This window comes from Advenella mandrilli, from assembly GCF_016595155.1.
In the GTDB taxonomy this organism is placed as follows: domain Bacteria; phylum Pseudomonadota; class Gammaproteobacteria; order Burkholderiales; family Burkholderiaceae_B; genus Advenella; species Advenella mandrilli.
This window is the reverse complement of the sequence record NZ_JAENGP010000003.1, coordinates 229,383-283,458: the sequence shown is the minus strand read 5'-3', so window position 1 is coordinate 283,458 and position 54,076 is coordinate 229,383. Positions and strand designations below refer to the sequence as shown.

General features: G+C 51.0%; 48 protein-coding genes, 1 rRNA gene, 1 pseudogene and 2 riboswitches. Of the genes and pseudogenes, 26 read left to right on the top strand and 24 right to left on the bottom strand.

Annotation, left to right across the window (positions count from 1 at the left end):
• From rrf to tnpC, 5 genes and pseudogenes are all read left to right on the top strand, one after another.
• Positions 1-111: ribosomal RNA gene (gene rrf / locus JHL22_RS04430) — 5S ribosomal RNA — on the top strand; the annotation flags it as partial.
• Positions 112-299: 188 nt separating this feature from the next.
• Positions 300-674 (top strand): IS66-like element accessory protein TnpA, encoded by a 375-nt coding sequence (gene tnpA, locus JHL22_RS04425; RefSeq protein WP_200234254.1) that lies wholly within the window; start codon positions 300-302, stop codon positions 672-674.
• Entirely contained in the window at positions 671-1,003 is a 333-nt protein-coding gene (tnpB, locus tag JHL22_RS04420) for an IS66 family insertion sequence element accessory protein TnpB (RefSeq protein ID WP_200234245.1), read from the top strand. The genes tnpA and tnpB overlap by 4 nt, the downstream gene beginning before the upstream one ends.
• Entirely contained in the window at positions 981-1,268 is a 288-nt protein-coding gene (locus JHL22_RS04415) for a hypothetical protein (protein WP_200234329.1), read from the top strand. The genes tnpB and JHL22_RS04415 overlap by 23 nt, the downstream gene beginning before the upstream one ends.
• Positions 1,252-2,352: pseudogene (gene tnpC, locus JHL22_RS04410) on the top strand (IS66 family transposase); the annotation flags it as partial. The gene JHL22_RS04415 and the pseudogene tnpC, both read left to right, overlap by 17 nt.
• 177 nt (positions 2,353-2,529) lie before the next feature.
• Here the strand turns inward: tnpC and JHL22_RS04405 are convergent.
• On the bottom strand, positions 2,530-4,125 hold the full coding sequence (locus JHL22_RS04405; RefSeq protein WP_200234243.1) for a rhodanese-like domain-containing protein: 1,596 nt from the start codon (positions 4,123-4,125) through the stop codon (positions 2,530-2,532).
• A 53-nt stretch (positions 4,126-4,178) separates the two neighbouring features.
• On the bottom strand, positions 4,179-4,757 hold the full coding sequence (locus tag JHL22_RS04400; protein WP_200234241.1) for a cysteine dioxygenase family protein: 579 nt from the start codon (positions 4,755-4,757) through the stop codon (positions 4,179-4,181).
• A 143-nt stretch (positions 4,758-4,900) separates the two neighbouring features.
• Between JHL22_RS04400 and JHL22_RS04395 the strand changes: the two genes are divergently transcribed.
• Positions 4,901-5,749: a LysR substrate-binding domain-containing protein gene (locus JHL22_RS04395; protein ID WP_200234239.1), complete on the top strand. Its 849-nt coding sequence runs from the start codon at positions 4,901-4,903 to the stop codon at positions 5,747-5,749.
• Positions 5,750-5,883: 134 nt separating this feature from the next.
• Here the strand turns inward: JHL22_RS04395 and JHL22_RS04390 are convergent, their stop codons facing one another.
• The 3 genes from JHL22_RS04390 to JHL22_RS04380 are packed head-to-tail and all read right to left on the bottom strand — an operon-like array spanning position 5,884 to position 10,854.
• A complete protein-coding gene (locus JHL22_RS04390) occupies positions 5,884-7,008 on the bottom strand; it encodes an ABC transporter permease (protein WP_200234237.1) in 1,125 nt (374 codons plus the stop codon).
• Between the two features lie 2 nt (positions 7,009-7,010).
• Positions 7,011-9,773, bottom strand: coding sequence for a ribosome-associated ATPase/putative transporter RbbA (gene rbbA / locus JHL22_RS04385; RefSeq protein ID WP_200234234.1), 2,763 nt, complete (start codon positions 9,771-9,773; stop codon positions 7,011-7,013).
• Positions 9,774-9,780: 7 nt separating this feature from the next.
• On the bottom strand, positions 9,781-10,854 hold the full coding sequence (locus JHL22_RS04380) for an HlyD family secretion protein (protein WP_200234232.1): 1,074 nt from the start codon (positions 10,852-10,854) through the stop codon (positions 9,781-9,783).
• Here JHL22_RS04380 and JHL22_RS04375 point away from each other — a divergent pair.
• Entirely contained in the window at positions 10,853-11,026 is a 174-nt protein-coding gene (locus JHL22_RS04375; RefSeq protein ID WP_200234230.1) for a hypothetical protein, read from the top strand. The two genes, JHL22_RS04380 and JHL22_RS04375, sit on opposite strands and share 2 nt — an antisense overlap.
• Before the next feature lie 264 nt (positions 11,027-11,290).
• Here JHL22_RS04375 and queF read toward each other — a convergent pair whose 3' ends face one another.
• From queF to folB, 3 genes are read right to left on the bottom strand one after another with little or no spacing between them, the layout of a single operon-like run.
• Complete coding sequence (queF, locus tag JHL22_RS04370) at positions 11,291-12,121, bottom strand: NADPH-dependent 7-cyano-7-deazaguanine reductase QueF (RefSeq protein ID WP_200234228.1); 831 nt, start codon at positions 12,119-12,121, stop codon at positions 11,291-11,293.
• A gap of 13 nt (positions 12,122-12,134) precedes the next feature.
• Positions 12,135-13,082, bottom strand: coding sequence for a tRNA 2-thiocytidine(32) synthetase TtcA (gene ttcA, locus JHL22_RS04365; protein ID WP_200234226.1), 948 nt, complete (start codon positions 13,080-13,082; stop codon positions 12,135-12,137).
• 2 nt (positions 13,083-13,084) lie between these two features.
• Positions 13,085-13,444 (bottom strand): dihydroneopterin aldolase, encoded by a 360-nt coding sequence (gene folB / locus JHL22_RS04360; RefSeq protein WP_200234224.1) that lies wholly within the window; start codon positions 13,442-13,444, stop codon positions 13,085-13,087.
• 158 nt (positions 13,445-13,602) lie between these two features.
• On the opposite strand from folB, the gene JHL22_RS04355 reads away from it, so the two are divergent.
• On the top strand, positions 13,603-14,565 hold the full coding sequence (locus JHL22_RS04355) for an NAD(P)/FAD-dependent oxidoreductase (RefSeq protein WP_200234222.1): 963 nt from the start codon (positions 13,603-13,605) through the stop codon (positions 14,563-14,565).
• Here JHL22_RS04355 and JHL22_RS04350 read toward each other — a convergent pair.
• Positions 14,562-15,440 carry an ABC transporter substrate-binding protein gene (locus JHL22_RS04350; RefSeq protein WP_200234220.1) on the bottom strand — a complete coding sequence of 293 codons (879 nt, stop codon included), beginning with the start codon at positions 15,438-15,440 and terminating at the stop codon, positions 14,562-14,564. The two genes, JHL22_RS04355 and JHL22_RS04350, sit on opposite strands and share 4 nt — an antisense overlap.
• A 105-nt stretch (positions 15,441-15,545) precedes the next feature.
• A complete protein-coding gene (locus JHL22_RS04345) occupies positions 15,546-17,420 on the bottom strand; it encodes a TonB-dependent receptor domain-containing protein (protein ID WP_200234218.1) in 1,875 nt (624 codons plus the stop codon).
• 45 nt (positions 17,421-17,465) lie between these two features.
• Positions 17,466-17,658, bottom strand: a riboswitch (cobalamin riboswitch).
• A gap of 62 nt (positions 17,659-17,720) precedes the next feature.
• On the opposite strand from JHL22_RS04345, the gene metH reads away from it, so the two are divergent.
• The 3 genes from metH to JHL22_RS04330 all read left to right on the top strand — a co-directional run bounded on the left by metH (position 17,721) and on the right by JHL22_RS04330 (position 23,230).
• Positions 17,721-21,500: a methionine synthase gene (gene metH / locus JHL22_RS04340; protein WP_200234215.1), complete on the top strand. Its 3,780-nt coding sequence runs from the start codon at positions 17,721-17,723 to the stop codon at positions 21,498-21,500.
• An 8-nt stretch (positions 21,501-21,508) separates the two neighbouring features.
• Positions 21,509-22,306, top strand: coding sequence for a helix-turn-helix transcriptional regulator (locus tag JHL22_RS04335; RefSeq protein WP_200234207.1), 798 nt, complete (start codon positions 21,509-21,511; stop codon positions 22,304-22,306).
• 285 nt (positions 22,307-22,591) lie between these two features.
• Complete coding sequence (locus JHL22_RS04330) at positions 22,592-23,230, top strand: YiaD family glycine zipper/OmpA-like lipoprotein (RefSeq protein WP_200234205.1); 639 nt, start codon at positions 22,592-22,594, stop codon at positions 23,228-23,230.
• A gap of 90 nt (positions 23,231-23,320) precedes the next feature.
• On the opposite strand, the gene JHL22_RS04325 is transcribed toward JHL22_RS04330, so the two are convergent.
• The gene (locus tag JHL22_RS04325; RefSeq protein WP_200234203.1) at positions 23,321-24,841 is read right to left on the bottom strand and encodes a CoA-acylating methylmalonate-semialdehyde dehydrogenase; all 1,521 of its coding nucleotides are present in this window, start codon (positions 24,839-24,841) and stop codon (positions 23,321-23,323) included.
• Between the two features lie 112 nt (positions 24,842-24,953).
• Here JHL22_RS04325 and JHL22_RS04320 point away from each other — a divergent pair, with 112 nt between their 5' ends.
• Positions 24,954-25,886, top strand: coding sequence for a LysR family transcriptional regulator (locus JHL22_RS04320; RefSeq protein ID WP_200234201.1), 933 nt, complete (start codon positions 24,954-24,956; stop codon positions 25,884-25,886).
• A 90-nt stretch (positions 25,887-25,976) separates the two neighbouring features.
• Entirely contained in the window at positions 25,977-27,314 is a 1,338-nt protein-coding gene (gene clcA, locus JHL22_RS04315; protein ID WP_200234199.1) for a H(+)/Cl(-) exchange transporter ClcA, read from the top strand.
• Positions 27,315-27,339: 25 nt separating this feature from the next.
• Here the strand turns inward: clcA and JHL22_RS04310 are convergent, their stop codons facing one another.
• Both JHL22_RS04310 and JHL22_RS04305 read right to left on the bottom strand, forming a co-directional pair.
• A complete protein-coding gene (locus tag JHL22_RS04310; protein ID WP_169293714.1) occupies positions 27,340-28,116 on the bottom strand; it encodes an NRDE family protein in 777 nt (258 codons plus the stop codon).
• Between the two features lie 19 nt (positions 28,117-28,135).
• Positions 28,136-29,827 carry a SulP family inorganic anion transporter gene (locus JHL22_RS04305; RefSeq protein ID WP_234041114.1) on the bottom strand — a complete coding sequence of 564 codons (1,692 nt, stop codon included), beginning with the start codon at positions 29,825-29,827 and terminating at the stop codon, positions 28,136-28,138.
• 237 nt (positions 29,828-30,064) lie between these two features.
• Here JHL22_RS04305 and JHL22_RS04300 point away from each other — a divergent pair, with 237 nt between their 5' ends.
• The 6 genes from JHL22_RS04300 (at position 30,065) to tenA (ending at position 35,670) form a co-directional block, all read left to right on the top strand.
• Positions 30,065-31,003: a phosphate acetyltransferase gene (locus JHL22_RS04300; protein ID WP_200234195.1), complete on the top strand. Its 939-nt coding sequence runs from the start codon at positions 30,065-30,067 to the stop codon at positions 31,001-31,003.
• A 17-nt stretch (positions 31,004-31,020) separates the two neighbouring features.
• Complete coding sequence (locus tag JHL22_RS04295; protein ID WP_200234193.1) at positions 31,021-32,238, top strand: acetate/propionate family kinase; 1,218 nt, start codon at positions 31,021-31,023, stop codon at positions 32,236-32,238.
• A 14-nt stretch (positions 32,239-32,252) separates the two neighbouring features.
• Positions 32,253-32,352: riboswitch (TPP riboswitch) on the top strand.
• A gap of 100 nt (positions 32,353-32,452) precedes the next feature.
• Complete coding sequence (locus JHL22_RS04290) at positions 32,453-33,202, top strand: ABC transporter ATP-binding protein (RefSeq protein WP_200234191.1); 750 nt, start codon at positions 32,453-32,455, stop codon at positions 33,200-33,202.
• Positions 33,199-33,951, top strand: a complete 753-nt coding sequence (locus JHL22_RS04285; protein ID WP_200234189.1) for an ABC transporter permease — start codon at positions 33,199-33,201, stop codon at positions 33,949-33,951. The genes JHL22_RS04290 and JHL22_RS04285 overlap by 4 nt, the downstream gene beginning before the upstream one ends.
• A 66-nt stretch (positions 33,952-34,017) precedes the next feature.
• The gene (locus JHL22_RS04280; RefSeq protein ID WP_200234187.1) at positions 34,018-34,974 is read left to right on the top strand and encodes an ABC transporter substrate-binding protein; all 957 of its coding nucleotides are present in this window, start codon (positions 34,018-34,020) and stop codon (positions 34,972-34,974) included.
• 33 nt (positions 34,975-35,007) lie between these two features.
• Positions 35,008-35,670 carry a thiaminase II gene (tenA, locus tag JHL22_RS04275; protein WP_200234179.1) on the top strand — a complete coding sequence of 221 codons (663 nt, stop codon included), beginning with the start codon at positions 35,008-35,010 and terminating at the stop codon, positions 35,668-35,670.
• Positions 35,671-35,822: 152 nt separating this feature from the next.
• Here the strand turns inward: tenA and JHL22_RS04270 are convergent, their stop codons facing one another.
• Complete coding sequence (locus JHL22_RS04270) at positions 35,823-35,984, bottom strand: hypothetical protein (protein WP_200234169.1); 162 nt, start codon at positions 35,982-35,984, stop codon at positions 35,823-35,825.
• Positions 35,985-36,543: 559 nt separating this feature from the next.
• Here JHL22_RS04270 and JHL22_RS04265 point away from each other — a divergent pair.
• The 3 genes from JHL22_RS04265 to JHL22_RS04255 are packed head-to-tail and all read left to right on the top strand — an operon-like array spanning position 36,544 to position 38,800.
• Positions 36,544-37,209 carry a CDP-alcohol phosphatidyltransferase family protein gene (locus JHL22_RS04265; RefSeq protein ID WP_200234167.1) on the top strand — a complete coding sequence of 222 codons (666 nt, stop codon included), beginning with the start codon at positions 36,544-36,546 and terminating at the stop codon, positions 37,207-37,209.
• A complete protein-coding gene (locus JHL22_RS04260; RefSeq protein WP_200234165.1) occupies positions 37,206-37,817 on the top strand; it encodes a lysophospholipid acyltransferase family protein in 612 nt (203 codons plus the stop codon). The genes JHL22_RS04265 and JHL22_RS04260 overlap by 4 nt, the downstream gene beginning before the upstream one ends.
• 23 nt (positions 37,818-37,840) lie before the next feature.
• Positions 37,841-38,800: a phosphatidate cytidylyltransferase gene (locus JHL22_RS04255; protein ID WP_234041098.1), complete on the top strand. Its 960-nt coding sequence runs from the start codon at positions 37,841-37,843 to the stop codon at positions 38,798-38,800.
• A gap of 131 nt (positions 38,801-38,931) precedes the next feature.
• On the opposite strand, the gene JHL22_RS04250 is transcribed toward JHL22_RS04255, so the two are convergent.
• Both JHL22_RS04250 and JHL22_RS04245 read right to left on the bottom strand, forming a co-directional pair.
• Positions 38,932-39,837 carry a c-type cytochrome gene (locus JHL22_RS04250; protein WP_200234163.1) on the bottom strand — a complete coding sequence of 302 codons (906 nt, stop codon included), beginning with the start codon at positions 39,835-39,837 and terminating at the stop codon, positions 38,932-38,934.
• Complete coding sequence (locus tag JHL22_RS04245) at positions 39,830-41,179, bottom strand: c-type cytochrome (RefSeq protein WP_200234161.1); 1,350 nt, start codon at positions 41,177-41,179, stop codon at positions 39,830-39,832. The genes JHL22_RS04250 and JHL22_RS04245 overlap by 8 nt, the downstream gene beginning before the upstream one ends.
• Positions 41,180-41,346: 167 nt before the next feature.
• On the opposite strand from JHL22_RS04245, the gene JHL22_RS04240 reads away from it, so the two are divergent.
• Both JHL22_RS04240 and JHL22_RS04235 read left to right on the top strand, forming a co-directional pair.
• A complete protein-coding gene (locus tag JHL22_RS04240) occupies positions 41,347-43,119 on the top strand; it encodes a sensor histidine kinase (RefSeq protein WP_200234159.1) in 1,773 nt (590 codons plus the stop codon).
• The gene (locus JHL22_RS04235) at positions 43,116-43,721 is read left to right on the top strand and encodes a response regulator (RefSeq protein ID WP_200234157.1); all 606 of its coding nucleotides are present in this window, start codon (positions 43,116-43,118) and stop codon (positions 43,719-43,721) included. The genes JHL22_RS04240 and JHL22_RS04235 overlap by 4 nt, the downstream gene beginning before the upstream one ends.
• Before the next feature lie 44 nt (positions 43,722-43,765).
• Here the strand turns inward: JHL22_RS04235 and JHL22_RS04230 are convergent, their stop codons facing one another.
• From JHL22_RS04230 to JHL22_RS04210, 5 genes are all read right to left on the bottom strand, one after another.
• A complete protein-coding gene (locus tag JHL22_RS04230; RefSeq protein WP_329610633.1) occupies positions 43,766-45,799 on the bottom strand; it encodes a TonB-dependent copper receptor in 2,034 nt (677 codons plus the stop codon).
• A gap of 142 nt (positions 45,800-45,941) precedes the next feature.
• Positions 45,942-46,364: a DUF2946 family protein gene (locus tag JHL22_RS04225; RefSeq protein WP_200234155.1), complete on the bottom strand. Its 423-nt coding sequence runs from the start codon at positions 46,362-46,364 to the stop codon at positions 45,942-45,944.
• Positions 46,365-46,464: 100 nt separating this feature from the next.
• Positions 46,465-47,853: an RNA-guided endonuclease IscB gene (gene iscB / locus JHL22_RS04220; protein ID WP_200234153.1), complete on the bottom strand. Its 1,389-nt coding sequence runs from the start codon at positions 47,851-47,853 to the stop codon at positions 46,465-46,467.
• A gap of 126 nt (positions 47,854-47,979) precedes the next feature.
• Positions 47,980-48,363 (bottom strand): aspartate 1-decarboxylase, encoded by a 384-nt coding sequence (panD, locus tag JHL22_RS04215; protein WP_200234151.1) that lies wholly within the window; start codon positions 48,361-48,363, stop codon positions 47,980-47,982.
• 319 nt (positions 48,364-48,682) lie between these two features.
• On the bottom strand, positions 48,683-49,396 hold the full coding sequence (locus JHL22_RS04210; RefSeq protein ID WP_200234149.1) for a TerC family protein: 714 nt from the start codon (positions 49,394-49,396) through the stop codon (positions 48,683-48,685).
• A gap of 431 nt (positions 49,397-49,827) precedes the next feature.
• Between JHL22_RS04210 and JHL22_RS04205 the strand changes: the two genes are divergently transcribed.
• Together JHL22_RS04205 and thiM are read left to right on the top strand one after the other, a co-directional pair.
• On the top strand, positions 49,828-50,427 hold the full coding sequence (locus JHL22_RS04205; RefSeq protein ID WP_200234147.1) for a class I SAM-dependent methyltransferase: 600 nt from the start codon (positions 49,828-49,830) through the stop codon (positions 50,425-50,427).
• Between the two features lie 94 nt (positions 50,428-50,521).
• Entirely contained in the window at positions 50,522-51,352 is an 831-nt protein-coding gene (gene thiM, locus JHL22_RS04200) for a hydroxyethylthiazole kinase (protein ID WP_200234145.1), read from the top strand.
• 30 nt (positions 51,353-51,382) lie between these two features.
• Here the strand turns inward: thiM and JHL22_RS04195 are convergent, their stop codons facing one another.
• The 3 genes from JHL22_RS04195 to JHL22_RS04185 are packed head-to-tail and all read right to left on the bottom strand — an operon-like array spanning position 51,383 to position 53,907.
• A complete protein-coding gene (locus JHL22_RS04195) occupies positions 51,383-52,156 on the bottom strand; it encodes an SDR family oxidoreductase (RefSeq protein WP_200234134.1) in 774 nt (257 codons plus the stop codon).
• Between the two features lie 33 nt (positions 52,157-52,189).
• Positions 52,190-52,933, bottom strand: a complete 744-nt coding sequence (locus tag JHL22_RS04190; protein ID WP_200234133.1) for a class II aldolase/adducin family protein — start codon at positions 52,931-52,933, stop codon at positions 52,190-52,192.
• A complete protein-coding gene (locus JHL22_RS04185) occupies positions 52,930-53,907 on the bottom strand; it encodes a Bug family tripartite tricarboxylate transporter substrate binding protein (RefSeq protein WP_234041097.1) in 978 nt (325 codons plus the stop codon). Before JHL22_RS04185 ends, JHL22_RS04190 begins: the two co-directional genes overlap by 4 nt.
• Between the last annotated feature and the right edge of the window lie 169 nt (positions 53,908-54,076).

Sequence of the window (54,076 nt, the reverse complement as noted above, 5' to 3'; positions counted from 1 at the left end):
TGACGACCATAGCAAGGTGGACCCACTCCTTCCCTTCCCGAACAGGACAGTGAAACGCCTTCGCGCCGATGATAGTGGATGGACATCCGTGAAAGTAGGTCATCGTCAGGCTCTTTATTCAAAAAAACCCCTTCAGAGATATCTGAAGGGGTTTTTTATTGCCTGTCGCTTTTGGCGCTGTATCCATCAAGGCCATGCAACCATGATTGCCCAAGTAATGTAAGCCTCCGGTAAAACCACCTTTTCAAACACGCTATTAAGCGAGAATATACGTGTCCACGATCATTAAATGGACACGTATGGACTATCTAACAGAGACACCTGCCGCAGAACCGGCACGGCAATCCCGTCGACGGGTTTACAGTCCGGCATTCAAGGCCCATTTGGTTGCCTTGTGCCAAGACCCGGCCACCTCCGTGGCGGCCATTGCCCGGGCACACAATATTAATGACAACATGCTTCATCGCTGGATACGCGAGGCGCAAGCAAAGACACCGGCAACCCCGTCTTTTATCGCCTTGCCAACGTCGGCCGAAGTGGTTCGTCCCATCCAACAAGATAGCGCCGGCCATATTCAAGTAACGCTGCAAGGCAAGCAGATCAACCTGAGCATGCAGTGGCCGCTGCATGATGCCCAAGGTTGCGCTACATTTATTCGTGAAGTACTGCGATGATCCGTATCGACCAAGTCTGGCTGGCGGTGGAGCCCATTGACATGCGCGCGGGTATGGACACTTTGCTGGCCCGGGTGGTACAGGTTTTCGGTAGCGCACAACCGCATCAGGCCTATCTGTTCAGTAATAAACGGGGCACCCGTTTAAAGGTGCTGGTGCATGATGGCCTGGGCATCTGGCTGACCGTGCGGCGTTTACACCAGGGACGCTTTAACTGGGCGCAGGCGGACACAACGCAATGCCCGTTAAGCACTGAACAGGTACAGGCCTTGCTGATGGGGCTGCCCTGGCAACGCCTGGGGGCTGATGCGGCGATCACGCTGCTGTAAACCGGCTGGCAATCCGGTGAGATACCGATGGTTCAGGCAGGCCCGTTATGGCATACTGCACCCCATGACAAAGACGACTGTTTCCCCTCCCGATCTGGATCAACTGGACGAGCACGCACTACGCGCGCTGGTTCGGCAATTGATGGGGAACGTCGAACACCTCACCAAAGATGTGACTTATTTGGGTCAGGATAATCAGTTTAAAGACGCCCACATTCGTAAGCTCACGCATGAGATTGCGGTTTTCGGGCAACTTTACGGTTGAGCGTCACATTCATGGCAAATGGGCCTGCCGTGACTGCGAGCCAATAACCCTGGCCCCATTGCCCGCCCATATCATCGACAAGGGCATCCCGACGCCGGGCTTGCTGTCCCAGGTGCTGGTGGCCAAATATGCGGATCATCTGCCGTTGTATCGGCAGGAGCAGATCTTTGCCCGTGCCGGTGTTAGGCTGGCGCGTTCTACCCTGGCTGAATGGGTCGGTGTGTGTGGTGTACGCCTGCAACCGCTGGTGGCTGCGTTACGGCGTTTGTTGTTGGAGCAAGCTGTCTTGCACGCCGATGAGATCCCAGTCTTAATGCTGCAACCGGGCCAGAAAAATACGAAACGCGCTTACCTGTGGGCCTATACCAGCAGCGACACCGCACCCTTGAATGCCGTGATCTATGACTTTACCGAAGGGCGTGCCGGTGAACATGCCCGCCGCTTCTTCGGGGATTGGCAAGGCCATCTGGTCTGTGATGATTACACCGGTTATAAAGTCTGCTTTACCCAGGGCATTACCGAGGTGGGTTGCATGGCGCATGCCCGCCGCAAGTTCTTTGATTTACAGCAGGCCAATCAAAGCCAGTTGGCCGAACAGGCCCTGCAATTGATGGGTCAGCTCTACGAGGTGGAGCGACAGGCCAAAGGCCTGTCAGCAGCAGAACGCTTGCAATTACGCCAACAGCGGGCTCGGCCAGTGGCCGATGCCCTGCATGCCTGGGTGCTGGCACATCGCCAGAAAGTGCCTGATAATACCGGCATTGCCAGGGCGCTGGATTACAGCCTGAAACGCTGGGTGACGCTGACCCGTTATCTGGATGATGGCCAGTTACCGATTGATAATAACCGGATTGAAAATCAGATTCGGCCCATCGCGATTGGTCGCAAGAACTGGCTCTTCGCCGGTTCCTTGCGGGCGGGCCAACGGGAGGCGGCCGTCATGAGCCTGATTCAATCGGCCAAGCTCAACGGCCACGATCCGTATGCCTATCTGAAAGATGTCTTGATGCGTTTACCGACGCAACAGAACAGCGATATTGAGGAATTGTTGCCGCACCACTGGGCACCGGCAACGGGTGCTTGAAAGAATATTGGCCGCTTACGCGGCCAAGTCAATGTGGGATTACCGAACGCTTACAGCGCTAGTAAAAATCAGACATAAAAAAACGGGCCCGTGCCCGTTTTTTTATGCTTGTGCTACCTAGCTTGCTTACTTCAGGTGCGTGCTAGGCAGTTTGTTTATTTCAAACGTACTGCTTCCTTAAGCAGACAAATTAAAATTGAAGGTATTTCTTTCTTCTTCATCTATTTGCGATACAAGATTGGTTTCCCATTCTAGATATTTTTTGGCTGCCTCTTTGTTGCCGTTATGTCTGTCATGAACAAAAAACAGAAAATCAATGCATTCCGCATCGGGTGGGACGTTGCTTTGCCTTTCCAGGGGTAGGCCTGCCGCTTCAAAAAAAGAAGGATTAAATATTGCCTGCTGAATATTCTGATACCCTGCGTTTACCATATCAGTGGCCAATAGTGCCGTTGTATTATTGTCAGTACCCAGTAACAGTACAGGTGCCTGTTTATTACTGGGGGCATGCTTGAACAGGGTGGGGCGAATGACCCATTGTGCATGCTTTAAATGAACAGAACGGAATTGCGTACTGGACCTGCAGTCCAGGATACTAACCTGCGGATACCGTTTGATGAAGTTAACGGTATCCTCGGAAGAAAGTGCTTGGGAATGTACCACAACAGGGCCTTCATCCATTTGTACCGTTATTGTTGCCAGTTTATCGGTGTCTGCCAGTAGATATACTTCCCAGCCAAGCTGTTTGAGCCAGCTGGCTATCACAGGAGCCCGAATTTGGTCAAAATCGGCTAAAACGATGCGGGCCTTCCTGACGCCAATATATTCGTCGGTTGCCTGAATCAGCTGCCCTCCTGGGGCATGCCGTATAGCGGATGATAGCTGGCTTTTATCATATTCCTGAGCGGTTCGCACATCAAATAGGTATGTGGTTCGATTTGATTCTTCTTGCCAGATTTTTAGTTGCTGGAATGAAATTGTTTGCAGCTCGAATTTTTTGAGCAGATTATTTGCGCTTTGCTTGGCATCAGCGAGCAAGTCTGGATTGATTTGCTCCGGATAAAACCGGTCTGACTGGTGTTCCAGTTCATAGCCTGACAGATACCAACCCTGAGTGCCGTTTTCAAGTGCATAAACGGGGTTGGGAATGCCAAGATTGATCAGGGTTTGGGCGCCAATAATGCTGCGAGTGCGCCCCGCGCAATTGATGACGATTGTCGTTGATGGATCAGGTGCAATTTGACGGGCGCGCAGGGCAAGCTCTCCGTTGGGGCAGCAGATAGAGCCCGGTATATTCATTTTCTGGTATTCCTGTATGGGGCGACCATCCAGAATAACCAGGTTGGACTTTTCGGATTGTATCTGCTCATACAATTGCCGGGCGCTAATAGGCGGTGTTTGATAGATGTGCTCGGCCAGTTCACCAAAAGTTTTACTGGGTAAGTAGACCCCGGCAAAGGTGGCGTATCCAGCCGCTTGCCAAGCTTGAATACCTCCTTGCAGGATATGAATATGGGCATAGCCCAGTCGTTGTAAGGCCTGGGCAGCAGCCTTCACGACTGATTCACCGCTATGGTCTGCATAAACAACAATACGCGTGTTTTTACGGGGTACAAGTATTCTGACATGCAGTTCGAGCACGCTATAGGGTAAAGAAACGGCAAAGAAAAGGTGGTTCTCTCCGTATTGGCCGTGTTCACGCACATCCAGTACGGCTATTTCATGTTCATCATGAATCCAGCTTTTCAGCAATTTGGCATCAATTGTTTTCATTGTTCATAGAAAGGTGAATCTGGAAGTGAAAGGTTTTGCAGGTGTTAATTGCCCTAACGGGTTTTAACACCGATATCCATGATTTTGCAGCTATTGTTTTCTACATCAAAGGCCAGCCTTTCGGTAAGTGTTTCCAGTGCCTTGCCATACATATGCAGGTGGCGGATCAGGCTGTCTTCAATGCGAACGGCGTGAATGTCATCAGGCATTAAGGCGATGCCTTCACCGGGGCCGATGCTTTTGATGGCCGTTTGAACGAGATTGGCTTTTCCGCTAATGCTGCCATTATCGGTGCGGTCGTACAAATAATTGCTTTCGGTGCCCTCTACAGCGGCAATACAGGCCCATGTTGTATGGTTATGCGGCACGATTTTCTTGCCAGGCTTCATCACATTAAGATACAGGGCAAAGCTGTTGTCGGGTTCTGAATGAATTAAATAGCGGGCTTGCAATTCTTCGCCTTCTGGCGCTGGATAGTCTGCTTCTGACCACCAGCTTTTATTGGCGGCCAGATTGATCAGGCCTTCACGCACGGACTCCAGACCTTGACGATTTGGCTCTGGGGTTGTTTGCTGTTTGGCTAGGGTTATGAAAGCATTGATGGCATTTTGCTTGCCATTGTTACTGCTCATGAGTGGTTCTCCTGTGACTTTTATAAAGTATAGTAATTTTCGCAAGCATTGACTAATTAAAAATCTTGGTTAATATATTAGGGATCCTAATGAATTAACCCGGTATTTTCTTTTTTTAATGATTTTTTATATTACTACTCCCTATGAATAACCTGGATCTGGGTTTGTTGCGCACACTGGTTACTGTCGAAAAAACTAATACATTTTCTGGTGCGGCAGCGGTATTGTTCAAAACACAATCTGCCATCAGCCAGCAAATGCAAAGGCTGGAATCCCAGATAGGGTATCCGTTATTTGAAAAACGGGGCCGGCACAGGGAGCTGACGGTTCAAGGCAAACAACTGACCATGTATGCCCGGCGTTTGCTGGCGATTAATGATGAAGTCTTACGCACGCTAGGGCAGCAGCAAGTGGAAGGGCATATTCGTTTTGGTGCGACCTTTGATGTGGCGGATACCATTTTGCCAATCGTGCTTACCCATATAGCGCGTCATGCGCCTAAAGTAAAACTGGATATTCAGGTTGATCGTAGTCCTGCCTTGATGGAGCAGCTGGCATCCGGTGATATTGACATGACGATTTCCACACGCGAAGCGCCTGGATTGAGTGGTTTTGTGGTGCGTACCTCTCCGACGGTGTGGATATGCGCGGCAGATTTTCCTTTTAGCCGGGGGGCCACCTTGCCTTTGATTCTGGCCGATGAACCCAGCATCTTCCGGCAACTTGCATTAACCGCGCTTACGCAAAGCCAGACGCAATGGCGTATTAATTATCTGGCGCCATCTTTGGCAGGTATCAAGGCGGCTGTTCGGGCCGGGTTGGGTGTAACGGCCCGCAGTGTCGAGTTTCTTGGGCCTGATATGAGGGTTCTGGCTGAATCAGAAGGTTTGCCGGCATTACCCTTGGTGACTTACCGGTTGCTGACTCGAAAAGACACGATCAACCCATTGGTTTTACATATTTTTAAAATGTTACGGGCACAGTTTGAATAAGTCCCGCTGCATTCCCCCACCTGAACCTTACTGGTTAGGTGGCGGTAGTTCATAATACAGTCTGATTCCGATCGTGCTACGGTAGGTCTGGACAAGAAATAGGTCGTCGTTATCAGGTCCAATACAGGGTAACATCAGGACATTTGACTAAGCATTTTCCGGAAACGATTAAGCGAGAACAGGAACAGGATCAAGCCAATAATAAACAGGGACAGAAATTGGGGCCATACAACAGCAAAGTCTGCGCCTCGATAAAGGATGGCCTGGCCTAATGAGACAAAGTGCGTGGTAGGGGCCAGCAGCATGATGTCTTGGACAAACTGTGGCATGCTTTCCCGTGGCGTACTGCCGCCCGAAAGCATTTGCAGCGGCAGCAGGACAAGCACCATTAACAGTCCGAACTGGGGCATATTGCGTGATAGGGTGGCCATGAATATACCCATCGACGTAGTGGCAAACAGATGCAGGGCCGCACCAGCAAGAAAAAGCAGAATTGAACCTTCAATGGGAATAGCCAACCCGTCTTGCACAATGATCTGCAGTGAAAAGGCTGACGAGACCAGGACAACCAGGCCCATTGACCATATTTTGGACAGCATGATTTCGGTGGGTGTTACGGGCATGACCAGCAGGTGTTCAATCGTACCGTGTTCGCGTTCGCGAATAAGCGCGGCCCCGGTCAGGATAATGGAAAGCATGGTGATGCTGTTGATGATTTCCATTAAGGCACCAAACCAGGCACGCTCAAGCGTTGGATTAAAGCGCATGCGCATGGCCAGATCAACCATGGGCGCCTCGGTGGCTTTATAGCCCTGGACGAATTCTGTCGTTTCGCTATTGATAATCTGCTGGATGTATCCGCTGCCGGTAAAGGCTTGTGACATTCGGGTGGCATCCACATTTAGCTGGATTTCGGGCTGTTTGCCGGCCAGCACGTCTTTCTGGAAGTTAGGGGGGATATTAAGGGCAAAGGTGAAACGGCCTTCGTCCATGCCAGCGTCCATCTCATTAATGGAAATCATTTCCGGATGCGTAAAACGTGGCGGGAAAAATGCACTGGCAATCCGGCCCGATAGCGGGGAACGGTCTTCATCAACAATCGCGATGGGTGCGCCATGCAGGGTTTCGGGCATGGCCGTGGCGGCGGTATAAACAGAAACGGTAAAGGTATAGACAATCAGGAATAACAGAATCGGATCTCTGATTAAACTCCAGAATTCCTTGATTCCCAGGCGATAAATGTTTTTGAAGTTGGGCATGATCAGGCGTCCTGCTTCTTCAGCAATAAAATGGACAATAATAGAATCACCATAGCGCCTGCCAGCAGGGGCCAGTAATAAATCATCAGATCCTGAAAATCGAGTGCCTTGTTAAAGATTCCCCGGCTGATCATGAGAAAGTAGGTGGTTGGAAATATATGGCCAATGAATGCCGCAAAACCTTCCAGGGCGGAAACCGGATTAAGCAGGCCCGAGAACTGGATGGCGGGCAACAGCGTACCGACCATCGTGAAGAACATGGCGGCAATTTGGCTTTTGGTGAAGGTGGAAGCGAACAGACCCACCCCGGTTGCAAACAGGACGTACAAAAAAGCAGCCAGTAAAAGCGCCAGGAAATTACCCTTGATGGGAACATCGAAAACAGTGACCGCCAGAAAAGTCATGAGCAGGAAGTTCATCATGCCCAAAATAACGTAAGGCACCTGTTTGCCCAGCAGGAATTCGCTGCGGGTAACCGGTGTTACGTACAGGTTGATAATTGAGCCGAGCTCTTTTTCGCGGACTACCGAGAGGGCGGAAAGCATGGCCGGAATCATAAGTAGCAACAGGGGGATGACGGCGGGCACCATGGCGGGCAGACTTTTTACATCGGGGTTATAACGGAAGCGGGTTTGGATAGAGACCGGTACCGTGCTGGCCGGGTTGATGCCCAGGCGCTCGGTCGCCATGGTGGCCAGCCAGCCCTGATGCATGCCGCTGATATAGCCCTGGACGGTTTCTGCCCGTTGCGGGTTGGCGCCATCTACCCAGGCACCAATCTGGACGTTTTTCCCTTGCTTGATGTCACGGGCAAAACCAGGCGGTATTTCTAAAGCCAGTACGATCTCGTTGCTTCGCATGCGCCGGTCAAGATCGGCATAGTCCTTGATAGGGGGCTTTTCTATGAAGTACCGGGAGCCGGCCAGATTCAGCGTATAGTTCTGGCTAAGGGTGGTTTGATCCCGGTCCAGGACGGCAAACGTCAGATCTTCCACATCCATGCTGATACCGTAACCCATAATAAACATGAGAAGGGCGGTGCCAAGCAGGGCAAGGGTCCGGCGTACGGGATCACGCTGCAATTGCAGGGTTTCCAGCAGGGTATAGCTGAAGGCCCTTGAAAAACTGAAACCTGTTGCCATGGCCGGCTCTGGCATAGGATCATGGGCAGGTGTTTGGGCAGGCGTTGCGGGTTCTGCCGTGTCTTCAGAGGGAGGTTGATTGGCGGTGTTTTCTTCACGAACCGCATCTTCCAGATAGGCAATAAACGCATCTTCCAGCGTTTGGGTGCCACGTTGTTGCACCAGTTCTGCCGGTGTGCCGCTAACCAATACCTTACCTGCATGCATGAAGGATATCCGGTCGCAGCGTTCTGCCTCATTCATGAAGTGGGTAGAAATAAAAACAGTGACGCCATCTTTGCGGGCCAGGTCTATCATGAGTTGCCAGAACAGGTCCCGGGCAATGGGATCTACGCCTGAGGTAGGCTCATCAAGAATCAGCAACTCGGGCCCGTGAACCACGGCAACGGCCAGGGACAAACGCTGGCGCACGCCCATGGGCAGGTTGTCGGGCAAGGCGTCAATGGTATCTTCAAGGTCAAAACGCTGGATCATGGCCTTGACGCGGGCCGGTATTTGCGCTTCAAGGACTTTGAACAGGCGGGCATGGAGCACTAGGTTTTGCTTGACCGTGAGCTCCGAGTAAAGGGAAAAGGCCTGCGACATATAGCCAACCCGACGGCGGGTGTCGATATCTTTGGGGTTAACCTCTTGGCCAAACAGCCAGGCCTTTCCTTCAGAGGCCTCAAGCAAGCCCGTGAGCATTTTCATGGTGGTGGATTTACCGCAACCGTTGGAACCCAGGAATCCGAAAATCTCACCTTGCCTGATGCGGAAATTGACATGGTCAACGGCCACAAAATCACCAAAGCGCATGGTTAAATCTTGCGCTTCAATGGCAATATTGGTGTTTTCCTTATTGAAGGGGGGAATGACAATGGCTTGATGAGCGGCCCGTTTTTCTTCGGGTAGCAGCCTGATGAACGCTTCTTCAAGAGAGCGGGAACCGGTTTTTTCATGTAGTTCATGGGGCGTACCGGTAGCTAATATCTTGCCATCGTCCATGGCAATCAGCCAGTCGAAGCGATCGGCTTCTTCCATATAGGCGGTGGCAACAATGACGCTCATTTGTGGCCGACTTTGCCGGATACGATTGATCAGATCCCAGAATTGATTGCGTGCAAGCGGGTCAACACCGGTGGTGGGCTCATCAAGAATCAATAAATTGGGGTCGTGAATGAGCGCGCAGCACAAACCCAGTTTTTGCTTCATGCCGCCAGACAGTTTGCCAGCAGGCCGGGATAAAAATGGATATAGGCCAGTGCTACGGGTAAGGTCATCAATTCGCCGGCGCCTTTCCTGTTCATCGTGACCGAACAGGCGGGCAAAAAATTGCAGATTTTCTTCAATGGACAGGGTGGGATAGAGGTTTTTGCCCAACCCCTGGGGCATGTAGGCAATATGAGGGCAGACCTGGGTACGGTGTACCGCATCGGCCATGCTGCCATTTAACACCTGGACACTGCCTGCCTGAATGGCGCGGGCACCCGCAACAAGAGATAAAAGACTGGATTTGCCAACGCCATCGGGGCCAATCAGTCCCACCATGGTACCCGCTGGGATATCCAGGCTGATATTGTCCAGGGCCAGCTTTTTGCCATAACTGAGGCTGACCGCTTGCAGGCTGGCGACCGGTGTATTCATGACTTGCTTACTCCGGCAGCTTGACGCTTAGGTGTTCTGGCCACACCTTGTTTTGGTCAAGTTTGATCCAGGCCATACCCGGTAGGCCTGTTTTGACCTGTTCAAGATGCTGTTGTAGCAGTTCGGGTGAAATACGCGCCTTGACGCGGAACATGAGTTTTTGGCGTTCACTGGCGGTTTCAACCGTTTTGGGCGTAAACTGGGCAGCGCTGGCCACATAAGAAATTTTGGCGGGTATGACGTATTCAGGCGCGGCATCCAGGACAATATGCACATCGGTATTCATGGCAAGGCGGCCAACCACAGTCTCGGGCAGGAAGAAAGTCATGTAGACATCGTTAAGGTCGATGACATTCAGGATTTTTCCACCTCCACCAACCACTTCACCCGGCTGGGCAATGCGAAATTGAATGCGTCCGTCACGCGGAGACTTCAGAATGCTGTCATCAATATCGGCCTGAATGCGCTTGATGGCTGCTTCTGCCGCAATAACCGCTGACTCGGCACCACTTATTTGTGCCTTGGCGGCCTTGATGGCGGCAGAAGCGGCATTGACCTGTGCCTTAGCTGCATTAAGTGCCGCTTCGGTGCTGCGTGCGGCAGCACGGTCATCGTCAAGGGTTTGTTTGGGGGTGGCGCCACGTGCCGCCAAAGTTTCGGTTCGACGCAGGCGTTGATTGGCCAGGGTGAATTCGCTTTCGCGTTGTGCCACCACCGCCTGGCTGGCGGCATGCTCGCTTTCACGGGCATTTACCTGGACTTTGGCAATGTTCACATTGTTCAGGGCCTGCTGATGTTCTGCCTGTGCCTGTTCAAGCTGGGCCTTGAGGACATCAATTTGCATATGGGCCAGGGGTTGGCCTGCCTTGATAAAGTCTCCTTCGTTGACAAGGATTTCCTGGATTCGTCCGGCAAGTTTGCTGGAAATATCAAGTTCGGTGGCCTCTATGCGGCCATTGCTGCTGATAAAGCCATCTAGCTGGCTGTTGGACTCGGCCTGTTTCCAGTAATACACCCCAAGAGCAATTGCCGCCAGGATGATGATGACAAGAATAATTGGTTTTTTGTTTGATGTGCTCATGATGGCTGACGATGAATGTGCATTAGTAGCCGAAAACTTCGATAGCTTTCTGGATAACAACGTAGATCAGGACGATCATGCCAAGACCCATGACAACAATGCCCGGATTGTGGTCTTTCAGGCCAATACCGATAAAAACAACAATAATGCCAAGGAGAAAAATAAAGTGTAAAGGTATATCACTGAAAAACATGGTGAATCCTAATTTGAATGACAATGACAGGGCTGTGGCCAGCGGTTGATAGCATGGATGCCCATTTTTTGATCTGTTTAGTATATCAAATGCTTATCTGGCAATTATTAAAAAGAAAATTTTAAGGCTAAAAAGAAACAGGAAGTAAATGCCGGTTTAGCGGGGCCTGAAAGCCGGAGCAAGATAAAGGGAAGGGTATTGACGGGCACACGCCAGCCGGTTGGCCAACGTGGCGGAATGATTTTATTGGCGGGCCTGGCGGGCTGCCGGCAGGGAAGAGACGGGAAAAGTGCTGCGCCAGGGGTTGATATCCAGCCCGCCCCTGCGGGTATAGCGGGCATAAATAAATAAGTTGACGGGCTGGCAGTGCTTCATGATGTCACAAAAAACCTGTTCCACGCATTGTTCATGAAAACCGTCATGGCTGCGATAGGAAATAATATATTCCAACAGGCTGACATGATTGATGGCCGGGCCTTCATAACGGATTTGCAGGCTGCCCCAGTCGGGTTGCCGGGTGACCGGACAGTTGGATTTAAGCAGGTTGGAAACCAGGGTTTCTTGCACGATGGTTTCAGGCTGGCATTGCAACAGGCTGGCATCGGGTTCATACTGGCTGGGCGCGATATCCAGTTCGTCAAGCAGCGTGCCGTCCAGGTCTTCGATAGCTTGCCGGGCAAAGCTGGCAGGTTTTATAAGCTGGATGGAAACGGGCGCCCCGCTGGCAGCGGACAAGTCCTGTTGCAGGTGGGCTAACAGGCTTTCTGTTGAATCCAGTCGGGTCTGGTTGAATGAGTTCAGGTAAAGCTTAAAGGACTTTGATTCAATAATGTTGGGTGCAACGGCTTCAAAGGTAAAACGGGCCATGGCCACCTGGGGCTTGCCTTTTGGATTCAGCCAGGAAAGTTCATAGGCATTCCAGATGTCGGCACCGTACCATTGGGGGTGCGGCTGCAAGGAAAGTTGCGAACGGCCGCCAGAGCGGGGAATGGGAAACAGGAGTGTAGGATCGTATTGATCGGGATAGTGTGTTTCTTTTCCCAAAGGGGCCTGATGAAGTTCACGGTTGGTCATGGCTGGCGAACAATTAAGGTTGGGGTTGCATAAAAATGGTTTTGTTGCGGGAAATGGATGGGATCGATTCAGCCGGAGATCCTGCTGCCGATTCAAGATCGGGGAAGGTTTCCGCATCAAAGGCCTTGTCACCGTTTTCATCGGCCAGACCGCTTGGTTTCAGGCCGGCAAAATCAAACAGATTGCGATCCATTAAATGGGAGGGCGCAACCGCAGACAGGGATTTGAAGATATTCCATACTTTTTTGGGGCTTTCCTTTTCCCATGCACGGATCATCCGGTTGATTTCCTGGCGCTTCAGGTTTTCCTGGGAACCGCACAGATTGCATGGAATGATGGGAAACTGTTTCAGTTCAGCATAGGCAATCAGGTCTTTTTCGGCAATATAGGCAAGCGGCCTGATCACGGTATGTTTGCCATTGTCTGAGACCAGCTTGGGGGGCATGGTTTTGAGTTTGGCCGCATAAAACAGGTTCAGGAAAAAGGTAGCCAGAATATCGTCCCGATGATGACCCAGGGCAATTTTGGTTGCACCCAGTTCTTCGGCAACACGATATAAAATGCCGCGGCGCAGGCGTGAACATAATGAACAGGTTGTTTTGCCTTCTGGAATGACGCGCTTGACGATGGAATAGGTGTCCTGGTTTTCAATATGAAAAGGCACGCCGATTTTTGTCAGGTATTCGGGCAAGATGTGCTCGGGAAAGCCGGGCTGTTTCTGGTCCAGGTTGACGGCCACAATATCAAAATGGATAGGTGCGCGTTTTTGCAGCGTCATGAGGATATCCAGCATGCCATAGGAGTCTTTGCCACCCGACAGGCAAACCATGACTTTGTCGCCATCTTCAATCATGTTGTAATCAACAATGGCAGTGCCGGCCTCTCGCATGACTCGCTTTGTTAGCTTGTTGTTTTCAAGGCGGATTTTTTCGGCTGCGGCGCCACGATGCTCGGTACTCATGTTTATCTTCCAGTAACAACTTCAATGCCAACCGCATCACAATCGGCAAAAGCCATGGGCTTGCTGATCCGGAGCGTGACTTTTTGAACCTCGGGGAAATCTTTCAGCAAACGGTTGGCGATCATTTCGCCCAGTGACTCAACCAGATGTATGTGTGCACGGGTACATTCTTCAATAATGGCTTCCCGCAGTTTGCGATAATCAAGCACACTGCTGATATCGTTGTCATTCAGCTGTCTGGGTACCTCAATGTCTATTTCTGCATCGATATGCAGGGGTTGGGTTGCACGCAGCTCATGCTCAAGAATGCCAATCCGGGCATCAAGGGCAAGGCGGGAGAAGAATATACGACGAGTTGACATAAAATTAAGGTTAATATGTAGAGACAAAGAATAAAACGTTTTCTTTGTAATTTATCAAGGGCTTAATTGTAGTGGTTATCTCATTTGAAGAGGCTGCAATGCGGCATTCAAGGTAAAGAAATCATTGATTTTTCATGGAATAAAAAGGATTTGGCTACATGCAACCGGTTGTTTATGATGCGATTGTAATTGGTGCAGGCCCAGCGGGTGCTTCCTGCGCTGTCTGGCTTGCCCATTTGGGCTTTTCTCCGTTAATTCTTGATGCCTCTGAACAGGTAGGTGGCCTGACGGCGCATAATCCCTTTGAAGATGCCTGGAATGTCACTGCCCCCGGCCTGACCGGAGAAGAGGTGGCGGTTCAGATCAAGCGTAGTCTTGATGGTGCAAGGGTGCCTGTACTATTGAAAATGCGGGTGGACAGGGTGGATACTATTGAAGATCCTGAGCAGATCAATAGCTTGTTCAAAAAGGCGGGCAGCCCTACGAACCCGGCATGCCAGAAACTGTTTCGGGTGTTCTTTGACGGGCACTCCCTGGTGTCGCGTTTTGTGGTGGTGGCCAGTGGCGTTACCTCCCGCTTTCCGCAAGAACTGGCCAGTCAAAAATATGACCATGTCCTGGTGGGGCCTGGCAGGCATATTTCAAACTATGAATTTGCCAACAAGAAGGTGGTGGTTTTGGGAGGCGGTGATAACGCTTTTGAGAATGCCATTTTTGCGCAAAAAAGAGGGGCCTTGTCGGTGGACGTTTATGCCCGTCATATCAGGGCGCAAAAACAATGGTTTGAATCCCTGTCGCAAAAGCGGATTCATACGGGTGAGTATGTCTTTGATCCGCTGGCAAGAACCGTTAACGGACATAAGTATGATGTCGTCATGGTTTTTTATGGGTGGCAGGCCCAGCTTAATGGCCTGGAAAGCCTGGGGCTTTCCCGCAGCGAAAAAGGCTATGTCAATACCCATGCCCATACCGCAGAAACAAATGTGCCCGGCGTGTATGCCATTGGCGAGGTCGCCAACCGGCATCATCCCTGCATTATTACTTCCATGGCCGATGGGGTGGTGGCGGCCAAGGCCATCCAGCGTAAGCTTGAGCAGGAAGCGCTTGAGCTGGTGAGTTAGGGGTGTGTGCGGGTGCGGACCTGGTCGATAGCCTGGCAAAGCCCGGGCAGGGCGCGAATCAGCCGGTCTGTTGGGCGAAATAAAACATCAGGGTGTTGGGTAACCATGTCCTGACGGCTAAATGAAAACCCTTTGCCATTGAAAAAATCCAGTATTTCTTTGGGCAGATCTTCCCGGGAAGATCCGGCCAGTATCAGTGTGGGTTGGCGCTGCATAATGCTTTCCAGGCTGACAATGGGCGAAGGGTTGCCCTGGTCGCTGAAAATATTGTAGGCACCGCAAACCTGCAACACTTCGTTCTGGATAGGGCTGCCCCCCAGCGTGTAAAGCGGGGTACTGCCCAAAAAAATAAAAACCGGTACGGGTGTACGGGTGCTGTATTCAGCACGGGTTTGTTGGATGATTTGTTCCAGCTCATGGGCCAGGGGGCGGGTTTGTTCCAGCGTACCGGCCAGCTTGGCAATTTGCAACAGGTCTGCCGTAATATCTGCCAGTTTTTGGGGGGCAAGAGACAGTACCGGCACCATGCGTTCAGCCTGTTTGAGTCCCGTCACGGGCAGGCCCCCCGAAGACCAGGTCACAATCAGGTCGGGTTGCAAGCTTAGCAATAATTCGGCATTTGGACGCAGGCCGTCGCCCACGTTAGTCATGTTTTTGACTTCAGGGGGATAGTTGCTGCTTTTGGCAACCCCAATCAGCTGTTTGCCTGCCCCGGCCGCAAATATCAGTTCCGTGGCATGGGGCGACAGGCTGATAATGCGTTTTGCCGTTTCCTGCACGGGGGCGCTTAAGGTGCCTGCCTGGGAGGGCAGGCTGGCATTAAATGAACCGACAAGAAGGCAGAGCCCGACAAACAGCTTATGATGAAGCTTCATGTTTTTGATCCCGAGATCCTGGTTGCAGGCAGCTTACTGGTTTGGTAAAAGCCGGCCTTTCCTGCCTGTAAAACGGGCAGGAAAGGCCTTAACAGCTATTGCTGGCTACATGCGCCAGGCCAAGTTTAGAAATACATTGGAACCTTGGCTATTGTAGCCATAGGCAGTATTGTATTTTTTGTCTGTCACATTATTCCAGTAGATCTGGCCCTGCAGGTTTTTGTTGAACTGGTAGCTTGCATGAAGGTTAAGCAGGCCATAACCGCCCAGTTTTTTGGCGGCGGTGTTGTCCTTGTCATCAAAGCGTTTGCCTACAAATTGATAGCTGGCGCCCAGCTCGGCATTGTCCAGTTTGTGGCTGACCGAGAGACGATAAACCTGTTTGGCCCGGCGGACCAGGGTTTTGCCGTTGGTGTCGTCCTTGGGGTTCAGGAAGTCGGCACCGGCACTGAACAGGGTATTGCCAAACTGGTGGGAGGCCTCCAGCGACAGGCCGCGAATGGTGGCTTTGTCGGTGTTTTCTGCAGTGCAGTTGAACATGGCATCGCACACATAAGGGTTGATCAGGTCCCTGAATTTATTCTGGAACACCACCAGGCTTAGCTGGGTGTCATTAGCCTGATAGCGCAGGCTGGCTTCGATGTTTTTGGATTTTTCCGGTTTTAAATTGGGATTGCCCTGGTAGCCCCAGCTAAGTGGCGTATACAGGTCGGCAAAGGTCGGTGCCCGAAAACCGGTGCTGGCGGCAACACCCAGTTTGAGTGAAGGGCTTAAATCGTAGTCATAACCCAGGCTGCCGGTGGTTTTATCTCCAATGCTGGAAATATTGTCATGACGCACACTGGCCTGCAAGTGATGGCGGTCAAAATCACCCCGGTAGATCAGCCCAACCGCATTGGTATCACGGTGCTGGCGGGTTAACAGGGAAGAGCCACTAGCCCGTTCGTCAAGGTGCTCCAGCACCAGGGACAGCACGTTATTTTGGTTAAGCGTAAAGTTGTTTTGCCAGCTGTACTGACGCTGGATAGTACCAATTTCCGAGCGGCCATATGAGGCTTGAGAGTCATAGTCGCTTTTACTGTAACCAAAACTCAGGATGCTTTCCCAGTTGGCCGTAATTTGATTGGTACTGCCAAGGGTATAAGCCTGCTGGCGGGTAATGCCATAGGTGTTTTGGTAATCCTTACCAGAATCGAAGTCGCCATGGTTATAACCATGCAGGAATGTCAGGTCAACCCGTTGCCCTGGGTTCCACTCATAACCCAGGGAGCCGGTCAGGCTGGTTTGGGTGTAGCCATCGTCGTCCTGGTTGTACGTGTAGGGGCCTGAATCAGGGTTGGTGGCATTAAAGCCATCGCTGGAGGCATAGCTGGCGGCCAGGCTGTAGTTCCAGTTGTTTTGTGCCCCTGAAAAACCGAAACCGGTCTTGAAAGTGCTGTCCGAGCCAACACCAACATTGCCAAAGGCGCTGAACGGGCGGTCTTGCCCGCCAGGTTTGGTAATAATATTAATCACGCCACCCATGGCGTTGGAACCATACAGGCTGCTGGCCGAACCACGGATGATTTCAATGCGTTCAATCGTGGAAGGGTCTATGGCCGCCCAATTGGTTGCACCCGATAGATTGTCATTGATGCGCATGCCATTGACCAGTACCAGGGATTGTTGTGGACTGGCCCCCCGTAGATAAATGCCTGAAAGCGTTTGCGGGCCCCCCGAGTTATAAATCTGTAAACCCGGCTGCCTGGCCAAGATAGCCGTCATGGATTGCATGCCGGCATTTTGCAGTGATTCGGCCTGAATAACGGTCACGTCACCCATTACCTTATCCAGCGGCTGGGCCATGCGGGCAGGCGTGGCAACAATGGTATCCAGAGTGGTGACATTGGGGGCAGGGTTGGTGGGGGTTTGGGCAAAAAGCAGGGCAGGAGCGAAACAGGCAGCCAGTGCCAGCGCACGAGTGTGGAGCGTAAAATTCATGTAAATGGCCTTCACAATATGTGCGACCCCGCACATAGGAATTAGGGAATGTTTATTGTTTGGCTGGTATCGGACTTGTTGCCGGCCGTTGAAGGCCAGGCAGCTTACCGTTGCGGGGGCAGCACAGACTGAATAGGACAAGCGTGGCGAAATGGCCGGCTATTTTTCCTGTTTTCTGTTTCCCATTTAACTTTCACCGCTCGAATGAGTTGAAAGCACCTTGGCAATAAGGGCAATACTGTAACATAGCCATAATATTTAGTACACTAGAGCCACGACAATTCTATTTTCAGGTTCAACGTGTCTTATCCTAAACTTCCATATCCGCTTTCCGCCTATACAAAGGGTGCCGAATTTGTCCGCCAGCTGGGTTCCGGCCGTATTCTTGTGCTTGATGGCGCAATGGGGACCATGATCCAGCAATTTAAACTGACCGAGTCCGATTTTCGCGGTGAGCGCTTTGCAGAGCATGGCAAGGATGTCAAAGGTAATAACGAGCTGTTGTCGTTGGTGCGTCCCGATCTTATTCTGGATATCCATCGCCAATATCTGGCTGCCGGTGCCGATGTGATTGAAACCAATACCTTTGGCGCCACTGCGGTGGCCCAAGGCGATTACAACCTGGCAGAATTGGCCTACGAACTGAACCTGGAATCAGCTAAACTGGCGCGCCAGGCCTGTGATGAATTCAGCACAGCCGAACATCCCCGTTTTGTGGCCGGTGCCCTGGGCCCACAGCCCAAAACGGCGTCCATTTCTCCTGATGTCAATGATCCGGGGGCACGCAATATTACATTCGAAGAGTTGGCCGAGGCCTACACCGAACAATTGAACGGGCTGCTTGACGGTGATATTGATATCGTCCTGATTGAAACCATTTTTGATACCCTGAATGCCAAAGCGGCCATTTTTGCGGTAGAAAATGTCTTTGAAGCACGTGGCATACGCCTGCCCGTCATGATTTCCGGTACGGTCACCGACGCTTCCGGGCGTATCCTTTCCGGGCAAACGGTTGAAGCTTTCTGGAACTCCATTCGCCATGCCAGGCCTGTTACGATTGGGCTGAACTGTGCGCTGGGGGCCGCCTTAATGCGGCCTTATGTGGCCGAACTGTCAAAACTTAGCGACACCTATACCTGTGTGTATCCGAATGCCGGCCTGCCCAATCCCATGAGTGACACGGGCTTTGATGAAACCCCGGAAGATACCTCTTCTTTGCTGGCAGAGTTTGCCCAGGCCGGTTTTGTGAATATGGTGGGGGGCTGTTGCGGCACTACACCCGAGCATATCCAGGCTATTGTGCAAAGCGTTAAAACCTTGCCCGCCCGTGAAGTGCCACAGGTGCCGGTAAAAACCCGTCTGTCTGGCCTTGAAGCCCTGAATATTGATGAAGAGTCCCTATTTGTCAACGTGGGAGAGCGTACCAACGTAACGGGCAGTAAGGCATTTTTGCGTCTGATTCGTGAAGAAAAATTTGATGAAGCGTTGTCAGTCGCCCGTCAACAGGTGGAAAATGGCGCACAAATTATTGACATCAATATGGATGAAGCCATGTTGGATTCCAAAGCCAATATGCGCCGGTTTCTGAATTTGATTGCTTCTGAACCTGATATCGCCCGGGTGCCCATCATGATTGACAGTTCCAAATGGGAGGTTATTGAAGAGGGGCTGAAGTGCGTGCAGGGCAAGCCAATCGTTAACTCCATTTCCATGAAAGAAGGTGAAGAGGCTTTTCTTAAGCATGCACGCCTGTGCCGTAAATACGGTGCGGCCGTTGTGGTGATGGCCTTTGATACACAAGGCCAGGCTGATACCCTGCAACGACGCAAGGATATTTGTGGTAAAGCCTACCGTTTGCTTACAGAAGAACTGTACTTTCCACCCGAGGATATTATTTTCGACCCTAACGTGTTTGCCATTGCCACGGGTCTGGATGAGCACAACAACTATGGTGTCGACTTTATCGAAGCCGTCAAGTGGATCCATGAGAACCTGCCTTATGCCCGTATCTCGGGTGGCATTTCCAACGTGAGCTTCTCGTTCCGTGGCAATGAGGCCATGCGCGAGGCGATTCATACCGTTTTCCTTTACTACGCCATTCGTGAAGGCCTGACAATGGGTATTGTCAATGCCGGTATGTTGGGTGTTTATGCTGATCTTGATCCCAAAATCAAGGTCCTGGTTGAAGATGTTCTTCTGAATCGGGATCCTCCGCTGGGTAAAACCGACCCTGCCGATGAGCATACCCCAACCGAAAGGCTGGTAGAGTTTGCCGAAACCGTCAAGGGGGGCAGTGGTAGCAAAAAAGTAGAAGACTTGACCTGGCGTGAGCAGGAAGTTGAAAAACGCCTGGCCCATTCTCTGGTGCATGGTATTACCACGTTTATTGTTGAAGACACCGAAGAAATCCGCCAGCAAATTTCCGATCGTGGTGGCCGTCCCATCGAGGTGATTGAAGGCCCCCTGATGGATGGCATGAATATTGTGGGCGATCTGTTTGGCGAAGGAAAAATGTTCCTGCCCCAGGTGGTCAAGTCAGCCCGCGTCATGAAGCAGGCCGTGGCTCACCTGGTGCCTTTCATTGAAGAAGAAAAACGGCAGATTGAAGCCCAGGGGGGGGATGTACGCGCCAAGGGTAAAATGGTGATTGCCACCGTGAAAGGCGATGTGCACGATATTGGCAAAAACATTGTGGCCGTGGTTATGCAGTGCAATAACTTTGAAGTCGTGAATATGGGCGTGATGGTGCCTTGTGCCGAGATCCTGGCCAAGGCCAAGGAAGAAAAGGCCGATATTGTTGGCCTGTCAGGGTTAATTACCCCCAGTCTGGAAGAAATGGCTTATGTCGCCGCTGAAATGCAACGCGATCCTTATTTCCGGGAACATAATATTCCGCTGATGATTGGCGGTGCCACCACCAGCCGGGTTCATACCGCCGTCAAAATCGCGCCTCATTATGATGGCCCGGTTGTTTATACGGCCGATGCCAGCCGTGCCGTTGGCGTGGCTACGCAGCTGGTTTCCGATCAGGTCGACGTTTTTATTCGCGAAACGGCTGAAGAATACGAAAAAGTGCGTGAGCGTCACGCCAATCGCAAGGCGACTCCGATTATTCCACTAGAGGAAGCCCGCAAGGCCAAGCCACAGATTGACTGGCAAAACTACACCCCGCCCAAGCCCAAATTCATTGGCCGTCGTACGTTCAAACAGTATGACTTAAGTGAAATAGAAAAATTCATGGACTGGACCCCGTTTTTCCAGACCTGGGGCTTATTCGGGCAGTTCCCCGCTATTCTGGAAGACAAGGTTGTGGGTGAACAGGCCAAAAAACTGTATGAAGATGGCAAGGCCATGCTGAAAAAAGTCATTGAAGGTCGCTGGCTGACTGCTAGTGGTGTGGTGGCTTTTTATCCGGCTAATACGGTTAACCATGAAGATATTGAAGTCTATAAAGACGAATCCCGCACCGAGGTCCTGTTTAGCTGGCGTAATTTGCGTCAGCAAACCGCCAAACGGGAAGGGGTGGACAACAAGTGTCTGGCCGACTACATTGCCCCTAAAGAAAGTGGTGTCAAGGACTACATCGGCTTTTTCGCCGTCACTGGTGGCCTGGGTATTGAAGTCCATGAAAAACGTTTCGAACAGGAAATGGATGATTATTCCAGCATTATGCTTAAGGCGCTGGGTGATCGTTTTGCTGAAGGCTTGGCCGAATGCCTGCACGCCCGGGTCCGCAAGGATCTGTGGGGGTATGTGCCCGATGAGTCACTGGGTAACGAAGAGGTCATCGCAGAAAAATACCAGGGTATTCGCCCCGCACCAGGTTACCCGGCCTGTCCTGAACATACGGTTAAGCGGGACATGTTTGACGTCTTGTTGCCCGAGGAAATTGGCATGCAGCTAACCGAAAGCCTGGCCATGTACCCTGCATCCAGTGTCTCGGGCTTCTATTTAAGCCATCCACAGTCTTCTTACTTTAACGTTGGCAATATTGGCGATGACCAATTACAGGATTATATTGCGCGCAGCGGGCTTGAAGAAGCGGAAGTGCGTAAGGCGTTAATGAGCAGTCTTGGGTAAATCCGGTTATGAGTATCAAGTCAGGGGTTCCGGCGAATAAACAGGTGTTGGGTGAGTTCGTGCGTAATGCCCGTTCCAGGGTAACACCGCAAATGGCAGGGCTTAGCCACGGGCAGCGTCGCCGGACGCCGGGCCTGCGTCGTGAAGAAGTGGCGCAGTTATGTGATATTAGCGTTACCTGGTATACCTGGATTGAACAGGGACGCGATGTTTCCGTTTCCAGCACCGTGTGGTCCCGGCTGGCCGATGTTCTGCACATGAGCAAGGCGGAACGGGCTTACCTGTTTGAACTGGCTGAGGTGACTGACCCCGATCATGGTAAAGCGCAGCATGGCAGTCTTCCTGTATCGCTTCAGGCCTGTGTTAATAATTGTGCCGGACCGGCTTATATCCTGGACCGTTGCTGGAATATGCTGTTTTTCAATCAGGCCCTGGACACGGTTTTCAATCATTGGCCCAGTCGCCAGCAGGCGCCCAATTTACTCAGGTTCATTTTTCAAAATCCCGATGCCCCCCAGGTTGTGGTTAATTGGGAACAGCGGGCGCGTCGTTCAGTGGCCGAGTTCAGGGCTGATATTGGCGCCCATCTTGATGAGCAGGATATTAGCCAGATTATTGAAGAGCTGCTTGCTTCCAGCGAGCTGTTTCAGCATTGGTGGTCAAGACAGGCGGTGGTGGAACGTGAGGGGGGCATACGCGAATTCATGCATCCGGAAAAGGGATACTTAGAGTTTGACCAGATCACTTTTCGGCTGGCGACTCACCTTGACTATAAGTTGGTGATGTTGTTGATAAAACCCGATTAATATCGCATTATTAAATATTCTACCAATCATTGCGGATTGTTATTAAAATACAAGCAATGTTAATTGCTTTAGTTTAAAAACCATATGAAAACAATGGGATAGTTGCATTTTGGATTTTTTGGCCACATTAAAGGAGAGCTTGGCGGTACTTGTGTCTGAAGTAGTATGTTAGTATTCCCAGCGGAAAGCGTATTAATTTAAGATATGGTTTTTTAACCATCTATTATTTTAGTCATACTTGCCGTCATTCATAATCAAGAATACAGATTCGAATAGGAGAAGTACATGAATTATCGTTTAACACGTCTTGCAGGTGTTTTGGTTGCCGGGTCTATTCTGGCTGGTTGCGCAACACAAGGTGGCAATACTGCTGCAGGTGGTGGTATTGGCGCGGTAGTGGGTGCAGGCTTGGGAGCGCTAATTGGTGACAGCTCCAAAGCAGCCGGCATTGGTGCGGGTATTGGTGCGATAACCGGCGGGATTGTTGGTTATAACTGGGATCGTATTGTTGGCAAGGTTGACCAGGCCGGCGGCAAGCAACTGGGTATTTCAACCACCCAAATGCCCGATGGCAGCCTGAAAGTCAATATCCCTGACGGTGCCACTTTCGATATCAGCCAGGCCACGCTTAAACCTGCCATTTACCCTGTCCTGAATGCCTTGGCAACTTCTATGGTTGAAGAACCCACGCTGCGTCTGAAATCAGTGGGTCATACTGATAGCACCGGCTCAGCTGCTTTTAACCAGACTCTTTCTGTTAACCGTGCCTCAAGCGTGGTTAATTACCTGGCTTCCCAAGGCGTTGCTACCAGCCGCATGAGCATCGAAGGCCGCGGTCCTAATGATCCTGTTGCCAGCAATAGTACGGCAAGTGGACGTGCCATGAACCGTCGCGTGGAACTTTATCTGTATGCGGTTCGTTAACATTCGTTTATAAGCCTGGCGTTGCCATACAAGCTTTATAAAAGACCCTTGATACACAAAAATTCAAGGGTCTTTTTGCATTCTATTATTTTATTTGGCTGTTGGCATGGCAAATTCTGCGCCTTTGGACATGCTTTCAGGCCAGCGCTGCATGATGGATTTCTGGCGGGTGTAAAAACGTACACCTTCTTCTCCGTAGGCGTGCATGTCGCCAAAGAGGCTTTTTTTCCAGCCACCAAATCCGTGCCAGGCCATGGGTACCGGAATGGGTACGTTAATGCCCACCATGCCAACCAGAATGCGGCGGGCAAATTCGCGTGCGGTATGGCCATCACTGGTAAAGCACGATACGCCATTGCCAAACTCATGGTTGTTGATCAGTTCAATCGCTTCGCCCAGATCGGCAACCCTTACGCAGGACAGCACAGGTCCAAAGATTTCTTCTTTGTAAATACGCATTTCGGGCGTGACGTGATCAAACAGGGTGCCACCGGTGAAAAAACCGTTTTCATGCCCCGGAACAGTATAACCACGGCCATCAACAACTAGGCTGGCTCCTTCCTGAACACCTGATTCAATATAGGATTCAATTTTGTCCAGTGACTGACGGGTAACGATGGGGCCCATTTCAGCTTCCAGATTCATGCCCTCCATGATTTTAAGGTTGCGGGTACGCTCTGCCAGCATTGGAATCAGTTTGTCTCCCACATCGCCCACCAGCAAGGCAACGGAAATGGCCATGCAGCGTTCACCGGCAGAGCCGTAGCCGGCACCCACGAGGGCATCAACGGCACGCTCCAGATCGGCATCGGGCATAACGACAAGATGGTTTTTGGCACCGCCCAGGGCCTGCACCCGTTTGCCAAAATGGGCAGCGCGTTCACTGATATAGTGGGCGATGGGGGTAGAGCCAACAAAGCTGATGGCAGATACATCCGGGTGTTCCAGCAAGGCATCAACGGCCGGTTTGCCTCCTTGTACAACGTTGAAAACACCATCGGGCAGGCCTGCCTGCTTTAACAGACCGGCCATGAACAGGGAGGTACTGGGGTCCCGTTCACTGGGTTTGAGAATAAAAGTATTGCCTGCGGCAATGGCAATCGGAAACATCCAGCAGGGAACCATGACCGGGAAATTGAAAGGCGTTATGCCAGCGACGACGCCCAAAGGCTGGCGCATGGTCCAGTTGTCAATGTTGGTGGACACCTGATCGGTGTAATCGCCCTTGAGTAATTGGGGAATGCCGCAGGCAAATTCGATAATATCAATGCCTCTGGCCACTTCGCCCTGGGCATCGGTAAAGACTTTGCCATGCTCGGCAGTAATGATGGCTGCCAGGGTATCGGTATGTTCCTGCATCAGGCCCAGGAATTTGTTGATGATGCGAGCCCGGCGGATGGGGGGGGTGTTGGCCCAGTTTGTGGCAGCGGCTTTGGCAGCCGCCACGGCATCGTTTATTTCCTGTGCGCCTGAAAGCACTACATGGCGAGTCACTGCACCCGTGGCAGGGTTGTAGACTGCCTGTTTTTCTGCCCGGGAGGGAGTGGTTCTTGCGCCATTAATATAATTGACAATATCTTCACTGCTGGTATAAGCCGGGACTGGGTTCATGATGCTGTTCTCCTGTTTTGAAATGATGTTTTAAAGTAGTATAGAGAGCGGCCTCCTGATGATCAATACTTGAAAGCTGGATTTATTGTTCATAATATTAGACAATGCTCAAATGGATATGCGAAAAATAGAACCCCTCTGGTCACACATTTACTGGCTTGGCATTCTTGATGATGCAGGCAGTTATACGGCAGCGGCACAACGACTGGGTGTTAGCAAGGCGGCCATGAGTCAGCGCATCCAGGAGCTTGAAAAAGCGCTGGGCATCATGCTGGTGCAGCGTACTACCCGTAGCGTGCGGTTAACCGAGGCAGGGCAGGCCATGGTTGCCTTAACGCGCCCGGCTTTTGCCGAGATAGAAACCGGTTGTGAAAAAATCCAGGAATTGGCCGAACAGCCAAAGGGGGTCATCAGGGTAACTGCACCGGTTGCACTGGCCCGTCAGCAGATCGTGCCGCGTTTGGCTGATTTCATGCGGCTTTACCCTGAAATCAAGATTGAAATCGAGCTGTCCGATCATATCAGCACGCTTGCGCAAGAGGGGTTTGATCTAGCCATCAGGCATACTTCGGCTGTTCCCGAAACCTATGTGGCATGGGTTTTGTGTCAAACCCAAACCCTGCTTCTGGCAAGTCCCGAATATATACAGAATCATGGCATGCCATCACATCCGTCAGATTTGAAGAAGCATAACTGTCTGACTTATTTGCGCTCGGGCTCCCGACCTACCTGGCATTTTGAGCGCAGGAAAGGTGTTGGGGAAAGAGTTAGTGTACCGGTTAATGGTTCTTTTTCTGCCAATAATAGTGAAACGCTGCGGGAACTGCTTTTGGCACATCAGGGGATCGCTGCCATTCCTGATTTTTCGGTAGCAGCAGAACTGAAAAAAGGCACCTTGGTCCCGGTCCTGTCACCATGGAAACCGGTCAGTGTCTTTGGGGAAAGCATTTTCGCCCTTCGCCCTTATAGCCCGCATGTGCCCAATATTATCCGGTTGTTTGTCAGTTACCTGAAAGCTGCTTTTGAAAATGAAAATTTTATTTAGATTTCAATTAAATAATCAAGTCGGGTATGATTGTGCTATTCGAAAAGGCTGTTTAATTAAAATTTCAATCAGTTGAGTTGGTTTAAGTGTATGAATAATCGTCCCACATCAATAGCAGAGTCAAACGATAATGACGATAATGGCCATAACAAAGCGTGGCTGTATTATTTTATTGCTGCGGTGGTTGGCTTGCTAACCGGTGTGCTGGGGTCTTTTTTTCATCAGGTCATTGATCATTCGCTGGCCTGGTCCCGCCATTTGCCTGAATTCTTGGGGTTGGAAGGGATAGGGCTTTATCTTTTCCTGTCCTTGTTTTCGGCTGCCATGTTTTGCCTGGCGGTGGCGTTGGTGCGTTTTGTGGCACCCGAGGCCAGCGGCTCGGGTGTGCAGGAAATTGAAGGTGCCATGGCAGGTCTGCGCAATATACGGTGGCAACGTGTGTTACCGGTAAAATTCATTGGCGGTACGCTGGCTTTGGGAGCGGGTTTGATTGGCGGTCGTGAAGGCCCAACCATTCATATGGGTGCCTCCATTGCCAAAGCGCTTGGATCGTGGTTTTCATTTGGTCAGAGGGATACGCGCGCGCTTTGGGGAGCCGGTGGGGCTGCCGGTTTGACAGCGGCCTTTAATGCCCCTATGGCATCCGTTCTGTTTATTCTGGAAGAGGCACGTAATGTCTTCCCCCATAGCGGGCGAACTTATAGCGCCGCCATTATTGCGTGCGGTGTGAGCGCGATTGCCACTGTGGCAATTTCAGGCTCGACACCGTTTATGGCTTTGTCATCAACGGCCATGCCCCTGTCCTTTTTACCCGTGTTTGTTGTGTTGGGGGTGGTATTGGGGGCGATGGGAGTGGTGTTTAACCGTATGGTTTTGGCAGCTCTTGATCTGTCCTTGCATATTGGTTTGCGTTTTTCTCCTTATTTAATCCCGGCTTTACTGGGTCTTGTCATTGGGCCCATGCTGGTGATTTTTCCTGAAGCGACTGGCGGTGGCGAGTCCCTGGCGGTTGCTATTGTCAATAATCCGATGCCGATTGGTTTATTGGGATTGGTCATTCTGGTACGGTTTTTTGGTACGGCCGCCAGTTATTCTACCGGGGCTCCCGCAGGTATTTTTGCGCCAATTCTGGCCTTGGCCACGGCAAGCAGTGTGTTTTTAGCCGAATTGTTGAGTCTGCTCATGCCCTTGCCGCCTGGCACAATCGTGGCATTTGCCGCAGCCGGTATGGCGGGTTTATTTGCCGGTACCGTACGTGCACCACTGGTGGGTATGGTGTTGGTGGCTGAGCTTACCGGCTCTTATGTACTGGTGATTCCGGTTTTACTGACAGCCATCATGGCCAATATCGTGGCCGATGCCCTGGGGGGGCGTCCTATTTATGAAGTACTGCTAGAACGTACCTTACGACTGGAAAAGAAAGCATGATTGGCCTGGTTGCAGCGCTGTTGCCTTAGGTTTGAATGAAAAAATCAAATTTATTCTGGCTGACGGCTTCACCCATGGGGTTGTAAGTCATTTCGCTAAACAGGGCCTGGCCACTTTTATGTACGGCAATAATGGTTGAACAGCGGGTGCCATAGTCGGGGCTGACAATAAACGGGCTGCTGAGCAGTCGTTCGCGCTCCAGCGATAACCCGGTATTGGGTAAATCGTTGTCGGCAGCGCGGGTATTGTCACGCAAAATATCAAAAATTTCGGGTAATTGGTCGGGTAGAAAATCAAGCTCAATGCTGTCCAGCGCCTTGCGCAGCCGTTCGGCCTTGGGCCATGGTGTGTCCATTAAATGGTTGGACAGGACATGACTGCCCGGCTGCAGTTCGGCCGGTTCGATCTGGTGGCTGCGATTGCTGATATACATGCTTTTCTGTGGGTTGCCCACGACCAGGTTGAAAGCATTGTATTGTGCTGCCCGGCTCAAAATGTTGCTTGCATATTCCACGGATGGCGTATTGGTTTGCAGAAATTCACTTACCAGATGACCACGGCTTGGTGCCCCGGGGACGATAGTGTTGACATCGCGGTAATTGGTCAGCAGGGCAAAACGGCCGTTGGTATTGATGCCCAGCCAGGTTCCGCCCGCTTCGCTGTCGATTCCGGCAATAATGGCCGGATTGCTGTGCCATCGAGCGGCTGCCAATGCCTTGCGCTGGTGAAATTCGTCCCGGTTGGCTGCAATGAACAAGGGCCATTCGGGATGCTTTCTGATAGATAAATAGGCAATGCACATAAAATATTTCCAGTGGTTATCAGACTTTATCTTCCCAGTCTATCCATTCAACAATGTAGGCGTTTAAATAGCCATTGACGGCCTGGCCGATCGTCGGGAAAAAACGCTCATTGCCAAAACGTGCCGACAGGCCGAATTTGCGCAACTTGTCCCTGACCGGGTCTTTCATTTCAGCAAAGCACAGTTCAATGCCGGCCGCCTTGAGCTGCTCGTCCAGTTCAATCAGCATGTCGGCAGAGGTGACATCAACACTGGTAACCGGTTCTGAGGTAATAACAACGCGTTGAACCGGGTGCAGGGACTTGGCAATGGTATCCAGGACGCAGTGATGGAAAAGTTCGGCATTGGCAAAAAACAGTGGTGCATCCCAGCGGAACAGGACCAGGCCCGGGATGAGGCGGGCCGTCGGGTGGCGGCTGATGTCGTGATAACCCTTGAGATGGTCAACCCGGCCAAGAATGGCGTAATGCGGCCGCCAGCCGTTCCATAAGTATTCCAGGATGGCGATGGCGACAGCTATGCCGATACCCGGTAAAACGCCGAATACCGCAACACCGGCAAAGCAAACCATAGAGAGCCAGAACTCCCATGGTTGAATGCGGTAAATGCGCTTGAGATCTTTAAACTCGAAAATACTGATTATTGACGTGATCACAACAGCGGCCAGGGTTGGAGCAGGCAGAAAATACAGCAGATCAGGTGCCCAGAGCAGAAGTGAGCCTACGATGATGGCACCGGTTATGCAGGCCAATTGGGTTTTTGAGCCTGCGGCTTCAGAGACAGGCGTGCGCGAGGCGCTGCTGCTGATGGGGAAGCCTTGAAAAAAACCGGTGAACAAATTGGCAATTCCAAGCCCGAAGAACTCCTTGTTGGGGTTGATGTAACGATTGTATTTGGCGGCATAGGTGCGGGACAAAATACTGGTCTGGGAGCTGGATAACAGGGCAATTGCCCCAGCCCCCAAAAGCAGGGGTATCAGGTCATCATAGCTGATCACGGGAATCGTGAATGAGGGCAATCCTCCAGGCAAATTGCCCAGGATTGTCACGCCATGCCGGTCAAGCTCGAAGTACGCCACCACGATGGTTGCCAGGGTCAGGACCACCAAGGGGCCTGGAAAACGCCTGAAGCGTTTGATAATCAGCAGTAAAATCAGTGAAGCAAGACCGATGAGCAGTGAGAGCTTGTTGGTCTCGGTTTTGAGCAGCGACAGCCAAATCGCTTGCAGTTTGGCAAAAATATCGCTTGCGTCTGTTGAAATGCCTATTAAAGCGGGTGTCTGGCCAACCAGGACGGTCAGTGCGATCCCGTTCATGTAGCCATAACGAATTGGCTTGGAAATCAGTTCGGTAATAAACCCGAGTTTCAGAAGGCTGACCAGGATGATGATCAGTCCTGAAAAAATGGCCAAGGTACTGGCCAGTGTAATCAGCCGTTCGGGATTTCCTGCAGCCATAGGTACAATAATGGCAAAAATGATGCCTGCCAGGGCGGAGTCCGGGCCGATGACCATTAAGCGGCTGGGCCCGAAAATGGCGTAAACCAGCAGGGGAATAATCGTGGCATATAGGCCATAAATGCCGGGCAATCCGGCAGCCACTGAATAGCCAATGCCAATGGGGATCAGAACCGTGGTCAGTACGAGACCGGCCGCCAGGTCATGCCTGAGCCATTGCCTGCGATAGTTAAGCAGTGTGTACAGTCCGGGCATCCACGATAGCAGGCCAGTAGCGTCATCCTTGCGGGAAGGCAGGACGCCTGAGGATGGGGGTGACGGAATGGGGGCTTGATTGTGTTTTGCCATGTTCAATGTGAAAAATCAGTAGGTATATGCCTTAATCATTGGTATTGTAATGAAAATGTTTCATAATTAACTAAATTGTGTTTTGAAGTGTGATGTTGATGCCCGGCATGGTTAGTGTGCCAGGAAGCGTAAAGGAAATCTTGTATGAGTCAAAATGATCGTTTTCAGGCATTGGTCAATACGGCCATCGGCCTTGAAGAAAAGCATGTCTGTGTGGTTGTTCATCCCTGTGATGAAGTTTCATTGTCCAGTGCCGTACAGGCAGGCAAGTTAAATCTGTTTACGCCCGTTCTGGTGGGCCCCGAAGAGCGGATCCGTCAGGTTGCCCGGGAACATGATTTGGATATTGGCGGTTTGCAAATTATTAATACCGAACACAGCCATGCCTCGGCCGATGCCGCGGTTGCCGAGGTGCAGGCAGGCAGGGCAACACTGATGATGAAAGGCAGCCTGCATAGTGATGAGCTACTGCATTCGGTGCTGTGTTATAACGGTGGCCTGCGTACCGAACGCCGTATCAGCCATGTGTTTGTCATGGATGTCCCCCGTTACGACAAACTGCTTTTCATTACCGATGGCGCAATTAATATTTTTCCCACCCTGTGTGAAAAGGCCGATATTATCCGCAATGCCATTGACCTGCATCTGGCACTGGGTCTGGATACCCCACGGGTGGCGATTTTATCGGCTGTCGAACAAATCAATGAAAAAATGCAAAGCACGATTGATGCCGCCGCCCTGTGCAAAATGGCCGATCGCGGGCAAATCAAGGGCGGTATCCTGGATGGTCCGTTGGCCATGGATAATGCCATCAGCCCTGAAGCGGCCGCCATCAAGGGTATTCGTTCCGAGGTGGCCGGGCATGCCCAGATTCTGGTGGTGCCTGATCTGGAAGCCGGTAATATGCTGGTGAAAAACTTAACCTTTTTGTCGGGCGCCGATGCCGCTGGTATTGTGTTGGGTGCACGGGTGCCTATTATTCTTACCAGCCGGGCAGACAGTGAACGAACCCGTTTGGCTTCTTGTGCGGTTGCGACAGTGTATGCCGAGAGCCTGATTAAAAACAGGGCCATTGGCAAATAAAAAGGCGGATTGAATATATGCAAGATACAATTTTAGTCATGAATGCCGGAAGTTCAAGTTTGAAATTCCATGTCTATGAAACCGATGGTGTCAATACGCTTGATTTTGCCTTTGGCGGGCAGGTGTCGGGCATTGGCGGCAAGCAGCCGTCTTTCAAGGTCAAAGGCAGGCATCAAAACGTATTGGTGGAACAGGCTTTGCGGCCGGAACAGGCACAAAACCTGCAGCTTTCCCAGCGGGTGGTGGGGGATTGGCTGGGTACGGTCATTACCAAAGAGCCATTGGCCGTGGGGCACCGTATTGTGCATGGCGGGCCAGATTACGATCATAGTGTCCTGGTTGATGCTACGGTATTAAAAAAGCTGGATGCCCTGGTATCGCTGGCCCCCTTGCATCAGCGCAACAACCTGGAACCGGTGCATGTTATTGCCGGGAACTGGCCGCATATCAAGCAGGTGGCCTGTTTTGATACCGCGTTTCACCGTTCCAAGCCCGAAGTGGCAGACCGCTTTGCCTTGCCGCAGTTTTACTATCAGGAAGGCATTCGCCGCTATGGTTTTCATGGTTTGTCGTACGAATATATTGCCGGAAAGATGCAGCAAGACTACCCGGAGGTGATTGCAGGCAGGGTGGTGGTGGCCCATCTGGGTTCAGGCGCATCGGCTTGTGCCATGCTTAATGGTCGCAGCCAAGAGTCCACCATGGGCTTTACCGCATTGGATGGTTTACCCATGAGTACCCGTTGCGGGCAGATGGATGCCGGGGTGGTATTGTGGATGCTGGAACAGGGTATGACGCATGATGAAATCCAGCACTTGCTGTATAAAGAGTCAGGTCTGAAGGGGCTTTCAGGCATCAGTTCAGATGTACGGGATTTGCAAGACAACTCTGCTCCGCGTGCGGAACTGGCCATGGCGTATTTTTCTTATCATATTGCCAAAGGCATTACCGGGCTGCTTGCCGCCACCCAGGGGCTGGATGCACTGGTGTTTACGGCCGGTGTCGGGGAAAACAGCCCACAGGTACGCCATGACGTGTGCAGGCACCTGGCCTGGCTGGGCGTTAGCATAGACCCAGTGTTAAATGAAAACAATCAGGGCTGCATCAGTACGCCTGAAAGCAAAATCGGGGTTTATGTTATTCCCACCAATGAAGAGCGGGTTATTGCGCAGCAAACCCTGGCCTTGATTCACGATTCGCACAAGGCATTGCAGGATTGGACAGTTCCTTCATAATGCGCTAGACTGCCAGCATCTTGTCGGGGTGCCTTGCGATTGTGGCAAGGCTGAGAAAACACCCGTGAACCTGATCCAGTTCGTACTGGCGGAGGAAATAAGATGCCGGCCACAAGGCCGGTTCGGGCCGGTGTGGTCTTTATTTTCTTCTTTTGTCCAATTACGCAGATCAGAACAATTATTAATTGCCGTACAAAAGGAGCCGTTTCCATTCATGTCACCCGGAATCAGCCTGCGCGATATTGGCCTGAGCTACGCAAGCAAACCCCTGTTCAGCCAATTGAAGGCGCATTTCAAGGGTGGGTGCTGGCATAGCATATTGGGTCGCTCAGGCGTGGGCAAAAGCAGCTTGCTGCACAGTATTGCCGGCCTGTTAAACGATACAGCACTTACGGGTAATATTAATGCCAGTGACGGGCAGCCGTTACATGGCAGGGTGGCCTGGATGGGGCAGCGCGATGCCTTGCTGCCCTGGCTTACGGTACAACAAAATGTGTTGCTGGGTGTCCGTTTGCGTAAACAGGTGTCGGCACAACATCAGGAACGTGCCAATGCCATGCTTGAACGGGTTGGATTGGGTGGCATGGCACAAAGTATGCCCGAGCATTTATCGGGTGGTCAGCGCCAGCGCGTGGCACTGGCCCGAACCTTAATGGAAGACAAACCCGTGGTGTTAATGGATGAGCCTTTTTCGGCACTGGATGCCATCACCCGGCTTCAATTACAAGATCTGGCGTCTACCTTGCTGCAAGGTAAAACCGTGCTGTTGATTACCCATGATCCGCTTGAGGCGCTGCGCTTAAGCGAGCAGGTTTGGGTCATGACAGAACGGCCGGTAGTGTTGAAAATGATGTTTGCCATTGATACGCCGGCACCGCGCGCTCTGGATGATGCGCAAATTTTATCCTGGCAGGGGCAATTACTGGCCTATCTGCAAAAAGACCAGGAGGCACCGGCACCATGAATATTCATAAAACCTCAGCCGGGTTGCGCCTGTTGCTGATTACCGCTGGCTTGCTGGCTTTGTGGCAGGTTATTGTATGGCTGACTAATGCACCGCATTTTATTTTGCCAGGCCCGTTTCGGGTCTTGAACGCCCTGTGGGATCAGCGCTCCCTGATTGGCGAACATGCGTTGGTGACCATGGCGGAAATTATGATGGGCATGGTGCTGGGTTGCCTGCTGGGCTTTGCCAGTGCCATGCTGTTGCAATGGTCCCGTTCATTCAGGACATGGTTGTTGCCGGTGCTTATTGTTAGCCAGGCTATCCCCGTGTTTGCCCTGGCACCCATTTTAATGATCTGGTTGGGTTATGGCATGGCCTCCAAGGTGGTGATGGCTGCCCTGGTGATTTTTTTTCCGGTTACCTCGGCTTGTTACGACGGCTTGCAGCGCACGTCCCATGACTGGCTGCAACTGGCGCAAACCATGGGAGCCAGCCACGCGCAGGTGTTGTGGCAAATCCGTTTGCCAGCGGCCTTGCCGTCACTGGCATCGGGCCTGAGGGTGGCGGCTACGGTAGCACCCATTGGTGCGGTTATTGGTGAATGGGTAGGCTCCAGCAGCGGCCTGGGTTACTTAATGCTGCATGCCAATGCCCGCATGCAGGTGGATACGGTGTTTGCCTCGCTTATTGTGCTGGCCTGTTTGTCATTGTTACTGTATTTCAGTGTTGATTACCTGTTACGGAAATTAATTTACTGGGCAGCATAATTTATTTTAGTTTTAAATCAATTCTTAACAAGAGTAATGAGCAAGATCAGGGATATCAGGAAAAATATGAAAAATTCAGTTGCAGGAAAAAAATGGTTGGCCGCGTGCGTCTTAAGTTTGTTGGTCAGTGCGCAGGCATTGGCCGAAGATAAGCTCACGCTTTTGCTGGACTGGTTTGTAAACCCCGATCATGCGCCCATCGTGATTGCCGAAAAGAAGGGCTATTTTGCCGAACAGGACTTGAAAGTGGAAATACAGGAACCGGCAGACCCGTCCATGCCGCCCAAGCTGGTAGCGGCGGGCAAGGCGGATATGGCGGTTACCTACCAGCCCCAGTTGCATATGCAAATTGACGAGGGCCTGCCCCTGACACGGGTAGCCACGTTAATTGCCACGCCCCTGAATACCCTGGTTACCCTTAAAAGCAGCAATATCCAGTCGATTGCCGACCTGAAAGGCAAAAAAGTGGGGTTTTCAGTAGGAGGTTTTGAGGACATCCTGCTAAAAGTCATGCTTAAGGAAAAAGGTCTGACTTTTGATGATGTGGAACTGGTGAATGTGAACTGGTCGCTGTCTCCTTCTTTGATTACCGGCAAGGTAGATGCTGTGGTGGGCGCTTTCCGGAATTTCGAGCTGAACCAGCTTGATATTGAAAACCATCCTGGTCATGCGTTTTATGTTGAAGAAGAGGGCGTGCCCGCCTATGATGAGTTGATTATGGTGGTTAACAACAAAGACCGTGACCATGATAAATACCGCCGTTTTAATGTGGCGCTGGAAAAAGCGGTGCAGTATATTGTGAACCATCCCGATGAAGCCTGGACGGTTTTTAAAGACTATAAGCCCAAAGAGCTGGATAACGAACTTAACCGCCGGGCCTGGAAAGATACTCTGCCCCGTTTTTCCTTGCAGCCGGGCGCACTTGGCCAACGACGTTATGAAACCTTTGCCCGCTTCATGCAAGAGCAGGGCCTGATTAAAAACCAGATGCCGGCACTGGCCGATTACGCGATTGAACCTTGAGTTTTTTTGTTAGATAACAGGAGTTTTTTGGAAATGTCATTTTTTGAGCAGTTAAAGCAATCTTGTGCCCAAGACTGGCAAGCCTATACCCAGCATGAGTTTGTGCGTCAGTTGGGGGCGGGAACCTTGCCGGCTGAAAGTTTCAGGCATTACCTTAAACAGGACTACCTGTTTCTGATCCAGTTTACCCGTGCCTGGGCGCTGGCCGTATACAAAAGCGACAACTTCGCCGACATGCGTTACGGGCAGGCTGGCATTAATGCCCTGCTTGACCTGGAAATCGGATTGCACATTGATTATTGCCGGCAGTGGGGCATTAGCGAAGAACAGTTGCAGCAGGAAAATGAAGCGTCGGCCTGCGTGGCGTATACACGTTTTGTGCTGGATCGTGGTTTAAGCGGCGACCTGGCCGAGTTGCACGCTGCATTGGCCCCTTGCATGATGGGCTATGCCGAAATTGGTACCTGGCTGATGCAGCAGCCGTTTACCCAACTGGAAGGCAATCCTTACCGTAACTGGATAGAGATGTATGCAGGGCAGGCATTTCAGGATGCCATTAACGTGGAAAAGGAATTGCTGGAACGGTTATGTGCCGACCTGCCCGATACCTGGCTGAACCGGGTGAAAAAAACCTTTGGTACGGCAACCCGGATGGAAATCGCTTTTTGGGACATGGGCCTACAGCGTTTGATGTAGAGTGCTTAAGCTTGTTTCCACGCTCCCGCTTGGGAACGTACAGGCTCCAGCTAAACCGGCTCCACAAAAGCAAAGAGGCATGCCAATGCATGCCTCTTTTATTTGACGGTCACAGGCGGCTTTGGGGAGCGCACCTGTTGGTTAGGGTTGTGTTAATTCAGGCTTTCAGATTTGACGCGACGATTGGATGGCAGGAATGGCATGCCGTTATTAACGCGTTGATAACTGTGCTGAATGTCTTTTTCAGCATTGTTTTTGTTTTCGGTTGTGGTGTGAGTAGAAAATTCCTCACGAAGTCTGGTTAATAGTTTCATATTTTTCTCTTTATAAAAATAATTGTTGATCATGTTTTGGTACGAGCAAACGTCTCGGATTTGCTCTCTTTTTTGCAAAAAACGGGTTAGCATTGATAGATTAACCGATTTGTATTGCAGTTTTATGATAGTTGGTTTTTTTGCAGCCCCGAATGGAGGGATTGCCTGGTTGCTATATGTTTATATAGCAAATCGCTATAAGTGCTTGGTTTTATTGCCTTAATTTTTAATGCGATTTTCCCAAGTATATCTTGTTTTTGAGTATTAAGCAAGTTGTTTTGAATAATAGCCTAACAGTTTGATTTTTAATGGTTTTATGGTTTTTTGCAAAATACAAGCCGTGAATGTATGTAGACCGGTTGTTTCCAATAGGGATGGGTAATAGCCAAGTACAATTCAGTGAAGCAATGTTTGTCATCGGGTTACTCCCCGTGGATTATTTTCTCTATATTGGAGCGTATACAAAAATGAAAGCGTCAATAATATGAAGATTTCTTCAGGTTGCTTTAACTATTCGTTGGGCTGATAATTTTCAAAAAGGATGAAAAAAGGTTACTCCATGGACAAGAAGACTTCACCACAAACCGAAGCCGCGGTTGAAAACCGCCGGCCCATTGCCAGTCGGAAAAACCGTCTGGTCATTGGCTTTGTGTCGTTCCTGGCAAGGCAATCGTTTCCCACGCCCAATCAGATTTCCTGCATTAGCATTTTGTTTGCCGCCATCGGTGCCCTGGCACTGCTTTTTTTACCGGGCATATACGGTCTGGTTGTATGTGCTGTTGGCATACAGTTGCGGTTAATATGCAACTTGCTAGATGGAATGGTGGCGCTTGAAGGGGGCAAAAAAACGGCTACCGGAGAAATATTCAATGAGTTTCCCGACCGTATTGCCGATACCCTGTTGATTGTGGCATTGGGTTATGCCATCAATATGGCATGGCTGGGTTGGCTGGGGGCCTTGCTGGCCGCCCTAACAGCCTATATCCGTGTTTTTGGTGGCAGCTTGGGGTTACCGCAAAGCTTTCGCGGTCCCATGGCCAAACAGCACAGAATGGCCGTTTTAACCGCCGCCTGCCTGTTGGGGGCGATTGAATATCACCTTTGGTCTACACAATACTGCCTGATACTGGCCAGTGTCGTTATTGCCGCCGGTTCCTTAATCACCTGCTATACCCGTACCAAAGATATTGCCACCAAACTGGAAAATCGCAGGAGCCAGGCATGATTTCTTCTCTGCTTTCATTCACCACCCGCTTTCTGATTGGCGCTTTGCCACGCTGGCAAGCAAGCCAGCCGCAAAACCGGCAGCGGATTTATTTTGCCAACCACACCAGTCATCTGGATACCCTGGCCATCTGGTCTTCATTACCGCCTGAATTACGTAAAACAACGCGTCCGGTAGCCGCCCGCGACTATTGGGACAAAGCTGGTGTTCGGCGGCATATTGCCACACAGGGTTTAAATGTGGTGTTTATTTCCCGTGAAAAACAGTCAGGCAACCCCTTATTGCCCTTATGCGAGGCGCTTGAAAAGGGGGATTCCCTCATCATCTTTCCGGAAGGTACTCGCCATTTTTTGCCTTTACCGGCCCCATTCAAGTCGGGGCTTTACCATTTGGCCCAACAGTTCAGGGAGGTCGAGTTGATTCCTGTTTATCTGGATAATACCCGGCGCTGCCTTCCAAAAGGCAGCCTGATTCCGGTGCCTCTGGCATGTACGGTTACGTATGGCGCACCACTTGAAGCCATCGAGCACGAAGAAAAAACCGCTTTCCTGCAAAGAGCCAGAGAGGCGGTCATTGCACTGGCGCCTCATGAAATAACAACAGACTAAATTCGGTATCTGGAGCAAGTAAATTGGATAGTTTCATCTCAACGGTTATTACCCAGGCCCCCATTAAATTCTGGTGGATTTTGGCCGGCCTTATTTCATTGCTGGTATTAGCCAGTAGTATCGGGCAATATCTTGCCCGGAAAAACAATAATGAAGTCATCCGCAACCTGAATGACCGGATCAGGGCATGGTGGATCATGGTGGCCGTTCTGGTGGCCTGCTTTATTATTGGAAAAGTGGCCACCCTGTTGCTTTATGCCTTGCTGTCATTTTTTGCCCTACGTGAGTTCATTACCCTGACGCCCACTCGCAAAGGCGATCACTGGGCCTTGTGTATTTGTTTTTATATTGCCATTCCCCTGCAATACTGGCTGATTGGCGCAGACTGGTACGGGCTTTTTGTGATGTGCCTGCCGGTTTACGGGTTTTTACTGTTGCCGGCCGTGACTGCCTTGTCTGGTGACACCGATGCCTTTATTTCCCGGGTTGCCAAAATCCAGTGGGGGTTAATGCTGACGGTTTATTGCTTAAGCTATGCACCGGCCTTAATGCTATTGCCCATTCCCGGTTATGAAGGGCAGAACCTGCTGTTGTTAATGTATTTGTTGCTGGTGGTTCAATTAAGCGATATTTTTCAGTATATTTTTGGCAAGTTGTTGGGTAAAACCAAAATTGCGCCCAATGTAAGCCCCTCAAAAACAATCGAAGGTCTGATTGGTGGAGGGCTTTTGGCCATTGCGGCTGGCACCGCGTTGTGGTGGATTACGCCGTTCACCCCCTTGCAGGCGGCGTTTCTTTCATTCATTATTGTTGCCTGTGGTTTTTTGGGGGGGCTTTCCCTGTCTGCCATTAAAAGAAGCATAGGCACCAAAGACTGGGGTTATATGATTTCAGGGCATGGGGGCGTACTCGACAGACTGGATTCCGTGGTGTTTGCCGCACCGGTTTTCTTTCACCTGATCCGTTTCGCTTTTGTGCCCTGAAAAGAGCCGGCCATATGGGTATGTGCGGGTACAGCCCGGAACCGGTCCTGAAATACACGTCAGGGCGTAAAAAAACCGGACATATTGTCCGGCTAAAGAGGATGTTGGGGTGGGGGGCTATTTAATGAACATTAATAGCGTGCGTCCTTAGGTTTTTTTCCGTTCGCCCAGTCATTAACTTTGCCTGGAAAGTCGGGTCGGGGCATATGGGAAAAATATTCGGCAATATCAACGGCTTCCTGGTCGCTTAATACATCGCCTTGTCCCCATGCGCCATGCTTTTGTACCCCCATGGGCATGTTGTATTTAATAAAGGCGGCGGCCTTGTAGGTGCGTGCCATACCGGCACCGATGTTGAAGGATTCATCACCCCATAATGGTGGGAAAACAATGTTACCCCGACTGTCTTTCAGGCCCTCGCCATTGTCGCCATGACAGCTTGCGCATTGGGCGGCATAAAGTACTTTGCCATTCACCGGGTCGGGTACAAGATCTTCATTGATTTTGCCGGCATTCTGTATTTGCACCTTCTGGTCTTTGGGCACTTTTTGGCCTACCCAGTCAATGTACGCAATCATGGCTTTCATTTCACGCGAATCCGGATCCAGTGGCTTGCCATTCATGGAGCGCTGGAAACAGCCGTTAATGCGGCCAGTCAGGTCTACTTCTACTCCGGCCCGTGGCATCACTCTTGGATAGCTGTTGGTGGTGGTGAAATAAGGCGCGCCCATGTCGATCTTGCCTTGTGCCACGTGACAGCTGCTGCAGTTCATTGATGCACCCACATGTTCGGGCAACAGGCGTTTGGTTTCATTCATCAGGCGTTTGCCATAGAGAATTTCTTGCGTATTCGGCTCCTGGGCAATGGCCGTATCATCAGGAATCAGGTAGCGCCCAACGACATTTTTGTCTTTGTCCAGAATGTCAAAGCCGATGGGGCTGGCTTCCGTCAGGGAAGGTGACTGGGCAAGATAAACCCCCGCACCGATGGCAATAACGGCTGCTGCCATGACAGACCATTTGACTGTTTTATTCATGTTGATCTCCTGTAGCGGTGATATGGGGGGCTTTGCCCGCGACGAAATGACGGATTTTTGCAATATCGCCAGCATCGACAGGCGGTGCCTGGTTGGTCCAACTGTTGCGGATAAAGTTGATGACCTCGGCCAGATCCTGATCGCTCAGGTGATTAAACGCAGGCATGGTGAAGGCCATCCTGTCTGCGGGCGTGTCGGGCATTTTGCCGCCCTCAAGGGTAATCTGGATAACAGAGTGGGCATTATTGGCGAAGATGGCACTGTTCGCATCCAGTGCTGGAAAAATCCGCTCAACGCCTTTGCCATCCGCCCGGTGACAGGTCGTGCAGTGCTCGGTATATAAAATGGCGCCCCGGCTGGTATAGGTGCCATTAAGCAGATCCCCGGTTGTGGTATCTTTTTTGTCTGCCAAGGCTGTTTCCCTGCCTTTAACCGGTGGCAGCTGCTTCAGGTATTTGGCCATGCCGGTAATATCTTCAGGGGTGAAATATTGGGTGCTATGTTGTACAACATCTGCCATGGCACCAAAAGCGGCAACCTTGTCAGTACGGCCGGTAGACAGGAACTGTTCCAGTTCTTCCTGGCTCCAGGAGGCCAGACCGCGGGCCTCTCCCCGCAGGCTCTTGGCTCGCCAGCCATCAATAACGGCACCGGAAAGAAACTCATCGCCATCACTTAGCTTTACGGCCAGCTCCTGATAGGCGATACCGCGTGGGGTATGGCAGGCACTGCAGTGGCCTGGGCCTTCTACCAGATAGGCGCCACGATTGATAAGCTCATCGGCATTGGGGGCGGGTACAAAATCCCGTTTGGGTGCAAACACCAATTGCCACCAGGCCATGGGCCAGCGCCAGTTTAAAACCGGAGGGATGGTGGAAGCTGCATTTTGCTGTTTGACCGGTTTGACATCGGACATGAAATAGGCATAAAGGGCTTCCAGATCCTCGTCAGGCATAATCGCATAAGACGGGTAAGGCATGGCAGGGTATAAGGCTTGTCCATCACCCCGCACACCGTGTTTGACTGCACCAATAAACTGGGCCAAAGAGTAATTGCCAATACCGTTTTCCTTGTCGGGCGTAATATTGGTTGAGTAAATGGCGCCTACGGGTGTTTCCATGGCCAGTCCACCCGCATATTCTGCGCCAGCAGGGCTGGTGTGACAGGCAACGCAGTCTGCCGTCCGGGCAATATAAGCACCGCGCTTGATGAGTTCATCATTGTTAAGATTTACTTTTGCGGCCGTGTCCGGGACTCTGGTTTGTGGAAGGATGGCTGCCCCGCCATAAGCCACGGCAAACAGGACTGCAGCGGCAATCAGGCTTTTATGCAGTGTTCTCATGTTACATTCCTATAAAAATACATGGTTCTACAGTAAGGCTGGCCGGCCAATGGCCAAGCGCCAGTACAAACTGGATGTTGATGAGTTCATTCTCAGACGTAATGGAAGCAGGGGATATTGTGGAACTCCACATAAGTTGGGTAGTTTTGATTTAGGACAAATAAACAATGAAATTTTCCTGCTGGCGTTTTTGCCGGGTTTTGCTGCTGCTATGGCTGGCGGCTTATTCGGGCATGTTAAGCGCCAAAACCTGGTATGTGGGCATTCTGGCGCCACGTGGGGTGCAGGCGGCCCAGCAGGAATGGCAGCCATGGCTTAACTGGCTGTCAACCCAATGGGAAAATGAAACCTTTATCCTGGTGCCCATGCAGCTGGCCGATGCAGAACAAATGATTGCCGATAAGCGGGTTAATTTTGTGCTCGCGCCACAGGCACAGTTTTTATCCATGAAAACAGGCGTGGAAATGCGCTGGCTGGCTACCCTGAGCCGGATGGATATGGCACAACCAAAGGCAGCCGAACTGGTGGGAAGTGCAGTATGGGTACGCAAAGACAGCGGCTTGCAAGACATTGCACAGCTGCGTGGCAAGACGATTGCCGCCGTGCAGAAAAATGCATTTGGCGGTTTTTTGCTGGGCTATAAATTGTTGTACGATGCACAACTGCGTGAAAACCGGGATTATTCACTGGTGTTTACCGGTTATCCCATTGACCAGACCCTATTGCTGCTTGATCGCAAACAGGTGGATGCCGCGATTGCTCCTTTGTGTCTGATGGAAGAAATGCAGTCCCAGGGAGTTGTGGACAGTTCGCAATTTCAACTGTTGCACCCGGTTAATAATCATAGCGTTTGTGCTGGTAGTACCGAACTGTTCCCGAACTGGTCACTGGCCGCCTTGCCTGATGTGCCCGATAGCCTGGCTACTCGCCTGGGTTCTTTGTTATTGCAAAATCAGGCAGATGCCTTGTTGCCAGGGTGGTCTCCGGTAGTAGCCTCGACCCGGGTAGAGGAGATATTGCATCGCATTCACCGACATCCTTTTCAGCAGTCGGTTTGGGCAGGCATTAAGAACTGGGTGAGCGAGTATAAAACCTGGGTGGGTATTACCTTGCTGTTAGTTGCCTTGTCTTTTCTGAATTATGCCTGGGTAAGCTGGTTGGCCTGGCGCAGGCAAAAACAGATAACCCAGGCCTATGAACAAATGCGAACCTATGAACGCATGATGATGCATGCGGACAGGCTGAATATTCTTGGTGAAATGGCGTCGGGTATTGCTCATGAGGTCAATCAGCCGGTATCGGTTATTCGGCATTATGCCGAAGGTACCCGGTATCGCCTGCAAAAGCAGCAAACACATACGGAATTGATTCCGGTGCTGGACAAAGTGATTGAGCAGGTAGAGCGCATTACGCAAATTATTGAGAATTTGCGTAAATGGGCCAAGTCTGAACGCAATGACCAGAGTGTGCCTGTCAACATTGCCCAGGCGGTTGCCAAAAGTGTTCAATTTGTCCGTTTGCAAAATGACCGGCACCTTATGGATATACATATCAATATCCCGGCTGACCTGGTCCTGCTTACTGTGCCCAGTGTGATAGAGCAGGTGCTGGTAAACAGCCTGCTTAATTGTTGGCAACAGCAGGCTACCCAGGTGGATATGTCAATCCGGTCTTTTGATGAGCCGTTTCTGGGCATCACGATCACTGATAATGCAGGCGGCTTCAGCCAGGAGCAGCTTGATTTTCCGTTTGTGCCATTTCGGACAAACAAGGATCAGGGGCTTGGGTTGGGGCTGGTGATTTGTGAGCGCTTGATGCGCGTGATAGGAGGGGGTTTGTTATTGGATAATCGCAGTGATGGCATTGCGGGTGCCGTGGTCACGTTAAAATTGCCGCTTAAAAAACACAGCAACCCAAAAGGAGTTAAAGCGTCATCATGAAACCGGATACCTTGCCTATTCATATTGTTGATGATGATGTCTCGGTAAGAGAGGCGTTGCTGTATTTGTTGCAAAGCCTTGGTTATGATGCCTTTACCTGGCCCGATGGCTGCACATTCCTGGAGAGGGCCCAGATTGATCAGGGAGGGGTTGTTATTCTTGATATTCGCATGCCTCATTTAAGCGGACAGGAGCTTTACCAGCTTTTAATTGAAGCAAAAAGTACGTTGGCCGTTATTATTCTTACTGGACATGCCGATGTACCCATGGCGGTTGAAATGCTGAAAAAAGGAGTGGTGGATTTTTTGCAGAAACCGGTTTCCCTTGCCCAAATGGCCGTCGCCCTTGAAAATGCGCAGGCGCAGGCAGAACGGAACTTGCTTTGCTGTCGTTTAAGAAGTCTTTATGCGTCTTTGTCGCCAAGGGAAAAACAGGTTGCTGAACTGGTTTTGCAGGGTAAAACCAACAAGATGATTGCCGATGAGCTGTATATTGCCGTACGTACGGTTGAAGTCCAGCGAGCCAGTGCCATGCAGAAAATGCAGGTGGACAATCTGCCTGAATTCGTGCGGGCGGTTAACCAGGCCTGCATGAAACTATAAACAAAAAGAGGCAGGGGGCCTCTTTTTGCTTTGGCAGGCATACCTTAATATTTGATGTTTAACCTTGCCCAGGCAGTGCGGCCGGGTTCGTTGATACGGGTGTTGGCGGCATAGCCAAAAGCACCGACACCCGCCAGATTCAGGTGTTCGCTGTAGGTTTTGTCAAACAGGTTGTCGATGCCTACGGTAAGTTTGACCCGGTCATTGAACGCATAGCCGGCATTCAGGGCCAGTGTGCCAAAGCCGGCACTGGGCCCAAAATCTTTGCTGGCAACATTACCGTGGTTGGTGGCATATCGTTTTTGCGGTGCCACCAGGCGCCATAAGGCACCGGCCGACCAGATTCCGTCATCATATTGGACACTAAGGCGTGTTTCAAGCGGCGGAATTTGCGCCATGGGGCGGCCGTCATCACTGTTTTTGCCCCAGGCATAGGCTAAAGTGCCGTTTAGCTTGAGTTGGTCGGATACCTCATACGAGGCACCCATTTCTGCTCCCATAATGCGGGCATTAACATTACGTACTTGTTTAACGCCGCCACCTAATGAAGCATAGTCAAACAGGATGAAATCCTTCATATAACCAACATAGCCGGAAAGCCAGGCTTCCAGGTGTTCGCCTTTGTATTGGGCACCAAAATCAAGCTGGGTTGTTTTTTCAGGCTTGATCCCCCTGAAGGCGTTGACTGAACCCTCGGGCCCGGCACCGGGAGAAACCAGTTCCCAGAAGTCGGGGAAACGTTCGACATGACCCAGACCCGCATAGACCGTGGTGGACATATCGTTAAGCTCATGCTCGTAGCGGATAAAGCCGCTGGTAAGCGTGTCGTCTCGTTTATGGCCTTTGCTGGGCGAACCTGCCCGGTAATCTTTGGCGGTAGCCCGGTCAAGCCGCAGGCCGCCAATCAGTTTGCCTGATGCCGAGGTTTGCCAGACAAGTTCGCCAAATAGGCCAGTATTGCTGAACTTGGCATTGTCTTGCCAGGGCATTTCGGTGGCGGAAATCCATTCCATTCCGTTGCGTGCAAATTTGCGCAGCTCATGTTTGCTTTTCTGGAAATCAAGGCCGGTGACCAGGCTTAAATTGTCATTGAAGCGGAAGGTGCCAGCCACCCTGCCTCCCCAGGTTGTGCGCCTTGGGTTGGATTCCATTTTCATGGTGTAGTCCCGCATGCGGAAATTGTCCATGACATGATCAGCCTGGTTGTAATAAAGATGGGCTTCAAACTCATCAAACACAGTCCCAATGTTTTGTTTTTTGAATCTTAGCCCATAGCTTTTACGCTTGAATTTTGTGCCATCCATGCCGCGGGTCGCGTAGGCGGTCTTGGCATCACCGGTACCGGCGGTTAATTCAAGAAGGGTGTTGGCATCGGGCGTAATGCCCAGGGAAAGATCGGCATTCCATTTGTCCCAGTGGGAGTGAACCTTGTTGCCATCGCCATCTTTGTAGTCCTGGGCGTGTGAGTGGTTGGCGGTGACACGGGCATAAAATTTGTCATTGCCTGTTTCAATATCGGCGGTCTGGTCATTCCTGCCCCATGAGCCGCCCACTAAAGAACCCTCGAAATTAATATTTTTACCTTCTTCAAAAACGGGCGGATTGCGGTCAAAGCGTACGGTTCCCGCCGAGGCACCCGGCCCCCAGATAACGGTTTGCGGTCCTTTTACAACGGTCAGTTCATCAAAGTTCTCGGGCGCAATGTATGAGCCCGGATTATCCATGCGTCCACCGCAGGCACCCGGCATATTGGAACCATTGGCCAGCATATTGATGCGTGATCCGAACATGCCGCGTAAAACAGGATCGCTATTGGAGCCGCCATTGCGCAGGGCTGAAAAACCGGGAATGGTTTTGAGGTAGTCGGTGGCGTCACTGGCGGGAATGGGCTGGCGGGGAAGTTTGGGGTTGGTGGTATAGGTAAGCGGGAAGTCTGGGGCGACCTGTGTAACCAGAATGGTTTCAAGCCGGGTAACCTTGTTGGTATCCTGGGCCATGGCAGATGCCGTCATGGCCAGTAATAAAGTGGATGAAAGCAGGGAATGCCTGAAAATAGGGGGATGGTTAAAGGGTTTCATGTTTCTGTACTTGTTGAAAATTGCATCAGCTTTGCTTCTCGTTACCCGGTAAAGGATGCAGCACAAGGCGCCTGCACAAAAAACGGGCAAGCAAAATCAGGACTTATATCGGGCAAGACAAGGCGAAATAACGGAGAGGGAGTCAGGAAAGTACAGAAGGTGGCGCGCGCGGGCCCAAAGGGGAACCGCGGATATTGAAAACCGGATAGTGGGTGTTTTTAAATGAAAATGGCCTGGCCGTGGCTGGCTTGCTAATAAGCGGTGTTGGTATCGGGGGCGGATCAATAAAAAACTGCTGTGCCAGAATACCATAAGGACATTCGTTAGCAAGCGGGGTTTCGTTGCCGACGGTGCCGGTATCGCTAATGGGAACCTGAATTGTGTAAAAACCGTGTTCAGGGTTACAGATGGTTAAGGTCATGAACCCCGATGCCGAGGCCTGGGATGCTGGCATATAACCAATGGGGATAAGACTGCGCAATACCAGGGCAAGCAAGAGAAAACAGGCGGCAATACGTGCTTTCAGGTGCTGTGTCTGCTTATATGGTTTTAAGGTGTTGGGCATTACTGAATTCTAATAATGCCCATATTCAGCGTCAATTCATGAAAAACGTTTTAATGATTGGCATGATCTACATCAAGCAACATGTTGCCATTTGTCATCATCAACTTGCGCGGAAAACCTCGCCCTTTAGGGCGGGGAGGGATAGCGCGGCATGGTAACCATGCCCAATTCCTGCGTCTCCTTTTAAGTAGGCTATCCTTGTATAACCGTAGCCATCGCTACGTTGAATAATTCGGCAGTATTTGTGCGAGATACCTTGCACGATCTCTCTACCGGTTTGAATATTGAAGCTGCCGGCGGCCCTGACGGCGACGCGCCCGGTATACGTACCTGCTTTTTTGCTGGAGGCCGGTACGATAGCCCGTACCCGATCGCCGGTTTGAAAGCCTTTGACGGATTTTTGGCGCATCAAATAGCCCCGAGGGAAACCGTACTTATTCAGGCGGGTGCGCTGGTAACTACCTCGCCCGGTACAATTTACTTGTAAGGTGGGCTGCTGCCATTGAGTCACTTCGCTTACCTCTCCAACGCAGGCGGCATCCAGGGCATGGGTTTTTGGTATGCTGAACCGGGTGCGGTTGTATTTCGTTCGGCCACCGGAGGCCAGTTCCAGCGGGAGACTGGTGGACTTTAACGCTTGCGCCAGCGCCCAGCGGGTAGCATTGACTGCTGCCGCGTCCCGCAGCGGTTGCTTGGCTTGCGCTTGAATCCGCGCCAATCTTAGGGGATCCTTGGCTAAAAAAGTGCTCAAGGGTTGGGCAGCCTTTTTCAGGTTGCATGGGCCACACGCCAGGGCCAGGTTACTGATCCGGTTTGAGCCGCCGCGTGCCCGGGGTTGAAGGTGCTCAATCTGTAACGGCGTTTGAGTCGCATCGCAGTACACGCATTTGCGCCCCCATTTTTCCAGTAAATATTCACGCACCTCGTACCCCGCCAAGGCGCCTTGTTGATACTCGACGCCAGAAATCTCCGGATTTTGCATCTGTTGCATATCAAAGCGCACCAGCTCTGAGCTCAAGGCCGTGATCGGCGCCCAACGGGACAGGCGTGTCACCCAGGCTGCCGTGGTATCTACCCGATGCTGTAAGGATGGCGCTAGCCAGCCTTTAGGTTTGCTGCGGTTTAAGAATCGGGGTGCGCGGTAGCGTAATTGACCCCTGCGGCGACGGCGCATCTGTCGGCGGGCGGTCAGCGCTTCGCTAATCCGGTGGCCGCGATGCACCAGCTCAATTAAAGCCAGTACAGCCGCCTGGCGCTGAACCTCGCCGGTATCCGGATTAACAGTGCTTGATTCTCGCGCGACTGCGACGCCCGTTGTTTTACTGCCGGGATCCAGTTTGATGCGCACCGGCTGAAGGGCGCTCTCATCCCGGCGGCGATCCTTTAATCGAATCACCAACGGCATATGACGATGAATCACCGCCCGTTTCGTGCTTACCCGAAGCGTGTCTGCAGCGGTGATTTCCAGGGCCTGGGACTGAGGAAGCATCCCAGGGTGGGTCTACGGACTTACGTACAACATAGTGCCTAAGCACTCGGTCTGGACAATCTCAGGCCTGTGAAGTGTTAACACCACAAGCCTCGCCCTTCAGGGCGGGGTGATTGACTGTTTAAACTACATAATGGTCGCTTCGGGCTCGACGCCGATAATTTCCTTGATGCGGTTGTTTTCACCCATGATGGCCACTTTGGGTTGATGAGTTTCGGCTTCTTTGGCATCAACATAAACATAAGACATAATAATGACAATGTCGCCTTTCTGAACCAGGCGGGCTGCCGCACCGTTAAGGCAAATCACGCCACTGCCACGCTTGCCCGGGATAATATAGGTTTCAAGCCGGGCGCCGTTATTATTATTGACAATATGCACCTTTTCATTGGCCAGCATGCCAACGGCGTCCAGGATATCCTGGTCGATGGTGACAGAGCCGACGTAGTCCAAATTCGCCTCGGTCACTTGAGCGCGGTGAATTTTGCTATTCATCATCATTCGAAACATTTGTTTGTTACCTTTATACAAAACACAATACTTGCGGTATTCATTGAAAAATATAGATGCATGAGCCCCTTTACATGATATTCAGGGTGACAATGAGAGGCTGGAGAATTGCAAATATAAATTGGACAGGGCTAATTATATGATTTATTGGGCAATTTTTTAGTCTGTAAAGCGCACTGACAAAAAAAATTCAGGCAAAATGGTGAGGCTTAATATAAAACCGGGTAGATGGAATTTCCACATACCCGGTTTTGATCCGTTTAGCTGTTTGCTTGAGGGCTGGGGGCAGGCCTTAGGTGGCCTGGACCTGCCTGCCTTCTTACGCTTCGGTATTTACATTCGCTTTTAATTTGCGGCTGGCAAAGAATTTACCCATTAGCACAATAGCCACTGCGCCAATCACTTCCGCGGCCAGCTTCAGTGTGGTGGAAGGCTCGCCAATTTTTTCTACAATGAAAATATCGGTTAACAGCATGCCACCGGCAATCCAGCCCAGCAAAGCAGCGCCCAGGGTAATGACCCATGGGAATTTGTCGATCAGTTTCAAGACGATGGTGCTGCCCCAGATAATAATAGGTACACTCACGACCAGACCGAAGATAACCAGGCCAATCTGGTGATCGGGGTTGGCGGTTTGGGCGGCGCCGGCAATGGCAATCACGTTGTCCAGACTCATCACGAAGTCTGCCACAATAATGGTTTTAACGGCAGCCATAATCGAGGTGTTGCCTGCGATATTGCCGTGGGCATCTCCTTCGGGAATCAGCAGCTTAACGCCAACCCATACCAGTAGCAAAGCACCGATAATTTTCAGGAATGGGATGCTTAGCAAGGTCAGGGCAAAAGCAATCAGGACAACCCTCAGGCCAATGGCACCGGCAGTGCCCCATAAAATACCCTGCATGCGCTGTTTTTTGGGAAGATTACGGCAAGCCAGAGCGATAACCACGGCATTGTCGCCACCAAGCAGAATATCAATCAGAATAATCTGAAAGACAGCAGCCCAGCTAAGTGTTTGTAAAAATTCAAGCATCAGTTACCCTTTGAAATAACAGAAATTGGAAAGAGAAACGGATCTGGCTTGAGTCTTTTTGAGCGGTTTCCTTATGAATAAAAGGGGAATGTACCGGACAAAAAAAACAAAAAGGCCTGATCCATCAGGACACAGGCCATCTTAAATAGAGAAGACGTACCTTGCCCGTAATGGCAAGGTCTTGCTTGCAACATTTGGTATGTTGCCCGGGCACCGGACGCTTGCGTTATAGACAAACAATCGAAATGACGATGCGGCGGAAGAAAGCTACTCCCCTTGATTTGCGTAATTATATGGGAAGCTTGAGCGAAGTCAAGAAGTAATTGCATAAATCATGGTAAACCCCGTGTCGCTATTAATGAATGTTGCTGAATGGTGAACGCGAAATACATGTTACGATAATTGGCAGTTTAATTGGATCGGGAGTTTGCATGTGGAATGAGCGTTTTTCAGGTGAAGAGTACGTATACGGTACTGAACCCAATGATTTCCTGAAAGAGAACAGGGATTTGTTCAATACGCTGGCAATGCCTCAAAAGATTTTATGTCTTGGCGAGGGGGAAGGGCGCAATGCGGTTTTTCTGGCCCAACAGGGCAATCAGGTCTGGGCACTGGATTATGCGCAGGCCGGCCTTGAGAAAACCCGCCAGCTGGCTGCCCTGAAGCAGACCCGGGTACACACGATTCATGCCGATCTCACGACTCATGAGTTACCCGAGGCTGAATATGATGCGGTTATCATGGTTTTTTGTCATTTGCCTTCGGCAAACCGGCCTTTTCTGTATGAGCAGGTCCTTAAAACACTCAAGCCAGGGGGCATTCTGCTGGCTGAACTGTATACGCCTGAGCAGCTTGAGTACCGTACCGGCGGCCCTGGCAATGTGGACATGCTGGTAAGCAAAGAAGAGCTGGAAAAGGCGTTTGCATTATATTCCCTTCTTGTCAGCAGGGAGTGTGTACGGGACATTTATGAAGGAAAGCTTCATACCGGCAAGGGAGCCGTGGTTCAGTTTATTGCCCGCAAGACGTAAACCGGGTGTATGGATATTGACGGATATTTTTTTTACAGTAGTAAAATAAGGCTTGTATTAAACAGGCCTTATTTTGTACGTATCCGGAGAAAAAATGCGGCATCAGCTGAACACCGAAATTGGAACTTTACTGGACAAGGTCCGTGCCAGTACCCCGTTGATTCATCATATTACCAATTATGTGACGGTGAATGACTGCGCCAACATGACCCTGGCAATTGGGGCTTCGCCGGTCATGGCGGACAGCATTCATGAAGTCAGGGATATGGTGTCAATTGCCTCTGCCCTGGTGATTAATACGGGCACCTTGAATGAGGCAACGGTGGCTTCCATGCTGGCAGCGGCAAAACAGGCCAATGCAAAAGGAATCCCGCTGGTCCTGGATCCGGTGGGGGCGGGGGCCACGCCCTACCGGACAGAAACGGTGCGTCAATTGTTGCAGCAGGCCCGCTTTTCTGTCATTCGCGGCAATCTGTCAGAAATACGGGTATTGGCCGGACTGGATGAACAAACCAGGGGGGTTGATGCCACGGCAGTGTTTGACACTAATAGCCAGCAACAGGAAATGCAGGCATTTATTGAAAACACCGCGCGTAAATTGAATACCACGCTGGCGGTGACGGGGGCTATTGATATTGTTTCTGATGGCAGGCGGATCTGTTTTATAAAAAATGGCCGGCCCGAAATGGCGCGGGTAACCGGGACGGGTTGTATGTGCAGCTCCCTTGTGGGGGCCTTTTTGCCGATGGCAGAATCACCTTTTATCGCGGCAGTTGCTGCGGTGGCATGCATGGGTACTGCCGGAGAAATTGCTTACGGAAATTTGCTGCCGCAGGAAGGCAATGCCAGCTATCGCAACCGGATTATTGATGCAGTTTATAACCTGACCGCAGCACAGATTGCTGAACAGGCCAGGTTGAAATAAACAGTTTATGACCCAGCAAGAGCAAGGGGGTTAAAACGTAATTGAAAAGCCACCATCAACGGCAAGGGTCTGCCCATTGACATAAGATGCTGCCGGTGATGCGAAAAATAAGGTGGGGCCAATAATTTCCATGGGATCACCCCAGCGTTGCAAGGGGTTTCTTTCCTGCATCTTGGCAATGTTTTTGCTTTCCTGGGTAAGTTTTTCATTGAATTCGGTGGCAAAGGTACCGGGGGCAATGGCATTGCTGGTGATGCCGTCGCGACCAAATTCAACTGCGATGGCCCTGGTCATGGTATTAAGTGCCTGTTTGGTAATGGGATAGGCAAAATCACCAAAGCGGATCAGCTGCCCGGCGATGGAGCTGATGGTTACGATCCGCCCGTATTTGCGGGTTTTCATTAGTTCTATGGCGTGCCGTGAAATACGGATATTGGCCAGAATATTGGTTTGCACAATATCTTCAAGCTCAAGTGGGCTTAAATCACTGAGTGTTTTGCGGTTGCGGATACTGGCATTATTTACCAGTATGTCCAGCCGGCCATATTGTTGTTGAATGTTGGAAAACACATCTTCGCACTTTTTCTGGTCATTAATATCGAAGCAGACCCAGCCGGCATCCAGGCCTGCCCCGGTCAGGGTTTGGGCGGTTTGCCTGGCTTTTTCTTCACTTCTGCTGTGAACAATAATGCGCGCGCCGGCTTTGCCAAGCCCTTGCGCTATTTGGTATCCCAGCCCCTGGGTGGAGCCGGTCACCAGGGCCACTTGCCCGCTTAATGAAAACAGATTGTTTACGTCATTCATTGATGTGTTTTCCGGTTGTTGCTGTTATGGGAGTTAGTCTTTATAACCTGGTGTACGGCGATCCAGATAACGTAGCATGGCAGGCCATTCCATTAAGCCGAACGGTCTTCTGACCGTTGGCTGGTACAAGTGATGGGTGCGGTTAATGACGGCTTCCGATGGCATGATCAGCTTGGTGCCACTGGCCAGGGCGTCAACCTGGACCCGGCAGGCCATTTCAAGCCAGTAAATGGCATTAAAGGCTTCGGCAATGGAGGCCGATGCCACCAGCAAGCCGTGATTACGCAGAATCATGGCATCTTGCGTACCCAGGTCTGCTACCAGGCGGGCCTGTTCATCCATTTCAATGGCGACACTTTCGTAATCATGATAGGCAACGTCTTTGAAACGCATGGAGGTTTGGGTAATGGGCAATAAGCCACACTCCATGGCAGAAACAGCCATGCCTGCACGTGAGTGTGTATGAATGACACAGCTGACATCATGGCGGGCGGCATGAACCGCACTGTGAATGACATAACCTGCCTGGTTGATGCCCAGCTCTTCGCCGTGAGGGTTATGCAGAACATCACCCTTGATGTTGATTTTGATTAGGCTGGAAGCCGTGATTTCCTCGTACATATAACCATAAGGATTAATGAGAATTTCATCATCGGTGCCCGGAATGCGGGCGGTGATATGGTTATAGATTAAATCACTCATGCCAAATAAGGGCATGAGCCGATAGCATGCGGCCAGATTGACGCGGGCTTCCCATTCTTCTTGACTGTAATTCATTGCTTTTCAATTCCTGCGGTTTTAACCAGGTTGCCCCAGGTTTCATAATTTTCTTTAACCATCTCGGCAAATGCCTGTGGCGATTCACTGCTGACGACTTCTGAGCCCAGTGCGATCAGTTTTTTGCGGGTTTCCGGGTCGTTTAGTGACTCATTCAGAGTGGTATGCAGCTTCTGGATGATTTCCGGGGAAGTACCTTTAGGTGCAAAAAAACCAAGCCAGGCGCCCATGTTGAAATTGGGAATACCCTGTTCTTCGATGGTGGGAATATCAGGAGCCAGTTCGGCACGTTTGTTGACACTGACAGCGAGGGCATTCAAACGACCAGCCTTGACATGAGGCAAGGCTGACACAACGGTATCAAAGGTCATGTCCACATTGCCGCCAATGACATCGGATTGTGACTGGGTACTGCCGGAGTAGGGCACATGAACCATGTCAAGACCAGAAGTTTTACTAAGCATTTCCATCAATAAATGGCTGGTGGTGCCTTTACCGATAGATGCGTAAGTGAGCTCACCAGGGTGGGCTTTGGCATAATCAATCAGTTCTTTGAAGCTGTTTACGTTTTTTGTTTTGTTCATCACAAGTACGTAAGGCAGCCAGGTGCTTTGCCCGATCGGCTCAAGATCTTTCAACGGGTCGTAAGTGAGTGATTTATACACATGCGGGTTGATATTCATGGGGGCTGTTGCAGACAGTACCAGGGTGTAGCCATCGGGTTTGGCTTTGGCCACCTGTGCTACGCCCAGGCTGCCACCGACACCCGGCTTGTTTTCTACAATAATGCTTTGCCCCAGTTTTCTTCCCATGCTTTCCCCCAGGATGCGGGCGACAGCATCAGTGGATGTGCCTGGTGGAAAACCGACCACAAAGGTAATGGGTTTTTCCGGATAACTGGCATATGCCTGGGAACAGATGGTTAGCGTTAGTGCTGATGATAGGGCAATAAGTGATTTTTTGAGCATTGTCATGATGTCTCCTCCTGAGTTTTACATCTAAAATATTAATATAATAATTGATTTATATCAATATAAAAGATGATAAGGGGCGTGGAATTGTTGTTTTTCACTTTTTTGAACAAAATTCAGGCGCATTCCCCCGCCTGAACGCTAAACGTCAGGTGAGGTGATTGTTTATGGG

Bases quoted from the DNA above. Each gene is read 5' to 3' on its own strand.
- tnpA (WP_200234254.1), top strand. From the start codon at position 300: ATGGACTATCTAACAGAGACACCTGCCGCAGAACCGGCACGGCAATCC.
- tnpB (WP_200234245.1), top strand. From the start codon at position 671: ATGATCCGTATCGACCAAGTCTGGCTGGCGGTGGAGCCCATTGACATG.
- JHL22_RS04415 (WP_200234329.1), top strand. From the start codon at position 981: ATGCGGCGATCACGCTGCTGTAAACCGGCTGGCAATCCGGTGAGATAC.
- JHL22_RS04405 (WP_200234243.1), bottom strand. From the start codon at position 4,125: ATGAAAACAATTGATGCCAAATTGCTGAAAAGCTGGATTCATGATGAA.
- JHL22_RS04400 (WP_200234241.1), bottom strand. From the start codon at position 4,757: ATGAGCAGTAACAATGGCAAGCAAAATGCCATCAATGCTTTCATAACC.
- JHL22_RS04395 (WP_200234239.1), top strand. From the start codon at position 4,901: ATGAATAACCTGGATCTGGGTTTGTTGCGCACACTGGTTACTGTCGAA.
- JHL22_RS04390 (WP_200234237.1), bottom strand. From the start codon at position 7,008: ATGCCCAACTTCAAAAACATTTATCGCCTGGGAATCAAGGAATTCTGG.
- rbbA (WP_200234234.1), bottom strand. From the start codon at position 9,773: ATGAATACACCGGTCGCCAGCCTGCAAGCGGTCAGCCTCAGTTATGGC.
- JHL22_RS04375 (WP_200234230.1), top strand. From the start codon at position 10,853: ATGATGGCTGACGATGAATGTGCATTAGTAGCCGAAAACTTCGATAGC.
- JHL22_RS04380 (WP_200234232.1), bottom strand. From the start codon at position 10,854: ATGAGCACATCAAACAAAAAACCAATTATTCTTGTCATCATCATCCTG.
- queF (WP_200234228.1), bottom strand. From the start codon at position 12,121: ATGACCAACCGTGAACTTCATCAGGCCCCTTTGGGAAAAGAAACACAC.
- ttcA (WP_200234226.1), bottom strand. From the start codon at position 13,082: ATGAGTACCGAGCATCGTGGCGCCGCAGCCGAAAAAATCCGCCTTGAA.
- folB (WP_200234224.1), bottom strand. From the start codon at position 13,444: ATGTCAACTCGTCGTATATTCTTCTCCCGCCTTGCCCTTGATGCCCGG.
- JHL22_RS04355 (WP_200234222.1), top strand. From the start codon at position 13,603: ATGCAACCGGTTGTTTATGATGCGATTGTAATTGGTGCAGGCCCAGCG.
- JHL22_RS04350 (WP_200234220.1), bottom strand. From the start codon at position 15,440: ATGAAGCTTCATCATAAGCTGTTTGTCGGGCTCTGCCTTCTTGTCGGT.
- JHL22_RS04345 (WP_200234218.1), bottom strand. From the start codon at position 17,420: ATGAATTTTACGCTCCACACTCGTGCGCTGGCACTGGCTGCCTGTTTC.
- JHL22_RS04335 (WP_200234207.1), top strand. From the start codon at position 21,509: ATGAGTATCAAGTCAGGGGTTCCGGCGAATAAACAGGTGTTGGGTGAG.
- JHL22_RS04330 (WP_200234205.1), top strand. From the start codon at position 22,592: ATGAATTATCGTTTAACACGTCTTGCAGGTGTTTTGGTTGCCGGGTCT.
- JHL22_RS04325 (WP_200234203.1), bottom strand. From the start codon at position 24,841: ATGAACCCAGTCCCGGCTTATACCAGCAGTGAAGATATTGTCAATTAT.
- JHL22_RS04320 (WP_200234201.1), top strand. From the start codon at position 24,954: ATGGATATGCGAAAAATAGAACCCCTCTGGTCACACATTTACTGGCTT.
- clcA (WP_200234199.1), top strand. From the start codon at position 25,977: ATGAATAATCGTCCCACATCAATAGCAGAGTCAAACGATAATGACGAT.
- JHL22_RS04310 (WP_169293714.1), bottom strand. From the start codon at position 28,116: ATGTGCATTGCCTATTTATCTATCAGAAAGCATCCCGAATGGCCCTTG.
- JHL22_RS04305 (WP_234041114.1), bottom strand. From the start codon at position 29,827: ATGCCCGGACTGTACACACTGCTTAACTATCGCAGGCAATGGCTCAGG.
- JHL22_RS04300 (WP_200234195.1), top strand. From the start codon at position 30,065: ATGAGTCAAAATGATCGTTTTCAGGCATTGGTCAATACGGCCATCGGC.
- JHL22_RS04295 (WP_200234193.1), top strand. From the start codon at position 31,021: ATGCAAGATACAATTTTAGTCATGAATGCCGGAAGTTCAAGTTTGAAA.
- JHL22_RS04290 (WP_200234191.1), top strand. From the start codon at position 32,453: ATGTCACCCGGAATCAGCCTGCGCGATATTGGCCTGAGCTACGCAAGC.
- JHL22_RS04285 (WP_200234189.1), top strand. From the start codon at position 33,199: ATGAATATTCATAAAACCTCAGCCGGGTTGCGCCTGTTGCTGATTACC.
- JHL22_RS04280 (WP_200234187.1), top strand. From the start codon at position 34,018: ATGAAAAATTCAGTTGCAGGAAAAAAATGGTTGGCCGCGTGCGTCTTA.
- tenA (WP_200234179.1), top strand. From the start codon at position 35,008: ATGTCATTTTTTGAGCAGTTAAAGCAATCTTGTGCCCAAGACTGGCAA.
- JHL22_RS04270 (WP_200234169.1), bottom strand. From the start codon at position 35,984: ATGAAACTATTAACCAGACTTCGTGAGGAATTTTCTACTCACACCACA.
- JHL22_RS04265 (WP_200234167.1), top strand. From the start codon at position 36,544: ATGGACAAGAAGACTTCACCACAAACCGAAGCCGCGGTTGAAAACCGC.
- JHL22_RS04260 (WP_200234165.1), top strand. From the start codon at position 37,206: ATGATTTCTTCTCTGCTTTCATTCACCACCCGCTTTCTGATTGGCGCT.
- JHL22_RS04250 (WP_200234163.1), bottom strand. From the start codon at position 39,837: ATGAATAAAACAGTCAAATGGTCTGTCATGGCAGCAGCCGTTATTGCC.
- JHL22_RS04245 (WP_200234161.1), bottom strand. From the start codon at position 41,179: ATGAGAACACTGCATAAAAGCCTGATTGCCGCTGCAGTCCTGTTTGCC.
- JHL22_RS04240 (WP_200234159.1), top strand. From the start codon at position 41,347: ATGAAATTTTCCTGCTGGCGTTTTTGCCGGGTTTTGCTGCTGCTATGG.
- JHL22_RS04235 (WP_200234157.1), top strand. From the start codon at position 43,116: ATGAAACCGGATACCTTGCCTATTCATATTGTTGATGATGATGTCTCG.
- JHL22_RS04230 (WP_329610633.1), bottom strand. From the start codon at position 45,799: ATGAAACCCTTTAACCATCCCCCTATTTTCAGGCATTCCCTGCTTTCA.
- JHL22_RS04225 (WP_200234155.1), bottom strand. From the start codon at position 46,364: ATGCCCAACACCTTAAAACCATATAAGCAGACACAGCACCTGAAAGCA.
- iscB (WP_200234153.1), bottom strand. From the start codon at position 47,853: ATGCTTCCTCAGTCCCAGGCCCTGGAAATCACCGCTGCAGACACGCTT.
- panD (WP_200234151.1), bottom strand. From the start codon at position 48,363: ATGTTTCGAATGATGATGAATAGCAAAATTCACCGCGCTCAAGTGACC.
- JHL22_RS04210 (WP_200234149.1), bottom strand. From the start codon at position 49,396: ATGCTTGAATTTTTACAAACACTTAGCTGGGCTGCTGTCTTTCAGATT.
- JHL22_RS04205 (WP_200234147.1), top strand. From the start codon at position 49,828: ATGTGGAATGAGCGTTTTTCAGGTGAAGAGTACGTATACGGTACTGAA.
- thiM (WP_200234145.1), top strand. From the start codon at position 50,522: ATGCGGCATCAGCTGAACACCGAAATTGGAACTTTACTGGACAAGGTC.
- JHL22_RS04195 (WP_200234134.1), bottom strand. From the start codon at position 52,156: ATGAATGACGTAAACAATCTGTTTTCATTAAGCGGGCAAGTGGCCCTG.
- JHL22_RS04190 (WP_200234133.1), bottom strand. From the start codon at position 52,933: ATGAATTACAGTCAAGAAGAATGGGAAGCCCGCGTCAATCTGGCCGCA.
- JHL22_RS04185 (WP_234041097.1), bottom strand. From the start codon at position 53,907: ATGACAATGCTCAAAAAATCACTTATTGCCCTATCATCAGCACTAACG.